Raw genomic sequence first — 57,127 nt, forward strand, 5'->3', positions numbered from 1 at the left:
GCGGTTTTTTATGATGAAATACAAGTTACATAGGTATCGACAAAATAGAGTAATCAAATTTGATATATAATGTATGAAACAAAAATGAAAATAAAAATAAATAAGCTAGGAGCAAACAAATGAAAAGAGGCATTTTTGTAGATATTCCAAATGAATATGATAATTTACTTTGGAAAGTATTAAAGTCAATTCAAATTTCTTCATTTGATTGGTGGGGAGTGAGGAGTCATACTTAGTAGCACGTGGTGGATTGGATGATGCGTTATTTCCAGAAGAACCAAGTGTAGTAGAAGGATTAGATTTGAAAAAGTTAGTTAAAGACAACATATATTATCTCATTTTTGTAGATTTAAAGGCATATCCAAAAGGAGAAGCAGCAGTAGATATTGAAACATATGAAGAGTTTAAGGAGAGTAAGTGTGAGGTAGTCGTATTAGTGGTGGATGCTCAATACATACAAATTTATGCGAAAGATCAAGAAGCGATTGAATTGATGTATGAAAATGCACTGAATCAAGGTTTTTACGTTGAATACGTTACAGATGAAAATGACGGTAGAACGCGTTTGTCAGTATGGTAGTAATATGAAAGGGGAACGCAATATGGAGAGAAATACAGTTAAAGAATATACAATTCGAATTGCTACAGAAGATGAAGGTGAAAGTATTATTATTCTATTAAAAGAAGTGGCACAGTGGATACAACATAAAGAAGTGAATCAATGGCAGTATCTTTTAGGAGGAGAAGCTACAGCTGAAATATTAGAAGGCATAAGCGAGAAATATACGTATGTTGTTACGAAGGAAGATGAAATTGTCGGTACGGTTACAGTATCTCCTAAACAAAATGAATGGGATGAACGTATTTTTGGTAAAGAGGAAGTTTCTGATTCTTTATATATTCATAGATTTGCGGTGAAGCGGGAGTATAAGGGGAATGGAATAGGAGAATGGATTTTACAATGGGTAGAAGAGAATGTACAAAGTGATAAAGAGTATTTGAAGTTAGACTGTGTTGGGCATAACCAACTGTTGAATGATTTTTATAAGCGATGCGGCTTTGAATATATCGGTAGTACAGATGGGCTTAGTAAATTTCAAAAGAGAAGGAGAAAGTGAATGGATCCAATTAACGTAAGTTTAGTTGAGAAGTTAATACAGGAACAGTTTCCTGAATGGGCACATTTAGAAGTGAAGCCTGTAAAGCTTAGCGGGCATGATAATAGAACGTTTCATTTAGGAGATCAGATGAGTATGAGATTACCAAGTGATGCAGCGTATGCACCGCAAGTAGAGAAAGAAAATATTTGGCTTCCTATATTAAGTAAGGGACTTTCTTTACAAATTTCTGCACCAATTGCGAAAGGGAATCCATCTGAAGAATATCCGTGGCCTTGGTCTATTAATAAGTGGATAGAAGGGGAGACCGTTACGAAAGAAAATGTTCGTGACTTAGATGAGTTTGCGGCGGACTTAGGTTCATTTCTAGTAGAATTGCAATCAATTGATACGAGTAACGGACCAATAGCTGGAGCGCATAATTTTTACCGGGGCGGGCTTATATCTGTATACGATAAAGAGGCAAGAGTAGCCATTGAAAATAATAAGGATGTTTTTGATGAGACATTATTAAAACATCTTTGGGATTTAGCACTTAGGTCAACATGGGATAGCAAACCAGTTTGGGTTCATGGAGATATAGCGCCGGGTAACTTACTTGTTAAAGATGGGAAGCTTAGTGCCGTAATCGATTTTGGTATTTTAGGAGTAGGAGATCCTGCCTGTGATGCAGCGATGGCATGGACGTTTTTTGATGAAAATAGTAGAAATGTATTTAAAGAAGTATTAAGTATGGATGAAGAAACGTGGAATAGAGCGAGAGGATGGGCGCTTTGGAAGGCGTTAATTACATACGATGCGAATAAAAATAGTAATAAAAAAGTGGCAGAAGAATCTTATCGTGTGATTCAAGTGATTGTGGATGATTATGAGAGGTAATAGAAAAAGGCTTATTTTGATTGTATATTTCAAAATAGGCTTTTTTACATGATTAAATATTCAAAATCAAAAGAAGGAATCTAACACTATTATACAGAATATTTAGATAATAAGGGGTGTCGAATTTTGAATGAAATTGAATTAAAAAGTAATGTAATTAAGACAGGGCGAGAGAAGGTGATTATTCTTCGGTTTATACTCGCTAGTCTAGTAGGTGTGTTTATGTTTTTCGTACCAGTTACGATAAACGGTGCTTCGTCAATTATGATTGATCATATCGTATCGTGGATCCGGACTTCAGTTCCTTCTGTAGTACCATATTACGCACTACTTGTAATGATAATTGGTGCGATTTATCCATTTTATACGAAGAAATGGAATGCATCTATTGTAGATATTTGTTTTTCTATTTTAAAAGTAATAGGTGTTGTTTTTGGTATATTATATTGTTTGAAAGTAGGACCAGCTTGGTTCTTTGCGCCAGATGTTGGCCCGTTTTTGTATGAGAAACTAGTAATATCAGTAAGTTTACTCGTTCCAATTGGTTCGGCATTTTTAGCGTTATTAGTCGGATATGGATTGCTTGAATTTATCGGTACGTTTTGTCGTCCGATTATGAGACCGTTATGGAATACGCCGGGACGATCAGCAATTGATGCGGTTGCTTCATTCGTTGGGAGTTATTCACTTGCACTTCTTATTACTAACCGGGTGTATAAAGAAGGAAAGTATACGACAAAAGAAGCAGCAATCATCGCTACAGGTTTCTCGACAGTATCCGCAACATTTATGATCATCATCGCAAAAACATTAGACATTATGCATTTATGGAATATGTACTTTTGGACTACGCTTGTTGTAACATTCATCGTGACTGCTATCACCGTAAGAATCCCACCACTTAGTAGAAAACCAGATACATATATTACGAAAGAAGGGTTCCCAGAGCCTGTCTATAAAGAGAAAATGCTAGAACGCGCTTGGGAAGATGCGCTAGAAGTATCAAAATCTGCGCCGAGTGTAATGAAAAATATTGCAGTGAATTTAAAAGACGGTTTTATTATGACGATGGGAATATTGCCATCGATTATGTCAGTAGGGTTAATTGGTATCGTCTTAGCAAAGTTCACGCCAATATTTGATTGGATCAGTTACATTTTCTATCCATTTACGTGGCTATTACGATTGCCAGAAGCAGACTTAGCTGCTAAAGCGGTATCAGTTGGTATTGCAGAGATGTTTTTACCATCGTTATTAGTTGTAAGTGCACCACTCGTGACAAAGTTTGTCATTGCAGTTGTTTCGGTATCATCTATTTTGTTTTTCTCCGCATCAATCCCTTGTATATTATCAACAGATATTCCGTTAAAAGTATCTGAACTTATTATTCTATATGTGCAAAGAACGATTTTAACGTTGCTTATTATTACGCCGATTGCTTATTTGTTGCTTTAAACGACTACATAAGTTCTGAATATACCGAGTTTCCTGACTTGTAGAAGGGAATATTTACTCAATAAAAGCGGAAGTCATTTTGATTCAAATGACTTCTTTTTATTTATCGTAAAATCGTAGTTAGTGCGAAATAATAATCAGTGGAGAGAAATAAAAAACATGAATTAAAATTTCACTTTATTTCAAAGTGAAAGTCACATTTAGTGTGAATTTAGTTTTTGAATATTCCTTGACAGGAATATTCCTGTTTGGATATAATCAATTCAACAAGAAGATAATATTAGTGATGATATTGATGTGTTATAACCGGAGACCATCACTTAACGAGGTGAGTGATATGTCGGAGGAAATTTCGGGCGTGAACGTGGCGACGCTGAATGCCTTATCTGAACCGAATCGTATGAATATCGTTGAACTGTTGCGGGACGGTCCTCTAACTGTTGGGGAAATTGCCGATCATCTGGGATTAAGGCAACCACAAACTTCGAAACACTTAAAAGTGTTAAGCGATACAGGGATTGTGGAAGTGCAGGCTGAAGCTAATCGCCGGATTTACAAGCTCCGACCTGAGCCTTTCCAAGCGCTTGATTGTTGGGTACAGTCATTTAAGCGTGTGATGGAAGAGAGATTCGATAATTTAGATGAGTATTTGAAGGAATTGCAAAACAAGGAAAAGTCATAAAATCAGTTCATATTTAAGGAGGAAATAACATGTCAAACAATACAATGGTATCGAGAGTAGAGAATGATCGAGTATTAGTACTGGAGCGCGTTTTTGATGCACCGCGTAATCTTGTATTCAGTATGTTTAAAGAAGCAGAGCATTTGAAACACTGGTGGGGACCAAGGGGCTGGGAAATTCCATCATGTACTGTCGATTTCCGTCCGGGAGGCGTTTGGCACTACTGTATGAAGTGTGTCGATCAGAACCTGGGGCAATTCTTTGGTATGGAATCATGGGGCAAAGGAGTCTATAAAGAGATTATTGAGCCAGAGAAAATCGTCTATACCGATTACTTTTCAGATGCTGAAGGTAATGTAAATGATTCTATGCCGTCAACCGAGATGACATTGGAATTCATCGATTTAGGTGGAAAGACAAAGCTAATAAACCGTGCTGAATATGTTAACAAAGAGGCCCTTAAGACCGTTATGGACATGGGCATGCTACAAGGTATCACCGAAACTTGGGATCGTTTGGACGAGCGATTGGAATCGCTGAAATAGATTTTTGTAACGTAACTTTATTTTCGGTGATAAGTAGGTTTAAGAGCATTGAGTTTAATAAAAAAAGTTTATAAGGGAGAGTTAAAATAAATGATTAATAATGTTGGTCAAATTATGTTGTATGTGAATAACCAAGATGAAGTGAAGAAATTTTGGACAGAAAAAGTAGGGTTTATTGTAATTTCAGAGGAAGATAACGGTCAAGGAATGCGATGGATTGAAATTGCTCCGACGAAAGAAGCTGAAACAAGTATTATTCTCCACAATAAAGAATTAATTGCTAAAATGCAGCCTGAGTTAAATCTTGGTACACCTTCTTTAATGTTCTTCTCAAAAGAATTCGATCGTTTATATAGTGATTTAGTAAACAAAAATGTTACAGTTGGAGAAATTGTAAATATGCCTACAGGTAGAATATTTAATTTTGCAGATAGCGAAAATAACTATTTTGCGGTAATGGAAAAGAAGTAAATTTTAATTCAAATTATGAGTGCGATGCCTGAATAAAGGCATCGCATTTTTTGCTTTCAGATATATTATATTTCTGTAATGGTGAATTTAATTTCTATATAATAATAAAGCAATATATAATAATATGATATAGTAACAACAAAAGAAGGGGGCTTACAAATGGAATTTATTCACGAAAGAGCAAAGTTACGGTTAATGGATAGCAATGATGTCGAAAAAATGTTTTCAATTGTGGAAGGAAATCGAGATATTTGGGCGTATTTAATCTCTAAAATGGATACTGTTCAAGATATGCAACAATATGTTCAAAAGGCGATAAAAGCTTATGGGGCAGGTAAGGATTTGCCATTTGTTGTTGTTGATGAAAAGACGAATGAAATAGTAGGAAGTACACGCTTATATAACATTTCAGTTGAAGATAAGACTGTTGAGTTAGGAAAAACGTGGTATGACCCGAGTGTACAACGTACGAGTATGAATACAGAATGTAAGTATATGTTATTACAATATGCTTTTGAAAAGTTGCATATGCGGAGAGTACAAATTAAGACGGATGCCCGAAATGAAAAAGCACAAAGAGCAATTGAAAGACTGGGCGCAGTAAAAGAGGGTGTACTTAGAAACGAAAGAAAATTGCCGAGTGGACATGTTAGAGATGCAGTTGTATACAGTGTTATTGCAAGTGAATGGCCAGCTATAAAAGAACGGTTATTAGAAAAATTAGAGTCGTATAAAGAAAAACGATAATTCATATTAAGAAAGGTGTATTGATCGTCAAGATGAAAAATATACCTTTTTTCTTACAAAACGGTTACTTCTTTTATTTACTTTTGTTTCATCATTCCATTATGATAAAAAATTCGTTACAATGTAGTTGTATGGTAATAAACTTATAAATTATAAAAAATGTAATGAAAACCGCAAACGAAAAATGAATTGATAATCCTCAATTTTAAATGAAAACCCTTTAATACATATATATGAGAAAAAAATTCCTTCTTTTAAACAAATTCAAACAAAATGATTTGATATATACGTTTTTATATAGAAGTATGGATGATGTACGGAGGCAGTTATAAATGAAAGAAAATAAGAAAAGTAAGAAAAGAAGAATCTTGCAAGTATTCTTGCTTATGATTTGTTCTATTATTTTATATGTAAGTTATGCAGCTTACGATATTTGGAGTTATCGCTTTAAAACAGATGATGATGTGAAGACAGATGCTGGTATCGTGCTGGGAGCAGCTTCATGGAACGGAAAACCATCTCCTGTATTTAAAGAAAGAATTAATCATGCAATTTCCTTATATAAGAACGGTAATATTAAAAAGATTATTTTCACAGGTGGTACAAAGTTTGAGGCAGAGCTTGAGGAAGCGCGTACTGCTAGAGTGTATGCACTGAAACATGGTGTAAAAGAAGAGGATATTCTAATTGAAACAAAATCTCTTTTCACAGAGGAGAATTTAAAGAATGCAAAACAAGTTGGAATAGAGAATGGAATACGCACATATACGATCGTGAGTGATCCACTTCATATGAAACGTGCGATGAAAATTGCAAAACATCTTAAAATTGAAGCGTATGCATCACCAACTCCAACGTCAGCGTATAAAACGTTAGATACAGAAATCCCTTTCTTTTTTAAAGAATTATGCTCGTATATTGGATATGTAACCTCTTTGCCATTAAAGGCATTGAAAGGGGATTAATATAAGAAAAGAACCTATCCTTTCATATAGGAACTTTTCTTATTGTTCAAAAGCATTGTATTTTTATCGGAATAGTGAAACAATAGAGAAGTAACTTCATATAATCATAATGACAAAATGAACGGTTTATGAATCGAACATAAAGGAGATTATGTATGGCACTCTCATTTGTTGAAACAGAAGAACAATCTTTAGTTATTGAGAAAATAAATAAATTGATTCCGAAGTTCATGGAAAGGGAGCATCAACTAAGTGAATTAGGATCATTTCCGTATGAAAATATTAATAATTTGAAAGATATCGGATATACGAAATTAACGTTGCCAAAAGAATGGGGAGGCAATGCGATTTCCTTATATGATTTTGTTTTATTTCAAGAGAAAATAGCAGAAGGCTGCGGTGCTACCGCATTATCAATTGGATGGCACCTTGGCATTGTAAAGGAATTAGCTGAAAACCGTTCTTGGGATGAGGAAATGTTCACTTGGTTTTGTGAAGAAGTGCGTAATGGCGCCCTCTTTAATCGAGCAGCGACAGAGCCGAATACAGGTAGTCCTACGCGCGGCGGGAAACCAGAGACGTTAGCTGTCAAAAAAGGTGAGAAGTGGATTATAAATGGAAGAAAAACGTTTACGACAATGGCGCCAGTACTTGATTATTTTATCATTTCAGCAAGTATTGAAGGCCAGGAAGAAATCGGAGAGTTTGTCATTCCAAAGAATACGATAGGCGTAACAATTGAAGAAACGTGGGATAGTATCGCAATGCGAGGAACTGCGAGCCATGATCTCGTTTTACAAAATGTAGAGATAGAGAACCGCTTTTTTACGGGTGTATTGGGCGGGAAAGTGAAACAAAAGGGTATTGGCTGGTTGCTACATATACCAGCATGTTATTTAGGAATTGCACAATCAGCAAGAAATTATGCAGTTCAGTTTGCGGGATCATACAAGCCAAATAGTTTAAATCATTCTATTAGTTTATTGCCGAATGTTAGAAGATTAGTTGGAGAATTAGAACTTGAGCTTATGCAAGCTCGTGTCTTTTTATATCAAATTGCGAAAAAATACGATGAGGCAGAAGATAAATTATCATTGCAAGCGGAACTAGCAGCAGTGAAATCCGCTGTAACGAATGCGGCAATATCTATTGTAGATAAAGCTATGCGCATCGTAGGAGCGAAAAGTTTATCAGAAAAAAATCCGCTTCATCGCTATTATTTAAACGTCAGAGCAGGACTGCACAATCCGCCGATGGATGATGCAACACTGTCTATGCTGGCGGATGCGGCGTTTCGGTCGTGATGAAGAACTATAAAGTCTGTTCCGTTCTGGAACAGACTTTTCGTTGTCGGTGAATCGTTGATATATTTAGAGTTGTGATAGATATATTTAAAAAATCGTTGATATAATTCCATGTATTATGTCATTGTTCAAGAAGAGGGAATTCTCGATTTATCAATTAAAAAATCTTTCTTTTTATTCTTCTTTTTGTAGTTTTATAGTGGAATGCTATGTTTCTTATTTCACCTACTGTATAATAAGAAAAAAGTACGAAAAGAGGGTATCTCATGCTAGAGGTTATTGCAACTTGTTTAGAAGATGTGAAGCGAATTGAAAAGGCTGGTGGAAATCGAATTGAACTCATTTCATCATATACAGAAGGTGGTTTAACACCGAGTTATGCTTTTATAAAAAAAGCAGTAGAAGCAGTACAAATACCAGTTCATGTTATGATTCGTCCGCATGCAAAGTCTTTTACATATACGGAAGAAGAAATTGAAATGATGAAAGAAGATATTGTAGTTGCTCAAAATCTTGGGGCTGCTGGTGTTGTATTAGGTGTATTAAATGAACAAAATGAAGTTGATGAAGAGGAATTAGCAGATTTATTATCTGTTGTAGATGGAATAAATGTCACGTATCACCGTGCGATAGATGATACAGAAAATCCAGTAGAAGCGATGAAAACTTTGAAAAAATTCAATAAAGTTACTCACGTGTTAACTTCAGGCGGACAAGGAAATGTAGTAGATAATATTCCGGCGCTTACAGAGATGCAAAAGGAAAGTGAAGGGAATATACAGCTTGTTGTCGGAAGCGGAGTAACGAAAGAGAATGTAAAACAATTGCTAGATGAAACTGGAATTACGCAGGCGCATGTAGGTACAGCGGTTAGAGAAGGTAAGTCATGTTTTTCTGAGATTGACCTAAAGTTAGTACAAGAATTAGTTGGAATAATAAAATAAACACTTAAGAAAGAGGAGAAACGATGAAGGAAAATACGAAGAAAGAATTATTCTCATGGGCTAAAACGATAGGATTTACCCTTGTATTAATCGCTATTATTCGCGGTGTTTTATTTACACCTTCATTAGTACAAGGTGAATCGATGATGCCCACTTTAGAAAATAACGAACGAGTTCTCGTGAATAAGATTGGTTATAGTATAAGTGGATTAGACCGTTTTGACGTTATTGTCTTCCACGGAAAAGAAGGGTACGATTTAGTAAAACGAGTAATTGGTTTACCAGGTGATACAGTTGAGTATAAAGATGATGTTTTATATGTAAACGGAAAAGCGATGGAAGAACCGTATTTAAAAGAATTTAAAGAAAAGGCGTCTGGTCGTGTATTAACTCCTGATTTTACGTTAGAACAAATCACAGGAAAAACGAAAGTACCAGAAGGCCAAGTGTTTGTTTTAGGAGATAATCGTGAAGTTTCTAAAGACGGTCGTATGTTTGGATTTATTTCAGAAGATGAAATTGTCGGAAAAGGACAAGCTGTTTTCTGGCCGTTGAAACAAGTGAGAGCGTTATAAAGCAAAAAGTATGGGAGAAATATTCTTCCATACTTTTTTTGTTTGTGAAAAATATATTGATAGAATTGAAAGAATATTTTATAATTTTAAATTATATGTTTGTTTCGAAAAACGGAATTGAAGTTCCGGAATTCGGAACAAAAAGGAGATAGGATGAGTATAAATAAAACGGCAGTTAAGACAATGGATATTTTAGAGTTGTTTTATGAGCATGAGGAGCTAAGTTTAACAGAGATGGTTCAGCTTACGAATATGCCGAAAACATCTGTTTATCGTTTAATTGGCTCTTTAGAAGAAATGGACTTTTTACAAAAAACAGAAAAGGGCAAGTATCGTCTCGGAGTCATTTTTTTACGATTTGGTCAACTTGTTTCACAAAGGTTATCCGTAAGAAATATTGCGATTCCTTATATGAAAGAGCTTAGAGATAGTTTAGGGCAAGCAGTAAATTTAATTATTCAAGATGGTAATGACGCAATTTATGTTGAGAAGATGGAAGGAATTCAGCCGGTACGTGTTTATACGGCGGTTGGAAGAAGAGCACCACTGTATGCGGGAGCATGTCCGAGAATTTTACTATCGTATTTTTCTGAGGAAGAGAAAAGAAAGTACGTAGAGGAAACAGATTTACAGCAGTTTGCGGATGGAACGATTGTGAATAAGGAGCATTTACTAGAAGTGTTACATATGGCAAAACAAGCTGGATATACAATTAGTTATTCTGAATTAGAAAATCATACAGCGGCTATAGCAGCGCCAATTTTTACAAATGATGGAACGGTTGTAGCTGGTATTAGTATTTCGGGGTTAGCAATTGAGTATAGCGAAAGTAACATTGCGTATTTTACTGCGAAAGTGAAAGAAACAGCGAACCGCATTTCGAAAGAACTCGGCTTTTTGGCATAGAAAGAGGGAGTGGGATGAAATTTTCTGCGTTAGGGGATCAAGCAATTATTGTTACATTTGGTGAAGAAATTGGGATGGATATATACGAAAAAGTACAACGATTATTTCAAGCGCTGAGGCGGCATCCGTTTGCAGGAATGGTTGAATGCGTTCCGGCGTTTACTTCATTAGCGGTTTACTACAATTTGTACGAAGTATGGAAGCGAAATGAGAGAAGTAAAAGACCATATGATTACGTTTGCCAGTATATAAGGGAGCTGTGTGATTCATATAAAGAAGAAGTGAACCGAGATGTGAAACATATTTCTATACCAGTGTGCTACGGGGGAGAATATGGACCTGATTTAGAAGAGGTTGCGCATTATCAAGGCTTACAAGTAGAGGATGTTATTCGAATACATAGTGAAACAACATATTTCGTGTATATGTTAGGTTTTACACCTGGATTCCCTTATTTAGGGGGATTACCGAAAGAACTAGAAACACCTAGAAAAGAAACACCAAGGCTACAAATTGCTCCTGGTTCAGTAGGTATTGGCGGAAATCAAACAGGTATTTATCCGCTCGAAACACCAGGAGGCTGGAATATTATCGGCCGAACACCTATTTCTCTATTTAATCCAAAAGAAGAAATACCAACATATATTCAAAGTGGTATGTATTTACGATTTATACCAATAACAAAGGAAGAGTACGTATCGCTTGAGGGGGCTAAAGAATGGATGTAGAGATTTTGCATGCAGGAATGTTTACAACAGTCCAAGATTTAGGAAGATTTCATTATCAACAATACGGTGTACCTGTTGGCGGGGCTATGGATAAAAATGCACTCAGGATGATTAATATGTTAGTAGGCAATGAGGAGAATGAGGCTGGACTCGAAATTACAATAATGGGACCTAAATTGTTAATAAAGAAAACGACATTGCTCGCGATTGGTGGAGCAGATATGGAACCGTTATTAAATGGAGAACGCATTCCATTATGGCGTCCCATATTAGCTGAAGAAGGAAGCATGCTTTGCCTCGGGAAAGCGAAAAGCGGTTGTAGGGCGTATGTGACTTTTACGGGTGGTATAAATATTGATCGTACGATGGGAAGTAAAAGTACTTACATACGTGCTGCTCTTGGCGGTATTGAAGGGAGAATGCTGAAAAAAGGAGATTATTTTCAAATTGGTACAGGGGCAGAAGTTGCGAGTCGCTTCATTCAAAACTTACAAGAAGAAGAGCGTATAAAAACGAAGTGGGCAATTTGTAACAATGCTTTACCAAAATATAAGAAGCAGCCTATTCTTCGCGTCATAACAGACTTTGAATATGATCAATTTACAGAAGAAAGTATAAAGTCGTTTTTTTCGAAAGAGTATAAAGTGTCCAATTATGCTGATCGCATGGGATATAGGCTTGACGGAGATGTTTTAAATAGAGCTGAAGAGATAGAAATTTTATCGAGCCCAGTTACATTCGGGACAATTCAAGTACCGAATGGTGGACAGCCTATTATATTAATGGCGGATAGACAAACGACAGGTGGTTATCCGAGAATTGGAAATATAATTTCAGTAGATTTACCTCTTCTAGCGCAGCTGAAACCAGGAGACTATGTAACTTTTGAAAAAATAACTATGGAAGAAGCTGCACAATTATATATAAAGCAGGAAACAAGTATGAGTCTATTAAAGAAATTCATCGCTTTACGAAGCTGAGATTAGGAGGAAAACATCGTGACTACAATCGATTTAAACTGTGATTTAGGAGAAAGTTTTGGAGCTTATAAAATGGGGAATGATGATGAAATTCTTCCGTTCGTTTCCTCTATAAACGTTGCTTGTGGTTTTCATGCGGGTGATCCGGCCGTTATGCGGCAAACGGTTGAAAAAGCTCTGCAGCATAACGTAGCAATAGGGGCACACCCTGGATTTCCTGATTTAATTGGATTTGGGAGAAGGAACATGCATGTTTCAGCAGATGAAGTGTACGATTATGTTTTATATCAAATTGGCGCATTAGAAGGATTTGTTAAAGCTGCCGGAGGGAAAATGCAACATGTAAAACCGCACGGTGCCTTATATAATATGGCGGCAACTGATTCGGAAATTGCGGATGCAATCGCAAAGGCAATTTATCATATTAACCCTGGATTATTACTTTACGGATTAGCGAATAGTGAGGCATTTATAAGGGGAACAGAAAAATATAATATAACTCTCGTACAAGAAGCTTTTGCTGATCGTACGTATAAGCAGGACGGAACTTTAACGAGCCGTACAGAAGAAAATGCTCTTATAAAAAATGAAGATGAAGCGATAAAACAGGTACTTCAAATGGTGAAGGAAGGGTATGTAGAAGCAGTTAATGGAGGGAAAGTAGCAGTTCAAGCGCAAACGATATGTTTACACGGGGATGGAGAGAAAGCAGTCCAATTTGCGGGAAAAATATACAGAACATTCGAACTTAATGGCATTTCTATATGCGCACCAAATAAAGTGAAACTTTAATTAGCGGGATTAAAAATGAGAGGAAGTGTTAAAATTGATTAAATTAATTGGGATACTACTTGTTGCAGTTGGGTTTTTATTTAGATTAAATACACTGTTAGTAGTAATGGTTGCGGGTATTGTTACTGGTATGGTTTCAGGCTTAAGCTTTTATGATGTGATCAGCATGTTCGGTAAATTTTTCATAGAAAATAGATACATGTCTATGCCTATTATACTAACTTTACCGGTAATCGGGATTTTAGAGCGTTACGGATTGAAAGAAAGAGCAGAAGCACTTATAACGAAATCAAAAGGAGCAACAACTGGAAGAGTATTAATGTCATATTTTACGATAAGAGAATCATCAGCAGCACTTGGACTAAATATTGGTGGGCATGCGCAAACGGTGAGACCGCTTGTTGCACCAATGGCAGAAGGGGCTGCGCAAGGCAAATATGGTAAACTCCCTGAAAAATTGAGAGAAAAGATTAAAGCAAATGCAGCAGCTGCGGAAAATACAGCTTGGTTTTTCGGAGAAGATATTTTCATCGCAACTGGTGCCATTCTATTAATGAAAGGGTTCTTCGATTCAGTAGGTATGCATGTCGGTGTATGGGATATGGCGCTTTGGGGTATTCCAACTGCGATATCTGCTCTTATTGTGAGCTGGATTAGGTTTAGAAGGTTTGATAAGTATATAGAAAAAACAATAAAGGCAGAAGAAAAACAAGAGAAGGAGGCTATATGATATGAACATAATCACAATGGATACAATCTATTATGTATTAGGAATAATCGTTGCATTTATCGCTGTTCGTATTGCATTTGATCGTGAACATCCAAACCGATTCGGTTCTAGTTTATTTTGGGCATTGTTTGCAGTTACATTTTTATTCGGAAATGTAATCCCTTCGTTTTATGTTGGCTGTATTGTGCTTGTTATGGTTGTTTTAGCTTCATTAAATAAAGTAACAAAATCTGAAGAGAAAGAAGTACCAGTGCAAGAACGTGTGAAACATGCTGAGAAATTAAAGAATAAAATTTTCATGCCTGCACTATTAATACCTATTTTTACAATTATCGGTACATTAACGTTAGGGAAAATCAAATGGGGAAATGTCGCACTTGTTGATCCTGATAAAGTGACATTAGTTGCATTAGCGTTAGGAGCATTACTCGCATTCGTTGCGGCGATGCGTATTACAAAATCAAAAATAACAACGCCTGTTCAAGAAGGAAGTAGGTTATTACAAGCAGTTGGTTGGGCTGTTATTTTACCACAAATGTTAGCGGCACTTGGCGGTATTTTCGCGAAGTCTGGCGTTGGCCAAGTTGTTTCTGATTTAGTCGGACAAGTGTTACCGACAGAGTATCCATTCGTTGCTGTTATGGCCTATTGTTTAGGAATGATGCTATTTACAGTCGTAATGGGAAATGCATTCGCAGCGTTTGCAGTAATTACTGGCGGAATCGGCCTACCTCTAATTGTACAAATGCACGGCGGGAATCCAGCTATTATGGCAGCACTCGGCATGTTTGCTGGATATTGCGGAACATTGCTTACTCCAATGGCAGCAAACTTTAATATTGTTCCTGCAATGCTCTTAGAATTGAAAGATAAGAATGCAGTCATTAAGGCGCAAGTACCAATTGCTCTTTCCATTTTCATTATAAATATGTTTATAATGTACGGCCTTGTATATCGTTTCTAATTAGGAGAGTGAAACTATGAAAACAGTATTATTAACAGGATTTGATCCATTCGGCGGAGAAAGTATCAACCCAGCTTGGGAAGTCGCAAAAAGTTTACATGAAAAAACAATCGGAGAGTACAAAATTATTAGTAAACAAGTTCCAACTGTCTTTCATAAATCAATAAGCGTATTAGAAGAGTATATAGAAGAACTGACGCCTGAAATTATTATATGTATTGGACAAGCTGGGGGCAGACCAGATATTACGATAGAGCGTGTAGCAATTAACGTTGACGACGCAAGAATTGCTGATAATGAAGGGAACAAGCCGGTGGATATGCCGGTTGTAGAAGAAGGACCGATTGCGTATTGGTCTACACTTCCGATGAAAGCAATCGTGAAAAAACTTCGCGAAGAAGGTATACCGTCATCTGTTTCACAAACCGCAGGTACATTCGTTTGTAATCATTTATTCTATGGTCTCATGCACGAACTAGAGAAACATGATAAGAAAATAAAAGGTGGATTTGTTCATATTCCGTTCTTACCAGAACAAGCTAGTAACTATCCAGGTCAACCGAGTATGTCACTTTCTACGATTAGTCAAGGGATTGAATTGGCAATCGAGGTAACGACGGAAGTAGAAGTAGATATTGTAGAGTGTGGTGGCGCGACGCATTAAGTAAAATGAATTGTACAACACCTATTGTAAACAACTGGTATAATAAGTATAGGAATATACATAGAGGTGATTTTTGTGCAATTTGAAGAAGTACGTTTGATATTAGAAAAAGCGAAGAAAATTACAGTGTTAACAGGTGCTGGTGCAAGTACGGAAAGTGGTATCCCAGATTTTCGTTCAGCAAATGGATTATATGCTGATGCGAATGTAGAGATGTATTTGTCGAGAGGCTATTATAATAGAAATCCGAAAGAGTTTTGGAAGCATTATAAAGAAATCTTTCAAATTAATACGTTTCATCAATATAAACCAAATCGTGGGCATCGCTTTTTAGCGGAGCTAGAAGAACAAGGGAAAGACATAACGATTTTAACGCAAAATATTGATGGTTTGCATCAAGTAGGTGGTAGTAAACATGTCATTGATTTACATGGAACACTTCAAACAGCGCATTGTCCGAAGTGTAAAGCGGGATATGATTTACAATATATGATTGATCATGAAGTGCCGCGTTGCGGGAAGTGTAATTTCATTTTAAATCCAGATGTTGTTTTATACGGAGATATGTTACCTCAATATCAAAATGCGATCAAGCGTTTATATGAAACAGATGTACTTCTCGTAATGGGAACGTCACTTAAGGTACAGCCTGTCGCTTCATTCCCAGAAATCGCAAAAAGGGAAGTAGGCGCAACAACAATTTTAGTAAATGAAGAGTTAACAGGACAAGAATACAATTTTGATTTTGTTTTTCAAAATAAGATTGGTGAATTTGTCGAAGGATTATCTTCGATTAAATAAGTTTTTGTTTTCGTAAAGAAACTGAGGTGAATGATGTCACCTCAGTTTTTTGTATGAATTATATTCATGTTATTGCTTATCAAGGGGAATGGTAATAAATAGGGTGTAAAATCCGAAAACTGAAAATTAAATCTTTTATTTCTTTTGTAATTAATATAAAATTCTATATATAGCATATAAATAAATTTAATACATAATGGTTCATGCGTAGAAATGTTAATAGAATGAAGCGAGGGAGCAAAATGAGACAGAAAAAGGAGAAGCAAAAACAGTCGAAAAAGAAAAAGACTCATATTCCGTTTCGGTTAAATGTACTATTTTTTATCGTTTTTCTTTTATTTTCAGCTATTATCATTCAATTAGGTAAAGTACAAATCATTGACGGAGAAACGTATCGAAATGAAGTGAATAAAAAGGAAGATGTAACGGTGAGTACTCCAGTCCCGAGAGGGAAGATGTTTGACCGGGAAGGGAAAGTTATTGTAAATAATAAACCGTTACGAACTGTTACATATACGAAGATGAAGGGAGTGGACTCAAAAGAGGTTTTAATAGTGGCAAGAAATTTAGCAAAGCTAATTGAAATGCCACAAGAAGATATGGACAAGTTAACAGAGACAGATAAAAAAGATTTTTGGATGCAGTTAAATGAAAAGCGTGCAGCAACAAAAGTAACGAAAGAGGATGAAGGTAAATTTAGGAAGCAGGAAATAGAAGGGAAAGACTTAGATAAGAAAGTAGAAGAGTTGAGACGAGAAAGAATTACACAAGAAGAATTAAACGAGCTTTCGAAAGAGGATATAGAAGTACTAGCAATTAAAAGCAAAATGAATGCGGGATATAAAATGACGCCACAAATTGTCAAAAAAGATGTAAGTCAAAATGAATATGCAGTAGTGAGTGAAAGATTATCGATCTTGCCAGGCGTAGATACGACTGTGGATTGGGAGCGAGAATATCCAAATGATAAAATACTACGTTCTGTACTTGGTAGTGTTTCTACTGAGAATGAGGGATTACCAAGGGAGCAATTAGATTATTATTTAGTACGAGATTATAACAGAAATGATCGTATTGGTAAGAGTTACATCGAAAAACAATACGAAGATATGTTACATGGAACGAAAGAACAGTCTAAAAATATTACTGATAAAGCTGGAAATATTATTCGAACTGAAAAAGTGACAAAAGGAAAAAGTGGAAATAATTTAATGTTAACAGTTGATATGGATTTACAGAAGAAAGTGGAGGAAAGTCTTGAAAGGAATTTAAGGGCATTTCATTCTTCTGAACCGATGATGGATCGTGCATTCGTCGTTATGATGAATCCGAAAAATGGTCAAATTCTATCATTAGCAGGAAAGAAAATTGTAAATAAAGACGGCGGGATGCAAATAGAAGACTACGCTTTAGGAACGATGATAAGTTCTTACGAGTTAGGCTCAACGGTGAAAGGAGCTACGGTATTAGCGGGATATCAAACAGAAGCGATTAAGCCATATACGCATTTTTTCGATGCACCAATGTTTTTTAAAGGAAGTTCGAAGCCGAAGAAATCGTGGAAAGACTTTGGAGATATTGATGATTTAAGAGCATTGCAAGTTTCATCCAATGTCTACATGTTTAATACGGCGTTAAAGATTGCGGGGATTGATTATGTACCAAATAATCCGCTAGATATTAAACAAGAAGCGTTTAATAAAATGCGCTATTACTTTAGACAATTTGGTCTAGGAGTGCCAACTGGTATTGACCTTCCAAATGAATCGATTGGTCAAATGGGTAGAACCGATAATATACCTGGTTTTTTACTTGATTATGCGATTGGACAATATGATACATATACGCCGCTGCAACTTGCGCAATATATGTCAACGATTGCAAATGGTGGTTACCGAATGAAACCACAAATTGTACAAGAAATTAGAGAGCAACCAAATAGACCAGAGGAAGTCGGAAAAGTCATTCACTCGATGGAACCAATCGTGTTAAATCGAGTGGATATGGATCTTTCATATATAAATCATGTGAAAGAAGGATTTAGAAGAGTTTTCCAAGAGGTTGATGGGACAGGTAGTGGAACTTTTAAAGGATTACCGTATAAACCGGCTGGGAAAACAGGAACAGCAGAAACAGTGTACGGTGGAGAAAGTGATATTGGCAGAGATGAAAACAACTATCGAAAAAAATGTTATAATTTAACTCTCGCCGGGTATGCGCCATATGATGCTGATCCGGAAGTTGCTTTTTCTATTGTTGTGCCATGGGTAAATAATGATAAATCAGGTATTAATTCTGCAATTGGTAAAGAAATTTTGGATGCATATTTTGATTTGAAAACGCAGAGATCGGGTGTAAGTCCAGTCCCAGTAACACAATAGCCGAATAAGGCACAGTAAAAAAATTCAAATTGTAGTATATCACTGCGCAAATGAAAACATATTGTGCAGTGATATATTTTTGAGTTAAAAAGTGTTTTGATAAGGTGGGAATGGATATGAAAGAGGAGATTAAGAGAGGTTGGGGAAAGTACATACTATTTATATTTGTCCTAGTAGTAACGTACCAGTCTTTCACTTTATGTAAAGTGGAAGGAAAATCAATGCAACCAACTTTACATGAAGAAGACTACGTATTTGTAAATAAAGCCGCTGTACATTTTTCTAGCTTACAGCACGGAGAAATCGTCATTATTAAGGAAGAGGATGGATCGAAATATTATGTGAAGCGTGTGATAGGACTTCCCGGTGACGTAATTAACATAACGAATGGAACTGTATACGTAAATGACAAAAAGCAAGATGAACCTTATATAAATAAAGATTTATATAATAATACACAAGTGTTTTACAATTTTAAAAAGACAAAGATTCCGCCAAATAAGTTATTTGTAATGGGAGACAATCGTGAACACAGTAAGGATAGTCGAAATGGTTTAGGTTATATTGAAGAAGATAACGTTATTGGCAAGGTGGAATTTATATATTATCCTTTTTCGAAAATGAAAATACTAGACTAGTTTAGTATTTTTATTTTTCTCAAAAAACAATCAATGAATTAGATGGACCTTTTAATCCGCAGGTGCTTCTATAAAGAGGATAATAAGTAACGCTTTTATAGTAAGTTAACGGGTTAGGAAATAGAAAGGATATGATGATATGTATAAGTACACAATATGCTTCATTAGAAAAGGGGATAAGATACTCCTTTTAAATAGAAACAAAAAGCCAACAATGGGAATGTGGAATGGCGTTGATGCTACTCCATACCCATCAACTTGAAAATATTAACTATCCCAAGAGTAAAAAACGCTATTCTTTATATTCATACTAAAAGAATAGCGGTTTTTCATTATTTAAATATGATTTCATCTGAATTTAATGGAGATTTCTCCTACAAAGGTAGTAGAATTTTTATTTGAATTTGCTACCTCAGTTAGATTTATCATATTTCAATTTCGATATAATAATAGTAACTACTCAACCCGTAGTTACCAATAAAGAAAGGAATAAGCAGAATGATACGGAACATATACGAAACTCATTTACATGTAAGAGATTTAGAAAAGGCTATAGATTTCTATCAAAATAAGTTGGGGTTAGCATTAGCAAGAAAACTTTCCAAAAGAAAAGTGGCTTTCTTTTGGGTAGGGGAAAGTAAAAAGCAAATGCTTGGACTATGGGAAGTACAAAATATTGAAGATTTTGAGATGAAACACTTTGCTTTTGGTGTAGATTTAGAATTTCTAAAGACTTCTAAATTGTGGTTAGAGAATCGTGGAATAGAAGTGGTAGGAAGCCAGGGAAAAGGAAATCAAGAGCCAATTGTCCAAAGATGGATGCCAGCTGCAAGTGTATACTTTCTGGATTGTGATGGAAATAAATTAGAGTTTATTTCTATGTTACATGATAATCCAGATGAATTAGAATATGCATCCTATTTAAGTGAATGGGATGCGGAACACCAAGAAAAATAAATGAGATTGTATCCCGGAATATTGTTGATTACACAACGTCTATTCTGACAGAAGATGATACGGAAAAACGATATGAAAACCATCTCGTTTCACAATAGGGAAGGACGCGTTAAAATACTAAGAAAAAGCCAAATTCCAATAAAGAATTTGGCTTTTTTGCAAGGAAGGCTAATTCAAGTTTTACTCTACATAATTCGCTTTTATAATAAAACGATGTTGCTTCACATCAAAATACCCTTTTTGCAAGATGATTTCATGTATGCGATATAATTCCTCATTATAGCTATCTACTGTAAAATCAGGAATTTGCCACGGAATTGCTTTTAAGTAATAGACAACAGCACCGACATCATAAAAACGTTGAAGAGGGAACTCTTCCTTCGCTTTTAAAATTGTAAATCCACTTTGCTTTAATTCACTACATGCTGTTTCCAGTGACCAATTTGCAAATTCTGAATTAAGCGGTGCACCAAACAGCTCATTAAGATCAGCGCAATCAAGACCACCGACTTGTTGTGTAAGAAATGTTCCATTGGTGGAAAGAATTCTTTGCACTTCAGAAGCAGCATAGAATTCATGTTGATTCACAATTAAATCAAACTGACCATTTTGAAATGGTAAAGCAGTATCATCAGTCACTTCTACGATTGTAACCCCTAAAGGTTCTAATTTCTTCCGTGCAATTGGTACATTCGGAGCGTAGCCCTCAGTCGCATAAATAGTTGGTGGGAATGATTGTAACATAGATAAAAACTCTCCGCCGCCAGTTCCCATATCTAGCATTGATTTTGCACGTTGCATAAGCTGGAAAGCAGTACTACCATATGACCATGATAAAGGCTCGCTCTTCAATCGGCCAGTTTCTGAAATGAAAGAAAAATCTCAGCCGCTAAAGTTTGTCTTTGCACTTTCTAATAAAGTTAAAAATAATGGATCACGTTTCATAATTGTATCCTCCTATTTCGTTAATGAATGATATAGTAAGAAAAGAGAAAGGGAGGACCTCTTATTAAAATGAAGCGGTTTTACGTTTCGTGTTCAAATAGATTCATACAAATTCGCTCCTTGCGAGAATGATTATTTATATATTCGGGATAATCGAGTGGAAATCCTTCGAAATGATAAGGAAAGGCAGTTGTTTAATGAAAAATTGGATGGAGTTTACAGACAAAGAGTACGACCAAATTTGGGACAGGATATATAGTGAGCTTAAGTTTTCGCCAAGTGATTCTGTATTTCCATCTTTTAAGGTGCCAAGTCCTTTTGTTACATATGATATATCTCATTACTTCGGAGAATCGGTAGATTTAAATGCATATGACGATCTGGAAGATAAAGCGGTACAAGTTTTTAAAGAAAATACAGCATTGAATGAATATATAATGGTACTTGATTGGCAACATGAATGTTATTGGGTGAATCCACACTTAGAGTTTGAAAGAAATGAATTTGATGAGTGGACTATCCCGATTTTTCCAAATGGAGATTATTATTTCTTTATTCAGAAGGATTTTAAGTGGGGCTATTTAGGTCATCCTTGGGAAAAGAGTATAACGATATTTGGAAAAGAACTAATAGAGAGCTTTGAACAAAGTAAGCCAGAAATGTTTCAAAATATATTAAGGCAGGGATAATGTTTTAAAGAGAAAAACGCTTATACTTCATTTTTGAAGCATAAGCGTTTTTGTTTAAAATACTTAAAAACAAAAATCTTTTGGTAAAGTGCCATTTTTTATCATCGTTCTTAATCCATGTTTCATAATCCAAGGGTTAACAGGATGGTTTTTATCGAGTAATTGTTGCAACCATTGAAAAACGAGTTCGTTATCTTCTTTCGTAATATCATTAATGTGATTGGCTACAGATTTTTGAACATACTTAGAAGGATCATTCATTAATGGCTCAAGAAGCTTTAAATTATTTCTGTAGTCACCTTTCAAAGCTCCTATTTTTTTTGCCCAAGGAAGTCTTGGTCTAGTACCTTCTGAAGCTAATCGCCTAATGTGGCTGTTTTCGTCACGTAACCACTGTTGCAATATGTCCAAGGTTTCTTCATGATATTTTTCAAGATAAGGACGAATGGCATATTCAGCAGTATTTCTTTTTGTTATTTCATACATTGCGTTGAATGAGGAGTCAAAATCGTTAAGTCCATATTTTTCAACGTATTTTGCGATAGGCATGTACATGTATCCGTTTGTAAATGTGCCTACTTCTGTTGTGTTTTCTGGTCCCAATGTTTTCAGTAATATATGTATTGCTTCACTAAAATCTTTTTGTAATTCATTGTGTAATTCATCTGCTATTACTTCGACACGTTGCTTTAACTCTAAATTTTCAACTTTACATGTTACGGAATCTACAAAATTTTTTTTAGAGAAATTAGAATCATGTTGAGAAATAGAATCAGCCATTTTTTCTGCTAATTCTTCGTTGAATAAAAATTTTAACGGAACATATTTCCCCATTTTTTCACCTCAGTGGTCAGTTAAAAACAATTGTTATTTTTTAATCGACAACCCATACACCAACGTCTCACTTGGAGTCGTAATACTAAAACCAGTCGTTTTATAATCAAGTTTTAACGTACCACCAGTGTAGTCTTTCGTGAATGAGTCCATTTGTACAATAAGCTGTTCATCTTCATATACAACATCATCCGCATTATATGTATCCAAAATTAAATCAACATCAACAAAAATGCTGCAAGAGTTTGTCATTGTACCTCTAATACGAATGATCTTTTTGTCTTCACGTTCTAGTCTATGTATAGCTGCTTTTGCTTCATCAGTAATACGAATGTTCATGTAATCCCAACCTTTATTTATATTTCCTCTATTATTGCAAAAACAGGAGAAATAGGGAAGGGAGAAGCATTGCATTAAAAAAACGAGCAAACAATTTGCAGTGACCCCTGTCAAGTAGACAGTATTTAAAAAGCGCAACTAAGCAACCTGAGTTCTATATTTATATGGACTCAGGTTATTTAATTTCTTTTGAAATCTTTGATGATTATAAAAGTGCATATATTTACGCACGGCAAGTTTGACCTCATTCGCTTTATGGAAGGAGTGTAAATGAAAACACTCTGCCTTAAAGTGACTGAAGAAGTTTTCCATACAAGCATTATCCCAACAGTTGCCTCTTCGAGACATACTTGCCTTCATCTGATATTTTTTAAGTAATTGATTATATTGACGAGATGTATACTGGGACCCTTGATCACTATGTAAGAGGATTCCCTTCACATTTCGTTTTTTCTTTGCCTTTTTCAGTGTATCTAACACAAGTTTCAAGTCGTTTCTACGACTGGTTTCATAGGCAACAATTTCATTATTGTATAAATCCTTAATAGCGGATAAGTACAAGCGCTGTCCATTGAAAATCAAATAGGTAATATCGGTTACCCATTTCTCATTCGGTTTTGAAGCTTGAAACTCCCTATTTAGATGGTTCTCTGAAATCACATAAGCTTCTTTTTTTCCGTAATAAGGTCGTTTTTTCCTAATTACGGCTTTGATACCTAGTTCACTCATCAATCTTTGGATGCGCTTATGATTCAAATAAAGGTTATATGTGGCTTTCAGCCACACTTGTATTCTTCTATATCCATAAATTCCTCTTAATTTTTTATGACACGCCAATATCTTTTTCTTAATTTCGATATCCTCTGATTGTTTTTTTGAAGGCGTCGTATGCCGTTTTATCCATTTGTAGTACCCACTTCTGGTTACACCAGCAATATCGCATAGAATGGTCACTGTATAACCTGTTTTTGTCATTTCATGGATGACTTCGAATTTTTTCGTTTTGGATACGACTTTCATTCCTCCTTTTACATCCCTAAGAGCTTTTTTAACATTTCATTTTCCGCTTCTAATCGTCTGATCTTAGCTTCTGGATCTTCGGGTCTAACCCTTGGTCTACCTAACCCTGGTCCTTTCGCTTTACCGCGTTTTTCTTCTAGTCCTTTGATTCCTTCAGCTTCAAAGTGTTTCACCCAACGACTTACAACCGAGTGATGAATACCTAATTCTTTCGCAATGTTTTTATAACTCATGCCTTCTTTTAAGTATAAATCTATAGCTTGTTTCTTAAATTCTACATCGTAAGTGACTCTAATTTTTCCCATAAAAAAATCCCCTCCATAGTAAACAGGTTAATGTGCTTTCTTTTTCCTGTCTACTATAAGGGGATCATATCAATTTTGTTTGCTCGTTTTACTTTATTTCAGTTCACATTTATCAAGTGGAATGACTTTCGTTTTCTTAGTAAATTTATAGCCTAACCATAGTACTAAGAAGAGTGGTAAACCGATGTAAGAAACGAGTACACCGTTCCAGTCGATAGATGCTCCTGTAAATGCTCCGTAGTTTTGGCCTAAAATAACGATAACACAAAGTGCAAATGCAAAGATTGGACCGAACGGGAACCATTTCGCTTGATATGGTAAATCTTTCAAATCTTTCCCTTGTGCAATATAGGCTTTTCGGAAACGGTAATGACTAATAGCAATCCCTACCCAAGCAATAAATCCTGACATCCCAGAAGCATTTAATAACCAAATGTATACAACACCGTCACCGAATAAAGAAGCGATGAAAGCGACGCTACCAACTACTGATGTTGCGATTAATGCGTTAACAGGTACACCGCGGCTATCTAATTTTCCTAAGAACTTTGGTGCTTTTCCTTGGCGAGCTAAATCCCAAAGCATACGAGTTGATGCGTACATTCCAGAGTTACCAGCAGATAAAACTGCCGTTAAAATAACAGCGTTCATAACAGAAGCAGCGAAGGCAACGCCCGCTTTTTCAAATACTAGTGTAAATGGACTTACTGTAACATCACTTGCTGCAAGGCTATCAGTCGTATAAGGAATTAATAAACCGATAACGAGAATTGCTAAAATATAGAATAATATAATGCGCCAAAAGATAGAACGAATTGCTTTTGGAATATTGCGTTCTGGATCAGCAGTTTCACCAGCAGCTACTCCTAATAATTCAGTTCCTTGGAATGAGAAACCAGCAGCCATAAATACACCGATAATTGCCATGATGCCGCCATTAAATGGTGCATCTGCAACAGTGAAGTTTTTAAAGCCGACAGCTTCGCCGCCCATAATTCCAAAAATCATCATAAAACCGACAATTAAAAAGATAATAATAGTAACTACTTTAATAAGTGCGAACCAATATTCAGATTCACCAAAACCTTTAACAGATAAATAGTTTAAGAGAAAAATAATAGCTAAACAAAGTCCACTCCAAATAAGAGAAGGGGTATCTGGGAACCAAAATTTCATAATTAATGTTACGGCCGCTAGTTCAGCTGCAATCGTAATCGCCCAGTTATACCAATAGTTCCATCCAAGTGCAAAGCCAAGTGATGGATCAACAAATTTTGTTGCATAAGTGCTAAAAGATCCAGTAACAGGCATGTAAGCTGCGAGTTCTGCTAAGCTTGTCATTAAAAAATAAACCATAATTCCGATTGCAGCGTATGCGATTAGTGCACCGCCAGGACCAGCTGAATGGATTACACCACCGCTGGCAAGAAATAGTCCGGTACCGATTGTACCACCGAGAGAAATCATCGTAAGGTGACGAGATTTTAATCCGCGTTTTAATTCACCTTGTCCTTGTGTAGTTTGCGTTTTAGAGGTAGATTGATTTGTTGCGCTATTCATGTTCAACACTCCTTTTCTTGTAGGTTAGGAAGGAGCGGGGGAGAAAAATACAAAAAACCGCCAAAAGAATTAGGCGGAACGTTTCACAAATAACCACCCCATCATACCCTTCCGTTAAGATAGCACACCACGTTTACACGGTAATTTTGTAAACGTGACAGTTCTGTTCCTTTCGGAGACAGCCCCAGCTCATATTTCCAGAGATGAAATATAAACTTCGGCAACTTTTCCTTTCAAACGGAGTCGGTGACATTCTCTGTGTCTCGGCCGTTCTACTCTTAAAAGTTGCAACCTCTACCTCATCGGATTGATGAGGATTTATATATTGCTAAGATTTTTAATATATGGCAATTGTAATGACTTTCTGAATATATTGCAAGGAATTTTGTTAGGAAAAGTCAAAAAATATCGGTTATTGTATAGGAAACGCTTGCAAAACTCCACCCGAACCTACTGTTATGTAACAATAAATAAAGAAAAAACTGTTATACAAAAGTTTCGCAAAAAATAATGAAAAACCCTTTAAAATTAAAAGAAAATTCAGATTATATAATTCGACATAAATATCAAAAGGGATTAGTTTTTTATTTTGTTTCAAAGAATAAACATATGCGCACGCGAAAAAAGAATGAATATTCTATATATTTATAGTAGAATTGTAGTATTGTTTAATTGAAAAGGGGACATCGTTATGAAATTAGAAACTGAAAGATTACATATTATCCCATGTGCGGAAGAATGGGTTCAAATTGCGAATAATCAAGGATACAATAGTGGCCCGCATATTTTAGGGCATATAGAAAATGTGAAACGAGATGCGGCTTTATTACCGTGGGGCGCGTGGTATGTTATTCGGAAAGAGGATGATGTTGTTCTAGGTGATATAGGATTTAAAGGGAAACCGAACGAGCACCATACAGTAGAAATTGGTTACGGATTTATTGAGAAATATTGGAATAAAGGGTATGCAACAGAAGCAGTTAGTGAATTAATGAAATGGGCTTTTCAAACAGGAGAAGTGGAAACGATTATAGCGGAGACACTCCTTGATAACTATAGCTCTATTCGTGTATTAGAGAAATTACATATGAAAAGAGTAAATAGTACTGAAGCAATGATAAATTGGAAGATTGAAAAATAAAGAATACCGCTCGAAGTAAATCGGGCGGTATTTTACTTAATTATGGTAGCATTTGTTTGTGATCAGTCGGATAGCTATTCGCCTCTTGTTTCGAATACGTTGAATGGTTACGGACAGAAATGAAAATAGAAATAATAACGATAAGACCAACAGCAACATAAGAAAGTGTAATAATAGTTGGATCAACTTTAAATGATGTAAGTAATGTACGTATATTCGTAAAGATAATAAGTCCGCCAACGAGTACGCCAAGTAAATGCGAAGGAACGATGCGTACTAACCACGCGGCGATTGGTGCGGCAACAATACCACCGAGCATTAGGGCAAATACCCAAACCCAGCTTATTTGTTCCCAACCAAGTGAGATGAAAAAGCCAATTGTTGCAGCGAGTGAAACAGGAAATTCGCTCGTATCTACAGATCCAATAACCTTTCTAGCATCATTTCCTTTTGCAAGAAGAACAGGTGTCGTAATAGGTCCCCAGCCACCACCGCCAGTTGAATCAACGAATCCTGCGAACAGACCGAGCGGTACAAGTTGTTTAGCAGACATACGCTTATTTGAAGAAACAATTTGTTTTTGAATGATGAATCGTAATAAAATATAAACTCCTAAAGTAAATAAAAATAAGGAAATGTACGGTTTAATTACATCGCCAGGTAAATTACTTAAAAAACATGCTCCAACAAATGCACCAATTGCTCCAGGCAATGTAAGCCTGGAAACTGTATATTTATCAACGTTTCCAAATCGTATATGAGATGCACCAGAAGCCGCAGTTGTAACGACTTCAGCTAAATGAACCGATGCAGATGCAACAGCCGGTGCGATACCAAACATTAATAATAAAGAGGAAGACGTTCCCCCGTACGCCATACCAAGTGCGCCATCAATCAATTGAGCGAAAAATCCAATAATAGCAAAGACAATTAATTTTTGCATAAATAATCCCCCTGTAATAATAAAGTGAAACTTTAATCAGTGGGGGTTTTCTTCATCCCCCACTGATTATTAGTTGAACCAATCGGGCATTTACGGGCAGTTGATCCCCACCTAACTTCTTTGCTTTCGCTGAATTTTTAGGTGGGGGTCTTACTGCCTGTTAATGCGGGATAAATAAAAAGGCACTTTTCCCGTATGAGAAAAGTGCCTTTGGTTTTTCCAATCAGCAATATTTAAATTTGTTTTATTATAATACATATTAATCGTATAAATCAACTAGGTTTTATTTTTTTTGAATTGAATGAAATAAAAAGAAAATATACAATAAAAGGATGGAGAGAAAGGGGAGAAAGAAAATGTTAACATTTGATCATCTCGTTCACGCAGTTCATTGTACGCCTGAGGAGGCGACAAAACAAATGCAGGCACTAGGTTTTCATACTGCATTAGGCGGTGAGCATACAAACTGGGGTACTTGGAATAGTTTATGTTATTTTGATTTATCATATATAGAATTTTTAGCAGTTCAGCATGAAGAAAAAGCGAAGGAAGCAGAAAATCCATTAGTACAAGAAACAGTGGTGAAATTACAAAATGGAGAAGGAATGCTACAAATCGCAATTCGAACAAATGAAATTGAAGAACTAGCAGATAAATTAAGCAAACATGACTTACAAACGATAGGGCCATTTGAAGGGAAACGTATGAGAAAAGATGGTCGCCTTTTAGAATGGAAAATGTTATTTGTAAAGCAGGAAGAGGACGGACCGAAATTACCTTTCTTTATACAGTGGAATGAAACGGACGAAGAAAGAAGAAACGATTTACGTAAAACAGGAACAACTACGGAGCATAAAAACAAAGTACAACAAATTGAAACGATTCATTATGCGGTGAAAAATGTTCGGGAAACAGTTCGGAAATGGAAAGAAGTAATGGGGCTAACTGCAAGCTCAGTCGTAAAAAATGAGAAATGGAATGCTGAGTGTCAAAGTGTATCATTTGGCGACATTCATGTGCAGTTTTGTGAACCACTTGGAGAAGGGCTAGTGCAAGAACGCCTAAAGAACCAGGGTGAATATCCTTTTGCAGTGGAGTTTAAAGGGGACAATAAACGAGAGCATGAAGTGTTAGGTAGTTTGTACGTATATTGATAGAGGTGAGTTTTATGGAAGAAATGTTAAGAGAGATAGAAAGAAAACTAGAGTGGTCACGTATTGTAAAATGTACAGCTATTACAAAAGGTTTTTCACATGAAGAGAAGTATAAAATTGACCTAGAGAATCGAGAAACTTATTTTGTAAAAGTGTGTGATTCTTCTAATTATGAACGAAAACAAGAAGAATATATGTATATGAAACAATTGGAGTTATTACATATTCCAACGCCGAAGTTAATTCATTTCATAAAACTTGAGGAATTAAATAAATGTGTTCAAGTATTTGAATGGATTGAAGGGATAAATGGTGAAGAGAGCCTAAGTAAGCTATCGGTGGAAGAACAGTATAATGCAGGAAGAAAAGCAGGAGAAATATTAAAGAAGATTCACTCGATAGAAAGAGAAAGTGCGAGCGATAAATGGGAAACATTACGATGGAATAAATACGAAAGATACATAGATGCATTAGCAGACTTTGAGGTAGACTTTCTTGATATGAAGCCAGTATCAACCTTTGTAGAGGATCATAAAGACTTATTGAAAAATCGTCCTATCACATTTTTACACGATGATTACCACCCAGCAAATAGTATGATTCACAATAAGGAGTTTATTGTTATCGATTTTGGTGGATATGATTTTGGCGATCCAATACATGATTTTTATAATGTAGCGATTTTTACTACAAGAATAAGCAAACCATTTGCGGTTGGTCAAGTTCACGGTTATTGCGGAGGTGAACCGTCACTCCATTTTTGGAAACTGTATTCATTATATGCAGCGATGACATTCCCAGCGGATATCGTATGGACAAACCGAAGCACGCCACACTTAGTAGAGGATATGAAAGAAAGATTGAACCGAATTATAGAAGATCATAATCATTTTTCATCTTATATTCCAAAATGGTATCAATCACAACATGTGGATATAATAAACAATAAATAATGGAGGGATTCATTTGGATAAAATTGCGGTAATTTCAGATATACATGGTAATATTCCAGCATTAGAATCTGCGCTGGAAGATATTAAATTAAGAGGAATCGATCGCATTATTTGTCTTGGAGATTTAGTAGGAAAAGGCCCTCATTCTAGCGAAGTAATTGAAATTGTTCGTAAAGAATGTGAAGAAGTCGTAATGGGAAACTGGGATGATTTCATTACAAAACCGACTGAATTTGAAGCGTTAAAATGGCATCAAAAACAACTGTCAGAAGAACAAAATGAATATTTAAGAAGTTTGCCATTTTCAATCGAATTTTTTATGAGCGGAAAACTCATTCGTATGTTCCACGCTTCACCGAGAAGTTTATATGAAAGAGTTCAACCACACGCTTCAAGAGAAGAGCGTGTTAGTATGTTCGAAAATAGTGATTTGACAGAGAATATAGAAGGAGAAAGAAAACCAGATATCGTTTGCTACGGTGACGTTCATCAAGCATACATTCAAAATTTTAGGGGGAAAACGTTATGTAATGCTGGTAGCGTAGGAAATCCACTTGAAATTACACAAGCTTCCTATTTAATTTTTGAAGGAACATACAATGAAAAAGAAGCAGCGAGCTTTTCCATTCAACTCGTACGAGTACCATATGATATTGAATTAGCCATCCGATTAGCAGAAGAGCTCGATATGCCAGAAATTGAGGAATACAAGCAGGAGTTACGAACTGCTTTGTATAGAGGGTTTAAAGGGAAGTAAGGAAAATATAAAACAAAAAAATATATCAACGATTTTTCAAATACATCGACTTACTGACAAACAGCGACGAAGTTTATTCAATATAATTATATTATGTAAACAGAGTTGTGGGAGGGAATGTCATGCGCCGAAAACAACGCATTAAAAAAATTGCAGATCATATTTTAACTTTAAATTTAGCACATCCAATAAGAGTTGGAGTAAGCGGTATTACGGCATCAGGAAAGACAACATTTGCTAACGAACTAGCAGAAGAACTTAAAAATCGTGGAGAGCAAGTAACACGCGCTAGTATTGACGATTTTCATAATCCGAGAGCAATTCGATACGCGCAAGGAAAAGAATCCGCAAGAGGGTATTATGAAGATGCACATGATTATACAGCTTTCAAAGAAAGGTTATTAAAGCCTTTAGGGTCTAACGGAAATTTACAATATGAAACGATTTCTCATAATTTAAAAATGGACATCCCTGTACAAAATGTGCCGCTAGTGGCCTTGCAAAATATGGTGTTAATAGTAGATGGAACATTTCTATTGAAAAAAGACGTTGAGCATTTATTTGATTATAAAATTTTTGTAGATACAGATTTCGAGATTGCGAGAAATCGTGGTGCAAAGCGAGAGACAGAAGCTTTTGGGAGTTATGAAGAAGCAGAGAAGATGTTTTTGAACAGGTATCATGCGGCTTCTAAGATGTATATAGACGAGCATAATCCGAAAGATTGTGCGGACGTTGTATTTCAGAATAGTAAACTTGATGATCCGGAAGTTGTATTTAAAGAAATATAAAATCTTTTATATAGCAGAATAAAAAGGGTTTAGCAATCTATGCTTCAAACTCTACCAAATATAGATGTAATAAAAATTATTGCAATTTTGAATGAGTTAAAATAATGAACTGAAATACTTTATCTCTATAAACATGAAACATGAAATTTAAAAATGAAAAATAGTGTTATAATTTGTGAAAGGAGATGTTTTGGATGGATAAAAAAGATAATCCAAACGATTGGCCTTTATGGGCGAATGAGTCAGTAGAGATAGTTCATGCAAATCCTGATTGGCAAGATAAAGGGAGATGTGAAGAACAGCAACTTTATGAACTGCTTGCTCCTATCGGTATAAGCAAGGTAATACATATAGGAAGTACATCCATACCTGGTTTACCTGCAAAACCTATAATTGATCTAATGGCTGAAACAGACTCATTTGATAGAGTGCTAGATATTTCAACTAAATTGGCTATATATGATTGGCATTATGTAAGCCCAGAATTAGATGAAAGACCTTGGAGAAGGTTCTTTGTGAAAGTTAAGAATAATAGGCGTGTAGCTCATCTGCATTTGATGGTTAAAGGAACTGAGCGATGGGAGCAACAACTTTTATTTCGTAACCGTTTACAAGAAAATCCGCAATTAGTTTATGATTATTCAAATCTTAAGCAAGAGTTAGCTAAAAGATTTAACCAAGATAGAGAAGCATATACAAAAGCTAAAACAGAATTTATTAAACAGGTTCTAAAATGATTACAATTTTGATTGTAACTGCGTTTGAATACAAATGAAAAAACTATACTTTATTTTATAACCTAAAATTATATAAAATGCATGTAAACAAAGTGAGAGACTTCGGTGTTCCAATGTATTTGTACTATGCCAATACTTATATTATATGTATTTCCTTTTATTTCTTGGGAGAAATTTTATATAATTGAATCAATTTCATAGAAGGATAGGTACTAAAACTATATTAAAAATCGGCTTGATTTTATGAAAATAATTACAGGGGATAAGGCAAAAATAGGTTAAAAAACGTAAAAAGGGGACAAGAAATATAATGAATGAAGTACTAGAATTAAAAGAAGAGCTACAACAAATTAAAAATAATAATTATGCTGTACCAGAGGATGTAGACGCATATCCATATGCGCAGTGGATGCTAGATTATATCGGATCACCAGATGCTGAATTACGTGATGAACTAATTTATAGTACGCTTCACACATGGATTACAAATGATGTATTTAGACAAAAAGAATTACGAGGATTAATGTTACAAGCGATTAGTCCTGATTATTTATTTTATAAAATTGGTGAAAAGGGAACAGACTCTGTTTTTAAACGTGCGTTTTCCGTATTAATTCCGCCACTTATTTTATCTGTTCATGAAAGAGAACCGCTGTTATCTGAAGAACAACTGTACAGTGTAGCAGAACAAGTTCTGGAATATGTCTATTTAGAAGAAGATATAAGGGGTTACGTAGAAGGAAAAGGTTGGGCACATTCTACTGCACATGCGGCAGATGCACTAGATGCTTTAGCACGTACAATACAAAATCGTGAGTTTTCATATGCAATACTAGCTGCTGTTCGTCAAAAAGTTCGTATGAATGACTACGTATACATACATTTTGAGGATGAGAGATTAGTAACACCAATTATGTCGTTACGTAATCAAAACCTTTTAACAGAAGAAGAGTGGAGCAACTGGCTACATAGTATAGCAATTGTTGAAGACATCCGTCATCCTCAGCATGCTGTTTTAGTACAAAATATTAGATCTTTCCTAAGAAGTTTATATTTCATAGCTCTAGAGAAAGAGGGAAACACTGCCTTTACAGACGATATATTAGAGACTTTGAAGGAATCGCGTAGGTATTAAAAATATATCCAAATTAAGAGTAAAATACATAAAACCAATCCCTTCCAAACATACTAATAAAATGTTTTGGAGGTGAGTTTTATGGATAAAAAAGACTTTGAAAAAGTTTATAATGATTATTTACATCAAGGAGAAGAGCAAGCTCAATTTGAAGTAGACCATGAAGTCAATTCAGGAGCAGAACAAATTGTTGCCGTTCGTAAAAATGATGATGGCGATTTGATTGCTTTTAAAACAAGCGGCGGAAGAGAATTAGATTATATTACTGCTCTTGATGAAGCGAAATCAGGGAAGTTAGCTCATGTAGACGTATTTCATAAGTATGATAGGGATATTATACGTAGTGAACCGGATGGTATAAAGGAAAATAACTTAGATAATTTACCGTCTTTTTAAACGGATAAACCTCAAGAAGAGAATGTTCATTTGGATATTCTCTTCTTTTCTTTGCAAAGCTTTCCCTGCAAATAGAAGGTTCATTTCTAAAGAGAAATTACACTTTTAAAGAGCTCTCTAAATTTCTCTTTGTCTTCTGCTGTAAATGGTTTTGGTCCCTTTGTACGCTTGCCACTTTTTCGAATCATTGCACTTAAATAACGTGTTTGTAATAGTTGTTCAATGTTTTCATTCGTATACTTATAGCCTTTATGGTGTAGAACGATACAGCCTTTTGCTAAAGCGAGCGAAGCAAGACCGTAATCTTGCGTTACGATTAAATCTTCTTTTTTTGCTAACTGCATAATCCGGTAATCCGCAGCATCTGCTCCGGAATCAACATAAATTGTTTCCACCCCTGCTGGCTGCTTAGCATTAGAATAATGAGAAAAGCTAGTAACGAGCGTAACAGGGATTTCGGCATTCGTAGCTTCAAAAATAATCACATCTTTTACAGGACAAGCATCTGCATCAACGTAAATTTTCATTGTAATCACTCCTATAAATAGGTTCGTGTTGATAATAATGGTAGATTTAGGTTTTGTCAAATGAGAAAGCTCTATCCCGCATTAATGGGCAGTAAGAATCCCGCCTCAAAAATAAGTGATTACGAGGAAGTTAGGTGGGGGATCAACTCTCCATAAAAGTCCGATTGGTGAAGGCTAATAATCAGTGGGGATGGACAGAACCCCCGCTGATTAAAGTTATTTTTCACAAATCAAAATAGCCTCACGCAAACGAGCAATCCCTTCCTCAATTTGATCTATATTTACCTTCCCATAAGACAAACGTATATAACCATCTTTCGCACCGAAAATACTGCCTGGCATAAAGGCGATTTCTTGTTTTAAGCTTTGCATAATAAGTTGTTTTTCGTTTATTGGTTCTTTTAATTTCCCCCATATGTAAATACCACCAGTAGGGTTTGAAAAAGAGATTTTATCGTGAAGTTGCTCGTTTAGGGCGCGCACGATAATGTCTCTTTTTTCTGCTAGCCGCTGTCGCAATGGTACGATATGAGACTGAAATGGTACAGTTTCGAAAAATTGTTGCATAAGCCACTGGGGAAAAATACTCATTCCTAATTCCATTTGGTGCCGTGCGTCAGATAATCGCTCTACTACGGACTGCGGAGCGACAAGCCATCCGACTCGTAAACCTGGTGCAATCATTTTTGATAAGGAATGTACATAAATGACAGTTCCATTTTCATCAATCGATTTCAAAGTAGGGCAAGGTTGTTTATTTTCTAACGTAAGTAAACTAGATGGATCATCTTCAACAATCGCAATTCGTAAGTCTGCGCAAAGTGATAAAAGTTTTTTTCTTCGATTTGGATGAAGCATTGTTCCAGTTGGGTTTTGGAAATTTGGATTTAAAAAGATCATTTTAATACGATGCTTTCTATACAACTCTTGCACATCGTCTGGATTAATACCGTGTTCATCGACAGGTAATGGGAAAATACGAATACCTGCTGATTGGAATAGCGGTAAGGAATAGCAGTGCGATGGACTTTCGAAAGCGACTGCATCACCTGGATTTAATAAACATTGTACAATAAGGTGAAGTGCTTGCTGAGCGCCAGATGTAATCATAATCGACTGTTCGGTCGCTTCAATTTTTAAATAATCCTTCATATATTTTACTACCGCTTGTCTTAGTGGGAGATAGCCCTGCGGATGATCGTAACTTAAGGACTGTGTTAACGGTTGTTCTCGTAAAATCGTTTGTAGTTGATCGTGAGGATAGAGGTTACAACCGAGCTCTCCATTTGCGAAGTCAATCATGTTTTCATTTTGCTGTACTTGCGCTCGAATATGGCGAAGTAACGGTAAGTTTGGTAAAAAAGTACCGCCTTCTACGAAACCTCTCCAGTTCGGCGTTAATGTTGGAGAAACGCCCCACATATGTGTACTCACACGTGTACCTTTACCAGTCGTACTTTCTACAATCCCCATAGCACGTAGCTCATTATAAGCAGTCGTTACCGTACTACGGTTTACATTTAACTGCGTAGCTAATTTCCGTTCTGAAGGGAGGAAGCTACCTGGAGGCAGTTCTCCGTATGTAATACGTTTTTCAATAAAGTCAACAACTTGCTGATAAATTGGGATTTTACTGTCGTTATCTAGCTTCCATTCCATACAAACGCCTCCGCAAATTTTATATACATCAAGTATAACAAATTGGCTGGGTAAAAAAACAGCCAATTGGACGGTGTTATATCCAGCCAATTTTACTATGCTAAATAGGGAAGGGGAGATTCGGATGAAACGATGGCAAATGGAATGGCTCCTAGTATCAGTAGCTTTAGTATGGGGAGCAAATTATACAATTGGAAAGTATGGCGTGGCATTTATGTCATCCATTCAATTTAATAGTTTACGATTTTTAGTAGCATCACCGGTACTATTACTTATTACATTTTTAATGGAACGCTCACTTCGTATTGAAAGAAAAGATTGGTTACGATTATTAGCAGTCGGTATCGTTGGAACGACAATGTACCAAACGATGTTTATGCTATCTGTGAAATATACTTCAGCAACGAACGCTTCATTATTAATTGCGATGTCACCTATATTTACAGGGATATTAGCAGTATTACACAAACAAGAACGTTTTTCGATGAAAGTACAAATTGGTTCAATAGTAGCGTTTATTGGTGCAGCATTCGTTTTATTAACAGGGCATACAGGAGGAGCTACTTACGAGTATGCGTGGCTTGGAAATATAATTGGATTAGTCGCAGCAATTGCGTGGGGATGGTATCCAATTTTAGCGCAACCTCTCATTACAAAATACTCCGCAATGAGAGTTACATCATGGTCTACTTTAATTGGAATTGTACCTCTCGTTATATATTGTTTATTCAACGTAAATACATTAACGTGGCCAGTAGATATGCCGAGCTGGGGCTCACTAGCATATTCAATCGTCTTTGCGACAATCTTTGGACTTGCAATGTGGTATGTCGGTATTAGTAAAATAGGTTCAACGAAAGTAATGGTATATATGTATCTCGTACCACTGTTCGCAGTTATCTTTGCAGCGGTAACAATAGGAGAGCAAGTCAATATGATGCAACTGGTTGGCGGACTTATAATCTTTGTGGGTTTATATGTTGTAAAAAAAGGCGGAATCAAAAAGCCCGCTCTCAATTTGAAAAAAGTAAGCTAATCTTTAAAATGATCTCTTTCACATAGAAGGAGATCATTTTTGTTTTTGCAATAAAAGAGCTTGTTCAACAGCCCATTTTTGATGATCGTGAAGTAAATGTTCTATAGTAAGTAATGGAGACATCCACTTTAGAATATGATCTTCTTCAGAGGTTTCAGTTTGTTTATGTACCATGTTCGCAATGTAAAAGAACCCATCGTTTAAATAATATGTATCTTCCTTTTCCGCATAAAAATAGCGCGCTGCATTACCGATATACTGTTCGATTTCAATTGTCCATCCTAATTCCTCGAGTAATTCACGATGCAAACATTCTTCTTTTGTTTCATTACCTTCCATACCGCCACCTGGTAAAAAGTAACGTTCTCCATTTTGAATGATAGCTATGTTTGAAGTAGTTGGATCAAAAATAACCGCATAACAGCTCGGCCGTAATACATACTGAACAGTAGGTATTTTAGAACCAAATGTGAGTTTTGAAATCATAAAACACAACCTTTCTCTATAAAATACATAAAAGGAATATTAAGGTAAATGTAGAATTATATAAGTATAATCTTAATAGATTGGAGTGGTAACAACATGATAAATCGAAAATGTTCAAGGTGTAAAGAAATAACAGGTACGTTGCATGGTGGTAAAAAAATAAGTGAAGAATTTTTATGTGAGGATTGTTTGCAAAAAGGAATTGCGAGTGGGGAAATCGAATTATCACAAGTGGAAGAAAAACAAATTTCATATCTTTCTATAAAAATATTAAAAATAATGAGTGTTATTTATCTAGTAGTATCTATTATAACCACTTTTTCTGCTGGAGCACTTATACAGGATCCAGGGCTTGGTGGGATATCATTTTCAATAACAGGTGCAGTTGGTGTTATGATAATTGGATCGATATTCCAATCTGTTCTTGTATTTTGCGGAATATGGGTATTCATTCTTTTAGTAGAAACGGTCATTAAAATTTATGAAAAAATGAAGTGAGTGAGAGGGAGAATACATGCGAGTAAGAAACATTCAAGGGGAAGATTATGTAAAGATTCATTCTGTTTTAAATGATTGGTGGGGCGGAAGAGACATGGCTAGTATGTTGCCAAAATTGTTTTTCGTTCACTTTCAAGAAACGAGTTTTATGATTGAAGAAGAGGGAGAAATGTTAGGTTTCTTATGTGGATTTTTTTCACAAACGCATAAAGATAAAGCATACGTTCACTTTATTGGTGTAAATCCGAAGTTTAGAAGAAAAGGAATTGCATCAACGTTATATTCTTATTTCTTCGATGTCGCTCGTGCAAATAACCGTAAAGTTGTAAAAGCAATCACGTCACCAGTTAATAAAAAATCGATACAATTTCATCAAGAAATTGGCTTTGAAATTGAAGCTGGGGATGATGAAATAGAAGGTGTATCCGTACATACAAATTATGATGGGAACGGCGGGAGTAGAGTTTTATTTTTAAAACATGTGTAAAGTAGGCTAACGTGAAGTTAGCCTTTTTGTTGTGAGGAGGTATGAATATGGAGAGTTCTCAAAGTAGGAATGAGTATTTACGGCGTATTTATAAAGTGCAAGATTATATAGAATCAAATATAAATGATTCGCTTTCAATTGAAGAATTAGCTAATGTGGCAGGCTTTTCAAAGTTTCATTTTCATAGGATTTTTAAAGGGATGATGGATGAGCGGTTATCTCGGTATGTGAATCGTTTGAAATTAGAGAGGGCAACACATCTACTTACTTATCGCCTGGATATGACAATTACAGACATCGCTTACCATTATGGTTTCACAGATTCAGCAGTTTTCTCTCGGACATTTAAAAGTCATTACGGTGTAAGTCCGTCTCACTATAGAAATCACAATAGCAAGAATTGCAAAGACGTTAGCGAAGATTCTCAATACAATAAGTGTAAGAAGGTTCGAGGAGAGGTCGAAATTGTAACAGCGGACAAAGTAAACGTCGCATACATAAGACATGTAGGTACATATAAAGATTTAGCTATAGATTTTCCAAAAATGATAGGAAAGCTATTTCATTACGCAGCGGAGCAAAACTATCATGTATTTGAGGATACGAAGATATTAACAATTTATCATGATCATCATGAGTTTACTGAGGACTATCATTTAAGAACAAGTTTATGCATAACAATTCCAGATGGAGTAGAAGAAGGAAATAGCGTAATTGGACTAATGACAATACCATCAGGGAAATATGCAGTAGGGCACTTTGAAATATTCCAAGATGAATACAAAGGGGCATGGAACTTTTTATACGGTGAATGGCTCCCGAAGAGCGGATATAAACCGAGAGATTCATATCCTTTTGAAGTGTATAAAAATGACCCAAGGCAGCACCCGGAACATAAACATATAGTCGATATCTATGTACCTATCGAACCTTTTTAATCATATATTAAGGGGGAAGAACGATGAAAACGGCTGAACAGTTAGATTGTATGATAAAAGAAGAATACAAAAATATTAATGGTATGTTAGTAATGCAGAAAGATAGTGTTATTTTTGAAAAATATTATAATGGTTACGGTTCAGATGATGCATTTCATATAGCGTCTGTCACAAAAACGATAACCTCTGCGCTAATTGGGATATGCATAGATAAAGGGTATATAAAAAGCATTGATCAAAAAGTAATAGAATTTTTTCCAGAATATAATGTTAAGCCATCTGAAGTAACAGTACGACACCTTCTAACGATGACAGCTCCATATCCTTATGCAGATTGGCAGGAACCGTTAGAAGAACTATGTACACAACAGGACTGGGTGCAGTATACACTTAATAGAATTGGGAACGGCGGACAAATTGGAGCTTTTAAATATTCATCTGCAGGAGCACATTTACTATCAGCAATTATTACGAGTGTAACAGGGAAAAGTGCGCGTGAATTTGCGAATGAACAGCTATTTCAGCCACTCGGTATGAGAGAAATTCCAAACTACAATATGAAAGCATTTGGATTCGATGACTTATTCGGAAAAGATGTGAAGGGATGGGTTCATGATCCAAATGGTATTTCGACAGGCGGATGGGGACTTACGTTAACAGCTAGAGATATGGCTAAGTTTGGACAATTGTATTTGAATGAAGGTACGTATGATGGAAAACAAATTCTTTCAAAATCGTGGGTACAAGAATCAACAGCGATGAATTCAAATCAATATGGTTACTTATGGTGGTTACGAGAAGAAGATGGTGTCTATTCATACTGTGCAATGGGCGATGGTGGAAATGTGATTTGTTGTGTACCGGAGAAGGAACTGGTGGTGGCGATTGCATCTGAAATTGTACCGGAAGCGGGGGATAGATGGGAATTAATTAAGCGATGCCTATAGTTAACTTTAAAAATCCTCCTACACTGCAGGAGGATTTTTTCTTTTACTAAAGTTTATTTGAAAATTGAAATTTAAAAAATCCTTTTTTGTTTATTTTGTATATTTACTACTAATTATAGCCTGTTAGTTTAGTTGTTTATACAAATATAATTATATTTGTATAATAAAAACATTTCATGTATAAGTATAATGTGTTAATATCATAGCTGGAATGGAGAAAGCCATGTGCATTTTCCGCATGAATAAATAGGGTGTTTTGTTGTAAGAAGGGAAAAGGAAGGTATTTAGGTATGTATGGTGTTTTTATGTTTTTATTAGTGTTAGGAATGATAATCAGTGGGTTATTCATTGTTAGATTTCATAAGAGAATGGACTGGCAAAAAAGAATGAAAGCAATTGTAGCATGTCTCGGATGTTTTTCAGTTGCATTCATTTGCATTGTATTTGCTCCGAAAAAGGACACTTTTACGGTAAATGAATCGAAGGTAAGTGAGGAAACGACAAGTGAAGAGGATTCAAAAAAAGAAGAAGTAACTTCGTCGGATGAAGTAAAGGAAGATAAAGAGCCTATATATAAAGAGTATAGTACAGAAGAAATAAAATCTTTGTTTATTACTGGTATGAGTACTAAGGAATTTGATGATAAAAAAGAAGAGAGTAAAATAAAAGTACGAAATTATAATAACTATAATCCAGCTGGATTATACACATTTGATACTAAAGAGGGACAAATTGTAGCAGTAGTATTAAATGCAAAGGAAGTAATTAAAGTTGAAACATTAAATAATCAAGAATTATTAGGGAATTTCATTAAAGATGAAGAAAATAGGATGAACGAAGAAAAAAGAATTGCAAATGAAGAAGCGAATAAGCAATTAAAGGAATTATATGAAAGTAAAAAGAATAAAATGGAAGGTTCTGGAGACTCAGTCACAAATAAAATGCAACTAAATTCAGGATTAGTATTCTTTGATTTTAATAATACGGGTTCAAGAAACTTTATTGTACATCTAAAAGATAGTAGTGGTAATACGATAGAATTGCTAGTAAACACTATCGGAAATTATTCAGGAAAAGTATCTACTGCTATTCCGGTAAGTGGAGAATATTATTTAGAAGTAAAATCAAGTAGCAACTGGAATGCTACTGTAACACAAGAAACACCACCTGTATCTGAAAAGGTTCCAGGTACGATTAATGGTCATGGTGATGACGTAGTTTTCATCGATGTTCCAAGTGGAAACCACATTGTTAAATTAAAACATACAGGTTCAAGGAATTTTATTATTAAAGTGAACGATCAGAATTTGTTAGTAAATAAAATTGGTACGTATGAAGGGTCATCTTCTCAAGTTTTCAAGAATTCAGGGATGTATAGCTTTGCGGTAAAAGCAGATGGTGATTGGAGCATTACAATAGAGTAGTATAATTTATTTATATCTCTTTTAATAAAATGAAAAGTTAATATAAAAAGAAACCCTTTTGATTAATTTTTCAAAAGGGTTTCTTTTTTAGCTCTCGCTACATTAGGAATTAAAAATGAAAAATTAAAAGATGCGAAAGAGGGAACTTAGAAATTGTAGTGAAAAATAAAACATCCCCGTGATACCTTTTTTCTGTAATTGTTAACTATTCTTTAACTTTTCGAGGTATAAGGTACATCATGCCGAGCACAATTGCTAGCAAGATAAATTTAATAAATTCTATTAGGCTGGCATCCCACTTGTTTTGCAATCCATCTGTTAAATAAAATACATTAAACATACCATGTAAAATTGCGGGTGGTACTACAGAATGACCATACTCTCTCGTGTACGTCAAAATTATAGATAACATGAATAATAACGAGAAATAACTTAATATTCCTACAAACCAAAACTCATAATTTTTATAAAAGATTGCTACTGGTATATGCCATAAAGACCAGAGAAAAGCTGTAATAATAGCTGTGTGTATGAATGAATATTTTTTTCGTAAATAGTAATGAAAATTTCCGCGCCATATAATCTCTTCTAATAATGCAGATAAAGATCCGACTGTAAGACCAACGAGTAAGAGAAATCCTAATTCATTCCAATGATTATATAAGAACTTAATATCATAAATATAAAAATAAAAATGGAGACATAGTCCTAGAAGTAGTGGAAATAAAATGGAGAAGATTAGTGTTTTTATTTTTGGACGTGAAATTCCCAATGTATGAACTATTTTTTGTTTCTTATATAATTTTTGATACAAAATAACTGCTAAAAGCGGAACAACCATCGTAAATCCCAAATAATTACGACCATTTTCTATGTTCAGCAAGATGATATATACAATCGATGTGAGAAAATAAATACATAATGTTGAATGATAAACTATGTTTCTATTAATATTTTTCACCTACCTAAGTATATATAAGTTGTTAATCGAATATCCGATATTTTAATTATATATGAAATGAAAATAGACGGAATGAAAAATTTCATAAAACAATTTTGTTTTAAATTAACCGTCTACTCCCATATTTAAAAATTGAACAAGTTGATCATTTAAATAACTTGTATTATAAGAAAAATCATTTTGATACCACTCAATAATGATGCCAATAATCGCATTTGCTTGGTAGGAACAATAAAGTGAATGGTTCACTCCTTCTTTAAGCAAAGCCACATTATCTTGAAGTAACAAATGCTTTATTTCCTCAAAAAATAAATAATAGTACATTAAAGGAACCTTTTTGGAAAAAACAATTCTATAGAATGATTTATATTTTTCGATATGATGAAAAATTCGAATTGTAGAAGGATCTAATTTACTAGTTTTCAATACTGATACGTAGCGATAAGGTTCTTGATAAGAACGTGTCAAATCTGCTGTAATTTCTTTAAAATACTCCTCAAATAAATCTTCTACTTGTTTATAATGCAAGTAAAATGTACCACGATTTATTTTTGCCTTTCTGCAAATTTCCGAGATGGAGATGACTTCTAAAGTTTTTTCATTTAATAATTCTAACAATGCGTTATGTAACGCCTCTTTTGTTTTCACAATACGCATATCTGTACGCATTATTTTTTTCACCTCTTATTGAACACATTTCTTACGATGTGTTAATTATTGAACATTTATCGTTTTTTTGCTCATTGTAAGCGTTCTTTTATATTATTATAATTTTTATTGAACAACTGTGCAATAAAAGACAAAGGGGGCCGTTTCAGATGAGATTAAAAGGTAAAGTAGCAATTGTCACTGGTGCTGCGTCAGGCATGGGGAAAGCAATTGCAGAAGGTTATGCAAAAGAAGGAGCAAAAGTCGTTGTATCAGACTTAAACTTAGAAGGGGCTCAACATGTAGTACGAGGAATTAAAGCTACAGGTGCAGAGGCCATAGCTGTTCAAACAAACGTTACCTCCGATGAAGATGTCCAACGTCTTTTCGATGAAACAAAACAAGCTTATGGGAAATTAGATATTCTTGTTAATAATGCAGGTATCATGGATGGAATGGAGCCTGTTGGTGAAGTTTCAGACGAACGCTGGGAGAAGGTTTTCTCTGTGAATACAGTATCTGTAATGAAAACAATGCGTATTGCAGTGAATCTATTCTTGGAACAAGGACACGGTACGATCGTCAATAATATTTCTGCAGGTGGATTATATGGTGCACGTGCTGGTGCCGCTTACACAGCATCTAAACATGCGGTCGTTGGCCTAACAAAAAACACTGCCTTTATGTATGCGAACAACAACATCCGTTGTAACGGTATCGCTCCTGGAGCAGTCATAACAAACATTGCTTCTACAATGACAAATGTGAGCGAATTTGGTGCGAGCCGCCAAGCATTAGGTATGGCAATTAATCCACGTGCTGGACAACCAGAAGAAGTTGCACAACTGGCTATCTTCTTAGGTTCAGACGAAGCTAGTTTCGTAAACGGACAAGTGATTTCTGTAGACGGCGGCTGGACTTCATATTAATTTTAATTCAAGTATATAAAAGTAAATAAATTTTGAAAAAGCAATGCTCCTGTCAACTTGGCAGGAGCATTTTCCGTATAAATAAGCATTTTCATAGATTGGATGACTTTACGCTATAGAGTAATGAATAGACATAAGGAATAGAGGTTTGTTATTAATTGAATGTAAATTATGTTTTGGGAATGTAAAATTTTCCATACCTAATTTTATGGCGTGTTTTTCTAAGTATAATGAAAATACTAAATGTTTCCGTACATATGTAAACTCTAATTCAAACATCATTAGTTAATTTCCTTAATGTATCTCGATGAATTAGGTTCACTCAGTAATTGCATAGTAAAAAGAAAAGTCCATTCATGTCTAATAAAAACCATTAAAACGGTGGCAAATGGAGAAATATCTAATTCACTATTTTTTAAATGCGGAGGGAATATGAAGCTACTTTTAAAAGAAATAGCAGTGAACAGAAAAATATTCATTATGTTATTTATTGGATTTGTTTTAACAATTCTGCCCATGCTTATAGCGATGTCGATCCGAGATTATTACGATGAAAAATTTTATGAGTACAAAAATGGTTACTTTCATTATTACTATTCCATTCAGCTTACTAGTTTTGGGGAATTGGATTTCAAAGAAATTCAGGAGTTAACAGAAACTAGTTTTAAGAACGCAAGTGTTATTACAAATAATATGAATATCAGACTCCCAGACATAGGTCAAGTAACGGTGATTGGTCTTATAAATAAGAATTGGTCTCCTCCTTTAATAAAAGGTTCTCGTATGAAAGAGGGGGAAGAAAATAGTGTAATTGTGGGAAAGAGCATTTATAAAGAATCTGAAACAATAAAACTGTTTAGTAGAGAATATAGAGTTAAAGGCGTGAGCGGAGCGAATACTGGATATGCATATAATTACAATGTTTACGTCGGCTTAAATGACATGCCCGATGAGGTTAAACGGCGTATACAAAACGAAAACATATTTCAAATGATAGTCAGGTCTAACGAAGACCCTGAAAAAGAGATAGGTACATTCATTCAGTATGTTAAGCAAAATAACAAAAATTTAAATATTAAAGTTGTAAATGAAAAAAAGAATTATGAGAAAGAAAAAAACTCGAGTCAAGCCCTGACAGAGCAACTTGCTCTTCCGTATAGACTAATTTTTATAGCTTTAATTAACTGCATAATTGTGAGTTATTTTTGGATTTATACGAAGAAAAAGAGTATCTCTTTAAGGAAAGCTTTGGGAGCAAGCAATTTGAATCTTTTTGTATTGATATTTAGCCAATTATTCATATGTGCAATCTCTGCAGCGATCTGCGCGATATGTATTCAATGGATGTTAAGTACGCTGAGTAAAAGTATTATACATTCTATAGGTTTTCACATTAGTATAGACTTCTTTCATGTTGTGATGAGTGTATGTATTTCTCTTCTTATTTCTTTCATCACCTCGGTCATACCATTCATTCAAATTATTAACATTGAACCTGCTAAAGCCTTAAAGGAGTGAATCGTATGATGAGAATAAAAAGTACTCTTATGGCCCTAAAGAATAGGTTACTTATTTCTATACTTCTCTTAATACAATTTACGTTTGGATTAACAACAATAACTCTTTCTGTTAATTCTTTTTATAATTTTTATTATCTTGGAAGCAGTTACAATTCGATGCTAGATTTAGAGAGTACATACTTAATTACTTTTCATATGACTACTGATAGGTTGAAAGAAGATCGATTTAATAAACAACAAATTGAAGAGGTATATGATAAGATTCAACAAAATAAAGATGTAATTTCGTATGGTACATATGAGGAGAGGGTAATTGAATTAACTTCAAGCAATAAAGAACTCCAAAATAATATGGTTGATGATTTGACAAATAAAACATTTCACGATCAAAGCCCCACTATTCATTCAATCACAGTAGATGAGAATTACTATAAATTATTGAATTTACCTGTAAAGACTGGACAGGGGTTCTCTCATCCAGATTTTCAACAAAAAAGTGAAGGGAAGACTAACGTTCTGGTTGGTTCTTACTTTAAGAAATATTTTCAAATAGGGGATACAATCAATGATCAATATACGATTATAGGTTTTTTGCCAGAAAATAAATTCATTGTAAATAATAACGGGTCGAATGTTTACCGGAAGTTAGAAAAAGCGATGTTACTACCCATGCCGATTGATAGATATGAAAATTATGAATCAATGTTTTTAAGATTACATCAAAGTACGATTCTAACTTTACGAAAAGATGCAGATATAAAAAAACTACAAGAAACGATTCAACTTAAAGGAAACGACGTTACGTTATACGTAAAAAATTTAGGTGAAGAAATAAATGAAGATGTTACTAGTAGTAGACATTCTAAAATTATTGGATTTATAGTAGGAAGTCTAATTATTTTATTTATAATAGCGGGAATTGTGGTAACAACAATCGTGTCCATAATCATGAGGAAGCGGGAATTTGGTATTAAGATGGTCCTTGGAGAGAGTAAGTATGGGATGTTATTTCAAATTGTTTTAGAAAACATATGTATTGCGATAGCTGGCATGGTTATGTCCATAGTGTATTTTCTCTGGAGATATGAGGCTCATCTACAATTTTCAAAGGACTTAAATGCGGCATCTGTACTAGACTTAAATTTAAACCTACCTATATTATTTTTAGTATTCCTATTCTTACTTCTTATCATCATTGTTTCAAATTTCATTGTCTTCTTGTTTATTAGGAAGCTTGAACCTAAAACATTAATAGGAGGGATGGAATAATGAGTTTAATTGAGCTAAAAGATATTAAAAAGGTGTATAGCAACAAGAATCACAAAACGTTCGCGTTAAACGGTATAAACTTAACGATAAACAAGGGCGAAATTATAGCGGTTATGGGTCGATCCGGTTCAGGAAAAAGTACACTATTAAATGTTATAGGGTTAATTGATATGCCAAATGAGGGGGAATACTCCTTAAATGGTAAAACATTAAGTGAAATAAGAATGAATAAAGTTCATAAAACAAGAAATGAAATAATTGGGTTTATTTTTCAATACTTTGCGTTGTTAAAAGAACATACTGTACTTGATAATGTAGCACTACCGCTAACATATAGAAAGTTAAAGCAACGTGAAAGAGAAAATAAGGCGAAGTTCTATTTGGAAAAAGTAGGTTTAAAAGAACAAATGCATAAAACACCCGATGAACTATCAGGTGGTCAGCAACAGCGGGTAGCTATCGCAAGAGCGTTAGTAGGCGAACCAGAATTAATTTTGGCTGATGAACCGACTGGAAATTTAGATAGGAAAACGGGAGAAGAAATTATGAATCTTCTATTACAACTGAATGAAGAAGGTAGAACGATCATCATTGTAACGCATGATATTGAAGTAGCGAATAAGTGTAATAGAATTATTGAGTTAGTTGATGGACAGATTGTGCGGAGTTAAAAAATTAATGCAAAGTATGAGAGTTAACAATTCAGCTAAGATTCATATAAAAAACAATTACTTTTTATTTAAGAAACCATGACGATTAACTTTTTAAAATGGTTTCTTTTTAGTATATGGATTTGAAAGTGTAGTGGGAAAATAAATCATTCACCCGTAACTTTTCACAATAAAAAATCGTTAAACTAAAGAAAAGATTTTTAATGATGAATGGAGGAAAAACATGAAGATTCTAATACTAGGTGGTACACGATTTTTAGGAAGAGCTTTCGTAGAAGAGGCTTTAAAGAGAGGACATGAAGTTACATTATTCAATCGCGGAACTAATAAAGAAATTTTTCCTGAAGTAGAGCAGTTAGTTGGAGATAGAAATGGCGATGTATCAAGTTTAGAAAATCGAAAATGGGATGTTGTAGTGGATACGTGTGGATTTTCTCCGCATCACATTAAGAAAATAGGGGAAGCGATAAAAGATAATATTGAACACTATACATTTATCTCAAGCATTTCCGTATATAAAGATTGGATTCCGCATCACATAAAAGAAGACTATATATTACAACCCGAACCGACGAGTGATCAGATAGAGGCTGTAGAGAATGGTGAAATATCTCCTTATGAGCATTATGGTGCGCTTAAAGTGCTATGTGAAAAAGAAGCAGAGAAGTATTGGCCAGGGCGTGTTTTACATGTAAGAGCAGGGCTTCTTTCGGGAGTGTTTGATTATACAGATCGGCTTCCATACTGGATTCAGCGCGTAGCAAAGGGCGGAAAAGTGTTAGTGCCAGGAAGGAAAGACCGCCCAGTACAGTTCGTTGATATAATAGATGTGGCAAGCTTTGGACTAAAAATGGCAGAAAATAATAAAGTAGGTACATTTAATGTAACGGGTCCGAAAGATGAATTGACGATGGAAGAGTTATTAAATACGTGTAAAGAAGTTACGAATAGCGATGCTGAATTCATTTGGGTAGATGAATCATTTATGAAGGAACATAAAGTGCAGCCTTGGACAGAGATGCCTTTATGGCTTCCCGAAACTTTTGCATTAGAAGGTGAAACAGATCCGTGGAAAGGTGGATTCTCTATTAATATAGAGAGCGCAGTTAAAGAGGGTCTTATTTTTAGAAGATTAGAAGATACTGTTACAGACGTGCATGACTGGATGAAGAGTATGGACGAATGGGAATTAAAAGCAGGTATTTCAGTTGAAAGGGAGAAAGAATTGTTAGAAAAGTGGAATGGATAGTTTTTATAGATAATAGGGATGGAGAGAAATATGATAGATCAATTAAAAAAGGTTAGAAAAAGGACGATAATTTTAACGGTTATAATCCTCTTGCTAACAGTCATTCTCGTAAGAAATAGTACGTGGTATATCTCTCGTTCCTTTTCTTCTGAATTTTTCCGATTGCCGATGCCTTTGGATAGTAAGGCAATTAAAGATTATGAAGGGGATGAGAAAAATTGGATTGAAATAGGGAATGGTGGATATTGGGAAGTGGTAGCGAATCGAATTATAGAAACGAAGCAATCGAAGGCAGAAGTAATCTCATTTTATCAAAAAATAGGGAAGTTTAAGTATCCCAATTCTAACGTGACCGGTGTAGAAATTCAGCTCTATTTTAAAGATGATAGTAAGGTAGTAGAAAACGAAAAGGGGAATTATTGCCTAGATAAGATGGGAGATATTCGTTATGTAAGTGAATATGCTATTGAAGATATAAAGAAAGAAAAACAACCAAATGATCCAGAGATGATAACATATGTGATACAAGTACATACCCAATTTGATTATTGGTATAAACTTGATTGAACATGAAGAACTATAGGAAGGATAAAAAGTTATGTGGAAAAACACTATTCACAGTATCTCATCAAACTTAAGCTTAAAAAATCCGGCTACGAAGGATGAGCTTACTGATATACAAAAATGTTTACATGTGGAATTACCAAATGATTTATATCAATTATTACAAGAAACAAACGGTATAGCAGGGGAATACGGAGATTTTATTTGGGATGCTTCAAAAATTAAAACTGAAAATATGAATATGAGAAATATAGTTGGTTTTAAGGATTTATATATGCCTTTTGACTGTTTATTATTCTTTGCTGATGGTGGAAATGGTGATTTGTTTGGCTATTCCATTTTGAATGGGATGGTACAAAGAGATGATATATACGTATGGAACCATGAAAATGATAGTAGAACGTGGATTGCTCCTTCGTTAGAAACTTTTATGGAGTGGTGGGAGAGTGGGAAGATAACAATTTAACCATAGTATCAATAAAAAACGCCTTGTTACTAAAGAAACAAGGCGTTTTTCGTATGTAAATCTACGACTCAATCGGATCTCCTCCATACAGTTCCCACAGCTTAGGAAACATCTTTTTCAAACCTTCTTCGTTATCTTGGTCCCAGTCGAATTCAATGTCGTCATTATGAGTCCTTTCATCAGTTAGTACATGGTAAAGCGTAAAGTAAGTATCATCTTCATCTCCTGTTTTTTCTGCATATACAGTGAAACCGAAATATAAAGAAAGTTCTTCAATGTTCGGAACGTCATACTCGCTCAGATTTTCTAACGCAGGAATTAACCGTTCTGGATCTTCAATACACGCTTCGTATGTTTCTTTTCCTTGATATAATAACCACCCGCGGAAGTAATCAAAACTATCATCCGAACAACCGCCCATAATAATATAAGCTGCTGCCCATAAGTGAGATGTATAGGAATCTTTCAAAATACGATGCATATGCGTATCAAAAGCTACAATTTCATGTACTGTACGTTTAGCGAGGTGAGAAGTGAGCCATTCTATTTGTTCTTCTTGGTCTTCGCCTTTCGTTTTTGCACGATTAAGTAGTTCCCAAAATTCTTCTTCTGTTATCGTTTTTTCTTTTATGTAATCTTCCCCAGGGCACGGGTCTGTATATCCTTTTTTATGTTTGGAAGCAACTAGTTTGTTAGCTTCTTTTATACATTCTTCTTCTGTTTCAAACTCTTTCGCTTTTACACTACCAGCTGTGCCGATTTTTCCATAAAACACAACATAATCTTTATCTTTCACAACGATTTTCCAAAACTTATTTGATTTTTCGTTTTGCTGGATTAATAACGTTTCCATTCGTACCCCCATAGTGTTTTTCTAGTGTGTATTGTGATTGTAACATATGTATATATACTTATAATGACAGAAATTTGCGTGTGTTTTTTTGAAAGTTCAAAAAACATTGAATGGAATAGAAATATTTAGTAATCTTATTTGTACAGGATATACATAATCGTTTTGTAATAATTCGGTATTTAAATAACATATAGGGGGATTAAGTATGGATCTAACGTTTAAAGTTGGGGAAACATGTTTTAATTACCGCGTCGGAGCAATTTGTAAACACGATAATAAAATACTCACTCTTCAAAATGAAGGCGAAGATTATTGGTACGTACCAGGCGGGCGCGTGAAAATGCTAGAAAATAGTGAAGATGCGTTAAGACGGGAGCTTGCAGAAGAACTAGGCGTTCCTATTGAAGTGAAAAGATTAATATGGTCAGTAGAAAGCTTCTTTACACTTTCTGAGCGAAAGTTTCATGAAATCAGTTTTTATTATGAAGTAGAGCTGCATGAATTACCTGCAAATGGGGTGGATCAATACATTCTTGAAGAAGAAGGAAGAACGTATGTATTTAAGTGGGTACCGGTGGAAGCGTTAGATGCATATAACTTACAGCCGGCATTTATAAAAGATAAAGTAAAGGACATGGCTATTCACGTAGAGCATATTCTTTTACAAAATTAAAGGCATTCGGAGGGGAAAACGGTGAAAGGGACTAAAAAAGAGATTCATATAGATGACAAAGTAATTCGTTACACACATATAGAAAAGGGCTCTAAAACGATTTGCTTTATGTTTTCAGGTTCCGGTTACAATTATGATAAGCCGTTATTTTATTATGCAACGATGTTAATGCTTGAAAATAAAATAGATGTAGTACATATTCATTATTCTTACGACGAACATGTATTGAATAAACCAATGGAAGAAATAACGAAAATAATGATGGATGATATTAATCCTATAATGAATGAAGTATTAAAAAGTAGGCAATATAGCAATTCGATATTTTTAGGGAAATCACTTGGAACAATCCCGATTGCCAATGGTGTAATGAAGAGAGAAGAATACTTACAGTCAAAAATGATATTACTTACACCTTTACTGACGTTTGATTCGATTTTTGATTCCATCTTACATAGTCATCACGATGGGCTTTTAGTAATTGGAGACAAAGATCATCAATACAATGCAAATCAAATGGATCAATTAGAACAATCTAATTTAAAGATTGAAATTGTCAAAAATGCAAATCATTCTTTAAATGTTGGGGAATTTGAAACGGAGAATTCAATTGTAGCTATAGCAAAAGTAATAGAACAACTTAAAGAAGTTGTAAGGACAAACTAATTTAAGTTTCAATACAGGCAAAAAGAGGTGCAATTTGCACCTCTTTTTTATTTAATAAGCCTTCAACACATGAAGCAAATAATCCTTCCGATTCAACGGATTAAAGTCAACGCGTTTTCGAGTAGGGAAGGGAGCCTTCAGCTTTGTGAAACCAGTTGGCTTTGCTGTAAAGATACCTTCTCCTTCTGTAAATGAATGTAGCATTCGTTTAAAAATCTCTGTTTTCGCAACAGGTAATGATCCTGTTAAATGATAAGAGTCATTATGCAGCATAGGTTCTGCGAATGCTGCTGGAAGGGCAGATAGTTTATACATTGCGGTACTAATTGCGTGCTCTGGTACAGTTAATTCAAATTCGTTTAATGGCTCAAATACACATGTTTCAGCTTGCTTTAAAGCGTCCATTAATACGAGCGGTGTTAAATTTCTAAAGTCACTCGCAGTTGTAACAGGGCTGGCATAGCCGGTATGTGTTAGCGTGACGATAATATCTGTAACTTCCCAACCGTATAAACCTTGTTTTAACGTTTGAAATACAGTATCTTCAATCGCTTTATGAAATGCTAAAGGCAGTGAGCCAAGCTCAACACCTAAGTTATACGTTATGCCAGAGTTAAGTTCACCACGTTCAACTTTGAAACCAATTGTTGCGTAAAAAGGATTCTCTTTTTCACCCATTACTTCAACGCTATCTCCTATACCAACTGGCTTTTCAACACATACAACTCGTGTATTTGAAAAAGTAACCTGTAAATTATATTTCTCATGAAGTGTCGTTTCAATCACTTCTTTTTGCACTTCACCGAAAAGGCGAATATATAGTTCATTATGCACATCGTCTTTCCACACTTTAATGAGAGGATCTTCTTCACATAGTTCCATAAGAGCAGCGTATAAATCATGAATTCGCTCTTTAGGTACGGCATCAATTGCAGCCTCCATTTGCGGTTCGGCAAAGTGAATATCCTTTATATAATCTGTCCGTTCACCGATAATATCACCAATTTTAACATTCGTAAGTCCCCACACTTTGCAAAACTCTCCACTTTGAACAGTAGAAGCTTGAATTGCATTTCCATTATGAAATATGCACATTTTTTTAATCTTTTCTTTATGTGACAGAGACTCACTGCGCTGAATATCAACATATTTTCTAACGTGTAAACAACCAGAAAAAACTCTTACATAAGCAATCTTTTCCCCAGAAGATTCGCGTTCAATTTTAAAAACAACACCGGATAATGTTTCATCTTGTGCCGATTTAGTAGTTGGAATTAAGGCTGAAATGTTTTCAAGTAGTTCAGTTACACCTATACCTGTCATTGCTGAACCAAAAAAGATAGGGAACACATTTGCTTGCTGTATTTGTTTTTCTAGTTCTTTTCTTAATAGCTCATCTGAAATTATTTTGTTATTTACATATGATGCAAGCAAGGACTCGTTATATGGTGCTACTCGTTCCATACAATCGTCATATGATTTATATTCAATAATCCGTGCTTCTTTTGTTCCTTCGTTTTTTACAGAGTAGAAGGGGAATACTTCATTTGAAAGAATCTCTTTTATTTGTTTCACAACTTTTTCAGTATTTGCGCCACTGCGGTCTATTTTATTTACAAATAAAACAGTCGGTATGTGTAGTTTCTGTAATGTCCGCATTAAAATCTTTGTCTGTGCCTGCACGCCTTCAACGGCAGAAATAACTAAAATTGCACCGTCTAGTACGCGAAATGATCGTTCCACTTCAGCGATAAAATCAGCATGTCCAGGTGTATCAATAACATTTACTTTTAAATCATCAATAAAGAAAGAAACGACAGATGCTTTAATCGTAATTCCGCGTTGTCTTTCTAATTCCATTGAGTCAGTTTGCGTATTGCCACTATCTACTCGGCCAACTTCTTTAATCACATTCGTTTCATAAAGAATACGCTCAGTCAAACTCGTCTTGCCAGCGTCTACGTGCGCGACAATCCCTATATTTATTGTTGTCATATATGAATATCCTCATTTCATTTTCCATTTTTAATTCCTCATTTCTATTTGTGTATTGCCGCATTACAATCACTCTCCAGTCATTTAAATTATTACTATTATAATGTGATTTACATTTTTTGTAACGCTACAAAGCGCCTTAATTTGGAAAAATAAAAAGAAAACAAAATGCTTGCATTATAAATCGATATAGATTATATTAATTGACATATCAACTATTGATGCATCAAACGTTTTTGGTTTGGATGTAAAGGAGGGTTAATTTGACAAGTTCATGCTCAAAAGAAGCAATAATTTTATATAAATTACACTTCCTCAATAAAGAAGTAAGTTCGAAGTTTGAAGGTTGTACGGGTATGAGTCAATCTAGACTAGAGCTTATACTTCAGTTATATGAAGTAGATGAAATTAGTCAAAAAGCACTTCAGCAAGAAGTGAATATTGATAATGCCGCGATTACGAGGCATTTAAAACAGCTGGAAGCAAACGGAATGATTACAAGACGTAAAAATCCAGATGATAACAGAATTACGTTAGTTTCTCTTACAGAAGAGGGGCGAAATAAAATTCAAGTGTATCAAGAGGAAAAAGAGCGTTTCGCTACTTCAGCATTTAAAGGATTAAGTGAAGAAGAGCGCGACAATCTTTTAACGATGTTAGACCGCATTCAAGAAAATATAAAAGAACTTTAAAAAAGGGAGAATACAACTATGACTAACTCAGTAAAAACAAATGATTTTAACGAAATTTTAACAGGACGTCGTTCAATTCGTAAGTACGATCCTTCAGTGAAAATTAGTAAAGAAGAGATGACTGAAATTCTTACAGAAGCAACACTTGCACCATCTTCTGTAAACATGCAACCATGGAGATTCTTAGTTATTGAAAGTGACGAAGCAAAAGCAACACTTGCGCCACTTGCGAAATTCAATCAATCTCAAGTAGAAACATCTTCAGCAATGATCGCTGTATTTGGTGACTTAAACAACTTTGATAACGCAGAAGAAATTTACGGTACAGCAGTAGAGCGTGGTTTAATGCCAGCTGAAGTAAAAGAAGATCAAATGCAAAAACTTTCAGGTTACTTCTCAATGGTTACGCCAGAAGTAATGAAAGATACAGTTTTAATTGATGGTGGTCTTGTAGCAATGCAATTTATGCTAGCAGCTCGTGCTCACGGCTATGACACTTGTCCAATCGGTGGATTTGAAAAAGACCAAATCGCAGAAGCGTTCGGATTAGATAAAGAGCGTCACGTACCAGTAATGTTAATTTCAATCGGAAAAGCTGCTGACGGTGGTTATCCATCAGTACGTCTTCCAATTGAAAAAGTTGCTGAGTGGAAGTAATTTTATACAAATAGAAATAAGTGAGATATGAGAGGGGAAACACCATGATTATTATTCACGCAATATTTCAAGTGAATCCAGCAAAACAACAATCATTTTTAGAAGAAATTCAGCCACTACTTCATGGGTCAAGAGAAGAAAGTGGAAATGTATCTTACGATTTATATAAAGATACTGAAAAAGAAAGTGTTTATACGATGGTAGAAGTATGGAAAGATAAAGAAGCAGTTGCGAGTCATAATACGAGTGAACACTATACTTCTTTCGTTAGCAAAGCACCACAATTTTTAACTGCTCCGCTTAATATAAAAGTGTTTAATGGAGAGTTAGTAAAATAATAAGGTAGAAAAAGATGACTTTAGCTTATGGCTTAGGTCATTTTTTTTATTTCAATCTGCCATAACATTGAAGGGCTTATATGAGCTAATTCAGCTAAACTTTTACTAGTTAATTCTGCACTTTTTTTAAACGACACGATTTTTTGATCAACATTCTTCTTAATGTATATAAGGCCTTCAAATAAGTAAAGAAACTAATTATAAATTAACTGTATTTACTTATACTTAATGGCGTGTTAATGTATACTTAATTTTAATAAATTATAAATTATTTTTAAGTATCTCTGCCAATGTGAAAACATCCACAAACTGTATGCAACTTCTTGTAGAGCATTGTTTCTTAAATTTTTCATGTAATTATCTTTATTTTATTAATATAGAATGAAAAAGAGATGTAATAGAGCTAAAGGGTTAACTGGTGGCGTGTAAATAAAAAGTTATAATTTATTTTTAAACTTTTTAAGGGTGTGAAAATATAATGAAACCGGTATTGAAAAGCATACTTATTTCCTTTGCTTTTTCTGCAGTAGGGATGTGTTGGCTGCTGTTCATGTTATTTAGAGGGGGCGGAGACTGGCTATTGTCTTGGATAGGTGTATTAATGGCATATTTATCTTTATACACTTTAATAGATTTATATTGTAAAAATACATACGAAAAAATATTAAATAAATTGCTTATAAAATCAACAGTTACTACCTTTAGTTTTGGAGTATTAGGAATCACATTTGGTATAATACACGAGCTATTAACACCATGGAGTCTCAGTTTAATGGTATGGTATTGGTTGCTAATTCTACTTTTATTTTTAACGACCATAATATTATTAGTTATTTTAGTATTGGTAAATCGTAAGAATCATAATTTTACCGTGGGATATAGTATACTTATACTTCTAAATATATTTCTTACGTTAGGACCAGTATTGTGGCCACTATTTCTTACTATTCTTGGAAATGGTATGAATGCTAGTGCAGGATGGTAAAAGTGAATAAAGATTAGTAGTTTAAAAAAGTGAATGAAATAAAAAGTTGATATAGGGTTTTAAG

Annotated in this window: 63 protein-coding genes, 4 pseudogenes and 1 riboswitch; of the genes and pseudogenes, 52 read left to right on the forward strand and 15 right to left on the reverse strand. The window is 34.9% G+C overall.

Features of this window, described 5'->3' with window-relative positions; genetic code table 11:
• The first annotated feature begins 119 nt into the window (after positions 1-119).
• The 24 genes and pseudogenes from ACFVQC_RS18710 to ACFVQC_RS18825 all read left to right on the forward strand — a co-directional run bounded on the left by ACFVQC_RS18710 (position 120) and on the right by ACFVQC_RS18825 (position 20,226).
• Positions 120-580: pseudogene (locus tag ACFVQC_RS18710) on the forward strand (DUF2691 family protein).
• Positions 581-602: 22 nt separating this feature from the next.
• Positions 603-1,118, forward strand: coding sequence for a GNAT family N-acetyltransferase (locus tag ACFVQC_RS18715; RefSeq protein ID WP_377895952.1), 516 nt, complete (start codon positions 603-605; stop codon positions 1,116-1,118).
• Positions 1,119-1,997, forward strand: coding sequence for an aminoglycoside phosphotransferase family protein (locus ACFVQC_RS18720; RefSeq protein ID WP_377898892.1), 879 nt, complete (start codon positions 1,119-1,121; stop codon positions 1,995-1,997).
• Between the two features lie 126 nt (positions 1,998-2,123).
• Positions 2,124-3,452, forward strand: a complete 1,329-nt coding sequence (locus tag ACFVQC_RS18725) for a YjiH family protein (protein ID WP_377895951.1) — start codon at positions 2,124-2,126, stop codon at positions 3,450-3,452.
• 337 nt (positions 3,453-3,789) lie between these two features.
• Positions 3,790-4,134, forward strand: coding sequence for an ArsR/SmtB family transcription factor (locus ACFVQC_RS18730; RefSeq protein ID WP_377895950.1), 345 nt, complete (start codon positions 3,790-3,792; stop codon positions 4,132-4,134).
• A gap of 29 nt (positions 4,135-4,163) precedes the next feature.
• Positions 4,164-4,679 carry an SRPBCC domain-containing protein gene (locus tag ACFVQC_RS18735; RefSeq protein WP_377895949.1) on the forward strand — a complete coding sequence of 172 codons (516 nt, stop codon included), beginning with the start codon at positions 4,164-4,166 and terminating at the stop codon, positions 4,677-4,679.
• Between the two features lie 90 nt (positions 4,680-4,769).
• Positions 4,770-5,150, forward strand: a complete 381-nt coding sequence (locus ACFVQC_RS18740; RefSeq protein ID WP_105587238.1) for a VOC family protein — start codon at positions 4,770-4,772, stop codon at positions 5,148-5,150.
• 159 nt (positions 5,151-5,309) lie between these two features.
• Entirely contained in the window at positions 5,310-5,897 is a 588-nt protein-coding gene (locus ACFVQC_RS18745; protein ID WP_033706994.1) for a GNAT family N-acetyltransferase, read from the forward strand.
• Positions 5,898-6,229: 332 nt separating this feature from the next.
• Positions 6,230-6,862: a YdcF family protein gene (locus ACFVQC_RS18750; RefSeq protein WP_377896100.1), complete on the forward strand. Its 633-nt coding sequence runs from the start codon at positions 6,230-6,232 to the stop codon at positions 6,860-6,862.
• Positions 6,863-7,017: 155 nt separating this feature from the next.
• Positions 7,018-8,166: an acyl-CoA dehydrogenase family protein gene (locus ACFVQC_RS18755; RefSeq protein WP_377898893.1), complete on the forward strand. Its 1,149-nt coding sequence runs from the start codon at positions 7,018-7,020 to the stop codon at positions 8,164-8,166.
• Positions 8,167-8,432: 266 nt separating this feature from the next.
• The gene (locus ACFVQC_RS18760) at positions 8,433-9,110 is read left to right on the forward strand and encodes a copper homeostasis protein CutC (protein WP_377898894.1); all 678 of its coding nucleotides are present in this window, start codon (positions 8,433-8,435) and stop codon (positions 9,108-9,110) included.
• A 23-nt stretch (positions 9,111-9,133) separates the two neighbouring features.
• Positions 9,134-9,685 carry a signal peptidase I gene (gene lepB, locus ACFVQC_RS18765; protein ID WP_002013664.1) on the forward strand — a complete coding sequence of 184 codons (552 nt, stop codon included), beginning with the start codon at positions 9,134-9,136 and terminating at the stop codon, positions 9,683-9,685.
• A gap of 153 nt (positions 9,686-9,838) precedes the next feature.
• Entirely contained in the window at positions 9,839-10,591 is a 753-nt protein-coding gene (locus ACFVQC_RS18770; protein ID WP_377896097.1) for an IclR family transcriptional regulator, read from the forward strand.
• Between the two features lie 14 nt (positions 10,592-10,605).
• A complete protein-coding gene (pxpB, locus tag ACFVQC_RS18775; protein ID WP_377896096.1) occupies positions 10,606-11,319 on the forward strand; it encodes a 5-oxoprolinase subunit PxpB in 714 nt (237 codons plus the stop codon).
• On the forward strand, positions 11,310-12,299 hold the full coding sequence (locus tag ACFVQC_RS18780; protein ID WP_377896095.1) for a 5-oxoprolinase subunit C family protein: 990 nt from the start codon (positions 11,310-11,312) through the stop codon (positions 12,297-12,299). Before pxpB ends, ACFVQC_RS18780 begins: the two co-directional genes overlap by 10 nt.
• An 18-nt stretch (positions 12,300-12,317) precedes the next feature.
• Complete coding sequence (gene pxpA / locus ACFVQC_RS18785; RefSeq protein ID WP_377896094.1) at positions 12,318-13,091, forward strand: 5-oxoprolinase subunit PxpA; 774 nt, start codon at positions 12,318-12,320, stop codon at positions 13,089-13,091.
• Between the two features lie 34 nt (positions 13,092-13,125).
• Positions 13,126-13,821, forward strand: coding sequence for a DUF969 domain-containing protein (locus ACFVQC_RS18790; protein WP_377896093.1), 696 nt, complete (start codon positions 13,126-13,128; stop codon positions 13,819-13,821).
• 1 nt (position 13,822) lies between these two features.
• Entirely contained in the window at positions 13,823-14,785 is a 963-nt protein-coding gene (locus ACFVQC_RS18795; protein WP_002146876.1) for a DUF979 domain-containing protein, read from the forward strand.
• 16 nt (positions 14,786-14,801) lie between these two features.
• Complete coding sequence (gene pcp, locus ACFVQC_RS18800) at positions 14,802-15,449, forward strand: pyroglutamyl-peptidase I (RefSeq protein WP_377898895.1); 648 nt, start codon at positions 14,802-14,804, stop codon at positions 15,447-15,449.
• 75 nt (positions 15,450-15,524) lie between these two features.
• The gene (locus tag ACFVQC_RS18805; protein ID WP_377898896.1) at positions 15,525-16,250 is read left to right on the forward strand and encodes an NAD-dependent protein deacylase; all 726 of its coding nucleotides are present in this window, start codon (positions 15,525-15,527) and stop codon (positions 16,248-16,250) included.
• 224 nt (positions 16,251-16,474) lie between these two features.
• Positions 16,475-18,631 (forward strand): peptidoglycan D,D-transpeptidase FtsI family protein, encoded by a 2,157-nt coding sequence (locus ACFVQC_RS18810; protein WP_377898897.1) that lies wholly within the window; start codon positions 16,475-16,477, stop codon positions 18,629-18,631.
• A gap of 116 nt (positions 18,632-18,747) precedes the next feature.
• On the forward strand, positions 18,748-19,269 hold the full coding sequence (lepB, locus tag ACFVQC_RS18815; protein ID WP_377898898.1) for a signal peptidase I: 522 nt from the start codon (positions 18,748-18,750) through the stop codon (positions 19,267-19,269).
• Between the two features lie 139 nt (positions 19,270-19,408).
• Positions 19,409-19,519: pseudogene (locus ACFVQC_RS18820) on the forward strand (NUDIX hydrolase); the annotation flags it as partial.
• A 248-nt stretch (positions 19,520-19,767) separates the two neighbouring features.
• Positions 19,768-20,226: a VOC family protein gene (locus ACFVQC_RS18825; protein WP_002146884.1), complete on the forward strand. Its 459-nt coding sequence runs from the start codon at positions 19,768-19,770 to the stop codon at positions 20,224-20,226.
• Between the two features lie 180 nt (positions 20,227-20,406).
• Here ACFVQC_RS18825 and ACFVQC_RS18830 read toward each other — a convergent pair.
• Positions 20,407-21,171 (reverse strand): annotated as a pseudogene (locus ACFVQC_RS18830) (class I SAM-dependent methyltransferase).
• A 197-nt stretch (positions 21,172-21,368) separates the two neighbouring features.
• On the opposite strand from ACFVQC_RS18830, the gene ACFVQC_RS18835 reads away from it, so the two are divergent.
• Positions 21,369-21,860, forward strand: a complete 492-nt coding sequence (locus tag ACFVQC_RS18835) for a DUF2716 domain-containing protein (protein ID WP_377898899.1) — start codon at positions 21,369-21,371, stop codon at positions 21,858-21,860.
• A gap of 63 nt (positions 21,861-21,923) precedes the next feature.
• Here ACFVQC_RS18835 and ACFVQC_RS18840 read toward each other — a convergent pair whose 3' ends face one another.
• The 5 genes from ACFVQC_RS18840 to ACFVQC_RS18860 all read right to left on the reverse strand — a co-directional run bounded on the left by ACFVQC_RS18840 (position 21,924) and on the right by ACFVQC_RS18860 (position 25,918).
• On the reverse strand, positions 21,924-22,694 hold the full coding sequence (locus ACFVQC_RS18840; protein ID WP_377898900.1) for a DNA alkylation repair protein: 771 nt from the start codon (positions 22,692-22,694) through the stop codon (positions 21,924-21,926).
• A 33-nt stretch (positions 22,695-22,727) separates the two neighbouring features.
• Positions 22,728-23,033, reverse strand: a complete 306-nt coding sequence (locus ACFVQC_RS18845; protein ID WP_377898901.1) for an iron-sulfur cluster biosynthesis family protein — start codon at positions 23,031-23,033, stop codon at positions 22,728-22,730.
• Positions 23,034-23,171: 138 nt separating this feature from the next.
• The gene (locus ACFVQC_RS18850; protein ID WP_341111275.1) at positions 23,172-24,053 is read right to left on the reverse strand and encodes an IS3 family transposase; all 882 of its coding nucleotides are present in this window, start codon (positions 24,051-24,053) and stop codon (positions 23,172-23,174) included.
• Positions 24,054-24,061: 8 nt separating this feature from the next.
• Positions 24,062-24,358 carry a transposase gene (locus tag ACFVQC_RS18855; protein ID WP_215575441.1) on the reverse strand — a complete coding sequence of 99 codons (297 nt, stop codon included), beginning with the start codon at positions 24,356-24,358 and terminating at the stop codon, positions 24,062-24,064.
• A gap of 93 nt (positions 24,359-24,451) precedes the next feature.
• Entirely contained in the window at positions 24,452-25,918 is a 1,467-nt protein-coding gene (locus ACFVQC_RS18860; RefSeq protein ID WP_377895855.1) for an amino acid permease, read from the reverse strand.
• A gap of 112 nt (positions 25,919-26,030) precedes the next feature.
• A riboswitch (Lysine riboswitch) is annotated at positions 26,031-26,223 on the reverse strand.
• A gap of 386 nt (positions 26,224-26,609) precedes the next feature.
• Between ACFVQC_RS18860 and ACFVQC_RS18865 the strand changes: the two genes are divergently transcribed.
• Positions 26,610-27,059: a GNAT family N-acetyltransferase gene (locus ACFVQC_RS18865; RefSeq protein WP_377898902.1), complete on the forward strand. Its 450-nt coding sequence runs from the start codon at positions 26,610-26,612 to the stop codon at positions 27,057-27,059.
• A gap of 40 nt (positions 27,060-27,099) precedes the next feature.
• Here ACFVQC_RS18865 and ACFVQC_RS18870 read toward each other — a convergent pair whose 3' ends face one another.
• Complete coding sequence (locus ACFVQC_RS18870; RefSeq protein ID WP_377898903.1) at positions 27,100-28,002, reverse strand: sulfite exporter TauE/SafE family protein; 903 nt, start codon at positions 28,000-28,002, stop codon at positions 27,100-27,102.
• Between the two features lie 356 nt (positions 28,003-28,358).
• Here ACFVQC_RS18870 and ACFVQC_RS18875 point away from each other — a divergent pair, with 356 nt between their 5' ends.
• From ACFVQC_RS18875 to ACFVQC_RS18905, 7 genes are all read left to right on the forward strand, one after another.
• Complete coding sequence (locus ACFVQC_RS18875) at positions 28,359-29,156, forward strand: VOC family protein (protein ID WP_377898904.1); 798 nt, start codon at positions 28,359-28,361, stop codon at positions 29,154-29,156.
• A 14-nt stretch (positions 29,157-29,170) separates the two neighbouring features.
• On the forward strand, positions 29,171-30,109 hold the full coding sequence (locus tag ACFVQC_RS18880; RefSeq protein WP_377898905.1) for an aminoglycoside phosphotransferase family protein: 939 nt from the start codon (positions 29,171-29,173) through the stop codon (positions 30,107-30,109).
• A 13-nt stretch (positions 30,110-30,122) separates the two neighbouring features.
• Complete coding sequence (locus ACFVQC_RS18885) at positions 30,123-30,866, forward strand: metallophosphoesterase family protein (protein ID WP_377898906.1); 744 nt, start codon at positions 30,123-30,125, stop codon at positions 30,864-30,866.
• A gap of 122 nt (positions 30,867-30,988) precedes the next feature.
• Positions 30,989-31,657 (forward strand): nucleoside/nucleotide kinase family protein, encoded by a 669-nt coding sequence (locus tag ACFVQC_RS18890; protein ID WP_377898907.1) that lies wholly within the window; start codon positions 30,989-30,991, stop codon positions 31,655-31,657.
• Positions 31,658-31,851: 194 nt separating this feature from the next.
• Positions 31,852-32,394, forward strand: a complete 543-nt coding sequence (locus ACFVQC_RS18895) for a GrpB family protein (protein ID WP_377898908.1) — start codon at positions 31,852-31,854, stop codon at positions 32,392-32,394.
• 310 nt (positions 32,395-32,704) lie between these two features.
• Positions 32,705-33,529: a DUF2785 domain-containing protein gene (locus ACFVQC_RS18900; RefSeq protein WP_377898909.1), complete on the forward strand. Its 825-nt coding sequence runs from the start codon at positions 32,705-32,707 to the stop codon at positions 33,527-33,529.
• 81 nt (positions 33,530-33,610) lie between these two features.
• Positions 33,611-33,925, forward strand: coding sequence for a DUF3892 domain-containing protein (locus ACFVQC_RS18905; protein WP_377898910.1), 315 nt, complete (start codon positions 33,611-33,613; stop codon positions 33,923-33,925).
• 86 nt (positions 33,926-34,011) lie between these two features.
• Here the strand turns inward: ACFVQC_RS18905 and ACFVQC_RS18910 are convergent, their stop codons facing one another.
• Complete coding sequence (locus ACFVQC_RS18910; RefSeq protein WP_377898911.1) at positions 34,012-34,452, reverse strand: YaiI/YqxD family protein; 441 nt, start codon at positions 34,450-34,452, stop codon at positions 34,012-34,014.
• Positions 34,453-34,668: 216 nt separating this feature from the next.
• On the reverse strand, positions 34,669-36,111 hold the full coding sequence (gene pdxR, locus ACFVQC_RS18915; RefSeq protein WP_377898912.1) for a MocR-like pyridoxine biosynthesis transcription factor PdxR: 1,443 nt from the start codon (positions 36,109-36,111) through the stop codon (positions 34,669-34,671).
• A gap of 124 nt (positions 36,112-36,235) precedes the next feature.
• Here pdxR and ACFVQC_RS18920 point away from each other — a divergent pair, with 124 nt between their 5' ends.
• Entirely contained in the window at positions 36,236-37,147 is a 912-nt protein-coding gene (locus ACFVQC_RS18920; RefSeq protein WP_377898913.1) for a DMT family transporter, read from the forward strand.
• A 33-nt stretch (positions 37,148-37,180) separates the two neighbouring features.
• Here the strand turns inward: ACFVQC_RS18920 and ACFVQC_RS18925 are convergent, their stop codons facing one another.
• Positions 37,181-37,633 (reverse strand): NUDIX hydrolase, encoded by a 453-nt coding sequence (locus tag ACFVQC_RS18925; RefSeq protein ID WP_377896132.1) that lies wholly within the window; start codon positions 37,631-37,633, stop codon positions 37,181-37,183.
• A gap of 96 nt (positions 37,634-37,729) precedes the next feature.
• Here ACFVQC_RS18925 and ACFVQC_RS18930 point away from each other — a divergent pair, with 96 nt between their 5' ends.
• From ACFVQC_RS18930 to ACFVQC_RS18950, 5 genes are all read left to right on the forward strand, one after another.
• On the forward strand, positions 37,730-38,131 hold the full coding sequence (locus ACFVQC_RS18930; RefSeq protein WP_377896133.1) for a DUF3980 domain-containing protein: 402 nt from the start codon (positions 37,730-37,732) through the stop codon (positions 38,129-38,131).
• 16 nt (positions 38,132-38,147) lie between these two features.
• Entirely contained in the window at positions 38,148-38,618 is a 471-nt protein-coding gene (locus tag ACFVQC_RS18935) for a GNAT family N-acetyltransferase (protein ID WP_377898914.1), read from the forward strand.
• A 47-nt stretch (positions 38,619-38,665) separates the two neighbouring features.
• Entirely contained in the window at positions 38,666-39,556 is an 891-nt protein-coding gene (locus ACFVQC_RS18940) for an AraC family transcriptional regulator (RefSeq protein WP_377898915.1), read from the forward strand.
• 23 nt (positions 39,557-39,579) lie between these two features.
• Complete coding sequence (locus ACFVQC_RS18945) at positions 39,580-40,503, forward strand: serine hydrolase domain-containing protein (RefSeq protein ID WP_377896136.1); 924 nt, start codon at positions 39,580-39,582, stop codon at positions 40,501-40,503.
• Positions 40,504-40,793: 290 nt separating this feature from the next.
• On the forward strand, positions 40,794-41,927 hold the full coding sequence (locus ACFVQC_RS18950; RefSeq protein WP_377896137.1) for a tripartite tricarboxylate transporter TctB family protein: 1,134 nt from the start codon (positions 40,794-40,796) through the stop codon (positions 41,925-41,927).
• A 205-nt stretch (positions 41,928-42,132) separates the two neighbouring features.
• Here the strand turns inward: ACFVQC_RS18950 and ACFVQC_RS18955 are convergent, their stop codons facing one another.
• Both ACFVQC_RS18955 and ACFVQC_RS18960 read right to left on the reverse strand, forming a co-directional pair.
• Positions 42,133-42,888, reverse strand: coding sequence for a CPBP family intramembrane glutamic endopeptidase (locus ACFVQC_RS18955; protein ID WP_340824525.1), 756 nt, complete (start codon positions 42,886-42,888; stop codon positions 42,133-42,135).
• 105 nt (positions 42,889-42,993) lie between these two features.
• A complete protein-coding gene (locus ACFVQC_RS18960; protein ID WP_377898916.1) occupies positions 42,994-43,557 on the reverse strand; it encodes a TetR/AcrR family transcriptional regulator in 564 nt (187 codons plus the stop codon).
• A gap of 149 nt (positions 43,558-43,706) precedes the next feature.
• Here ACFVQC_RS18960 and ACFVQC_RS18965 point away from each other — a divergent pair, with 149 nt between their 5' ends.
• From ACFVQC_RS18965 to ACFVQC_RS18995, 7 genes are all read left to right on the forward strand, one after another.
• Complete coding sequence (locus ACFVQC_RS18965) at positions 43,707-44,465, forward strand: SDR family oxidoreductase (protein ID WP_377898917.1); 759 nt, start codon at positions 43,707-43,709, stop codon at positions 44,463-44,465.
• 432 nt (positions 44,466-44,897) lie between these two features.
• Positions 44,898-45,983, forward strand: coding sequence for an ABC transporter permease (locus tag ACFVQC_RS18970; protein WP_377893409.1), 1,086 nt, complete (start codon positions 44,898-44,900; stop codon positions 45,981-45,983).
• Positions 45,984-45,991: 8 nt separating this feature from the next.
• Complete coding sequence (locus tag ACFVQC_RS18975) at positions 45,992-47,254, forward strand: ABC transporter permease (RefSeq protein ID WP_377893479.1); 1,263 nt, start codon at positions 45,992-45,994, stop codon at positions 47,252-47,254.
• Positions 47,254-47,925 (forward strand): ABC transporter ATP-binding protein, encoded by a 672-nt coding sequence (locus ACFVQC_RS18980; RefSeq protein WP_377893411.1) that lies wholly within the window; start codon positions 47,254-47,256, stop codon positions 47,923-47,925. The genes ACFVQC_RS18975 and ACFVQC_RS18980 overlap by 1 nt, the downstream gene beginning before the upstream one ends.
• 223 nt (positions 47,926-48,148) lie before the next feature.
• Positions 48,149-49,174, forward strand: a complete 1,026-nt coding sequence (locus ACFVQC_RS18985) for an SDR family oxidoreductase (protein ID WP_377893412.1) — start codon at positions 48,149-48,151, stop codon at positions 49,172-49,174.
• Between the two features lie 30 nt (positions 49,175-49,204).
• A complete protein-coding gene (locus ACFVQC_RS18990; RefSeq protein ID WP_377893413.1) occupies positions 49,205-49,741 on the forward strand; it encodes a hypothetical protein in 537 nt (178 codons plus the stop codon).
• Positions 49,742-49,772: 31 nt separating this feature from the next.
• A complete protein-coding gene (locus tag ACFVQC_RS18995; protein WP_377893415.1) occupies positions 49,773-50,204 on the forward strand; it encodes an SMI1/KNR4 family protein in 432 nt (143 codons plus the stop codon).
• A gap of 61 nt (positions 50,205-50,265) precedes the next feature.
• Here ACFVQC_RS18995 and ACFVQC_RS19000 read toward each other — a convergent pair whose 3' ends face one another.
• Positions 50,266-51,057: a DUF4240 domain-containing protein gene (locus ACFVQC_RS19000; RefSeq protein ID WP_377893416.1), complete on the reverse strand. Its 792-nt coding sequence runs from the start codon at positions 51,055-51,057 to the stop codon at positions 50,266-50,268.
• A 205-nt stretch (positions 51,058-51,262) separates the two neighbouring features.
• On the opposite strand from ACFVQC_RS19000, the gene ACFVQC_RS19005 reads away from it, so the two are divergent.
• The gene (locus ACFVQC_RS19005) at positions 51,263-51,730 is read left to right on the forward strand and encodes an NUDIX hydrolase (RefSeq protein ID WP_377898918.1); all 468 of its coding nucleotides are present in this window, start codon (positions 51,263-51,265) and stop codon (positions 51,728-51,730) included.
• Positions 51,731-51,751: 21 nt separating this feature from the next.
• Positions 51,752-52,396 (forward strand): alpha/beta hydrolase, encoded by a 645-nt coding sequence (locus tag ACFVQC_RS19010; RefSeq protein ID WP_377893419.1) that lies wholly within the window; start codon positions 51,752-51,754, stop codon positions 52,394-52,396.
• Between the two features lie 51 nt (positions 52,397-52,447).
• Here ACFVQC_RS19010 and ACFVQC_RS19015 read toward each other — a convergent pair whose 3' ends face one another.
• On the reverse strand, positions 52,448-54,391 hold the full coding sequence (locus tag ACFVQC_RS19015; RefSeq protein ID WP_377898919.1) for a GTP-binding protein: 1,944 nt from the start codon (positions 54,389-54,391) through the stop codon (positions 52,448-52,450).
• Between the two features lie 263 nt (positions 54,392-54,654).
• Here ACFVQC_RS19015 and ACFVQC_RS19020 point away from each other — a divergent pair, with 263 nt between their 5' ends.
• Genes ACFVQC_RS19020 through ACFVQC_RS19030 form a run of 3 tightly spaced genes read left to right on the forward strand, consistent with a single transcriptional unit; the run spans position 54,655 to position 56,078 of the window.
• Entirely contained in the window at positions 54,655-55,083 is a 429-nt protein-coding gene (locus ACFVQC_RS19020; RefSeq protein WP_000204168.1) for a MarR family winged helix-turn-helix transcriptional regulator, read from the forward strand.
• 18 nt (positions 55,084-55,101) lie between these two features.
• Positions 55,102-55,740, forward strand: coding sequence for a nitroreductase family protein (locus ACFVQC_RS19025; protein WP_377898920.1), 639 nt, complete (start codon positions 55,102-55,104; stop codon positions 55,738-55,740).
• 44 nt (positions 55,741-55,784) lie between these two features.
• Positions 55,785-56,078 (forward strand): putative quinol monooxygenase, encoded by a 294-nt coding sequence (locus ACFVQC_RS19030; protein WP_264538615.1) that lies wholly within the window; start codon positions 55,785-55,787, stop codon positions 56,076-56,078.
• Positions 56,079-56,128: 50 nt separating this feature from the next.
• On the opposite strand, the pseudogene ACFVQC_RS19035 reads toward ACFVQC_RS19030, so the two are convergent.
• Positions 56,129-56,242 (reverse strand): annotated as a pseudogene (locus ACFVQC_RS19035) (MerR family transcriptional regulator); the annotation flags it as partial.
• Positions 56,243-56,556: 314 nt separating this feature from the next.
• On the opposite strand from ACFVQC_RS19035, the gene ACFVQC_RS19040 reads away from it, so the two are divergent.
• Entirely contained in the window at positions 56,557-57,063 is a 507-nt protein-coding gene (locus tag ACFVQC_RS19040; RefSeq protein WP_377898921.1) for a DUF3902 family protein, read from the forward strand.
• Positions 57,064-57,127: the final 64 nt, after the last annotated feature.

It is taken from the genome of Bacillus sp. NPDC057893, from assembly GCF_042796455.1.
GTDB lineage: Bacteria > Bacillota > Bacilli > Bacillales > Bacillaceae_G > Bacillus_A.

Coding starts and splice junctions, on each gene's coding strand:
- ACFVQC_RS18715 (WP_377895952.1), top strand. CDS start 603: ATGGAGAGAAATACAGTTAAAGAATATACAATTCGAATTGCTACAGAA.
- ACFVQC_RS18720 (WP_377898892.1), top strand. CDS start 1,119: ATGGATCCAATTAACGTAAGTTTAGTTGAGAAGTTAATACAGGAACAG.
- ACFVQC_RS18730 (WP_377895950.1), top strand. CDS start 3,790: ATGTCGGAGGAAATTTCGGGCGTGAACGTGGCGACGCTGAATGCCTTA.
- ACFVQC_RS18735 (WP_377895949.1), top strand. CDS start 4,164: ATGTCAAACAATACAATGGTATCGAGAGTAGAGAATGATCGAGTATTA.
- ACFVQC_RS18740 (WP_105587238.1), top strand. CDS start 4,770: ATGATTAATAATGTTGGTCAAATTATGTTGTATGTGAATAACCAAGAT.
- ACFVQC_RS18745 (WP_033706994.1), top strand. CDS start 5,310: ATGGAATTTATTCACGAAAGAGCAAAGTTACGGTTAATGGATAGCAAT.
- ACFVQC_RS18750 (WP_377896100.1), top strand. CDS start 6,230: ATGAAAGAAAATAAGAAAAGTAAGAAAAGAAGAATCTTGCAAGTATTC.
- ACFVQC_RS18755 (WP_377898893.1), top strand. CDS start 7,018: ATGGCACTCTCATTTGTTGAAACAGAAGAACAATCTTTAGTTATTGAG.
- ACFVQC_RS18760 (WP_377898894.1), top strand. CDS start 8,433: ATGCTAGAGGTTATTGCAACTTGTTTAGAAGATGTGAAGCGAATTGAA.
- lepB (WP_002013664.1), top strand. CDS start 9,134: ATGAAGGAAAATACGAAGAAAGAATTATTCTCATGGGCTAAAACGATA.
- ACFVQC_RS18770 (WP_377896097.1), top strand. CDS start 9,839: ATGAGTATAAATAAAACGGCAGTTAAGACAATGGATATTTTAGAGTTG.
- pxpB (WP_377896096.1), top strand. CDS start 10,606: ATGAAATTTTCTGCGTTAGGGGATCAAGCAATTATTGTTACATTTGGT.
- ACFVQC_RS18780 (WP_377896095.1), top strand. CDS start 11,310: ATGGATGTAGAGATTTTGCATGCAGGAATGTTTACAACAGTCCAAGAT.
- ACFVQC_RS18795 (WP_002146876.1), top strand. CDS start 13,823: ATGAACATAATCACAATGGATACAATCTATTATGTATTAGGAATAATC.
- pcp (WP_377898895.1), top strand. CDS start 14,802: ATGAAAACAGTATTATTAACAGGATTTGATCCATTCGGCGGAGAAAGT.
- ACFVQC_RS18810 (WP_377898897.1), top strand. CDS start 16,475: ATGAAGCGAGGGAGCAAAATGAGACAGAAAAAGGAGAAGCAAAAACAG.
- lepB (WP_377898898.1), top strand. CDS start 18,748: ATGAAAGAGGAGATTAAGAGAGGTTGGGGAAAGTACATACTATTTATA.
- ACFVQC_RS18825 (WP_002146884.1), top strand. CDS start 19,768: ATGATACGGAACATATACGAAACTCATTTACATGTAAGAGATTTAGAA.
- ACFVQC_RS18835 (WP_377898899.1), top strand. CDS start 21,369: ATGAAAAATTGGATGGAGTTTACAGACAAAGAGTACGACCAAATTTGG.
- ACFVQC_RS18840 (WP_377898900.1), bottom strand. CDS start 22,694: ATGGGGAAATATGTTCCGTTAAAATTTTTATTCAACGAAGAATTAGCA.
- ACFVQC_RS18845 (WP_377898901.1), bottom strand. CDS start 23,033: ATGAACATTCGTATTACTGATGAAGCAAAAGCAGCTATACATAGACTA.
- ACFVQC_RS18850 (WP_341111275.1), bottom strand. CDS start 24,053: ATGAAAGTCGTATCCAAAACGAAAAAATTCGAAGTCATCCATGAAATG.
- ACFVQC_RS18855 (WP_215575441.1), bottom strand. CDS start 24,358: ATGGGAAAAATTAGAGTCACTTACGATGTAGAATTTAAGAAACAAGCT.
- ACFVQC_RS18860 (WP_377895855.1), bottom strand. CDS start 25,918: ATGAATAGCGCAACAAATCAATCTACCTCTAAAACGCAAACTACACAA.
- ACFVQC_RS18865 (WP_377898902.1), top strand. CDS start 26,610: ATGAAATTAGAAACTGAAAGATTACATATTATCCCATGTGCGGAAGAA.
- ACFVQC_RS18870 (WP_377898903.1), bottom strand. CDS start 28,002: ATGCAAAAATTAATTGTCTTTGCTATTATTGGATTTTTCGCTCAATTG.
- ACFVQC_RS18875 (WP_377898904.1), top strand. CDS start 28,359: ATGTTAACATTTGATCATCTCGTTCACGCAGTTCATTGTACGCCTGAG.
- ACFVQC_RS18880 (WP_377898905.1), top strand. CDS start 29,171: ATGGAAGAAATGTTAAGAGAGATAGAAAGAAAACTAGAGTGGTCACGT.
- ACFVQC_RS18890 (WP_377898907.1), top strand. CDS start 30,989: ATGCGCCGAAAACAACGCATTAAAAAAATTGCAGATCATATTTTAACT.
- ACFVQC_RS18895 (WP_377898908.1), top strand. CDS start 31,852: ATGGATAAAAAAGATAATCCAAACGATTGGCCTTTATGGGCGAATGAG.
- ACFVQC_RS18900 (WP_377898909.1), top strand. CDS start 32,705: ATGAATGAAGTACTAGAATTAAAAGAAGAGCTACAACAAATTAAAAAT.
- ACFVQC_RS18905 (WP_377898910.1), top strand. CDS start 33,611: ATGGATAAAAAAGACTTTGAAAAAGTTTATAATGATTATTTACATCAA.
- ACFVQC_RS18910 (WP_377898911.1), bottom strand. CDS start 34,452: ATGAAAATTTACGTTGATGCAGATGCTTGTCCTGTAAAAGATGTGATT.
- pdxR (WP_377898912.1), bottom strand. CDS start 36,111: ATGGAATGGAAGCTAGATAACGACAGTAAAATCCCAATTTATCAGCAA.
- ACFVQC_RS18920 (WP_377898913.1), top strand. CDS start 36,236: ATGAAACGATGGCAAATGGAATGGCTCCTAGTATCAGTAGCTTTAGTA.
- ACFVQC_RS18925 (WP_377896132.1), bottom strand. CDS start 37,633: ATGATTTCAAAACTCACATTTGGTTCTAAAATACCTACTGTTCAGTAT.
- ACFVQC_RS18930 (WP_377896133.1), top strand. CDS start 37,730: ATGATAAATCGAAAATGTTCAAGGTGTAAAGAAATAACAGGTACGTTG.
- ACFVQC_RS18935 (WP_377898914.1), top strand. CDS start 38,148: ATGCGAGTAAGAAACATTCAAGGGGAAGATTATGTAAAGATTCATTCT.
- ACFVQC_RS18940 (WP_377898915.1), top strand. CDS start 38,666: ATGGAGAGTTCTCAAAGTAGGAATGAGTATTTACGGCGTATTTATAAA.
- ACFVQC_RS18945 (WP_377896136.1), top strand. CDS start 39,580: ATGAAAACGGCTGAACAGTTAGATTGTATGATAAAAGAAGAATACAAA.
- ACFVQC_RS18950 (WP_377896137.1), top strand. CDS start 40,794: ATGTATGGTGTTTTTATGTTTTTATTAGTGTTAGGAATGATAATCAGT.
- ACFVQC_RS18960 (WP_377898916.1), bottom strand. CDS start 43,557: ATGCGTACAGATATGCGTATTGTGAAAACAAAAGAGGCGTTACATAAC.
- ACFVQC_RS18965 (WP_377898917.1), top strand. CDS start 43,707: ATGAGATTAAAAGGTAAAGTAGCAATTGTCACTGGTGCTGCGTCAGGC.
- ACFVQC_RS18970 (WP_377893409.1), top strand. CDS start 44,898: ATGAAGCTACTTTTAAAAGAAATAGCAGTGAACAGAAAAATATTCATT.
- ACFVQC_RS18975 (WP_377893479.1), top strand. CDS start 45,992: ATGAGAATAAAAAGTACTCTTATGGCCCTAAAGAATAGGTTACTTATT.
- ACFVQC_RS18980 (WP_377893411.1), top strand. CDS start 47,254: ATGAGTTTAATTGAGCTAAAAGATATTAAAAAGGTGTATAGCAACAAG.
- ACFVQC_RS18985 (WP_377893412.1), top strand. CDS start 48,149: ATGAAGATTCTAATACTAGGTGGTACACGATTTTTAGGAAGAGCTTTC.
- ACFVQC_RS18990 (WP_377893413.1), top strand. CDS start 49,205: ATGATAGATCAATTAAAAAAGGTTAGAAAAAGGACGATAATTTTAACG.
- ACFVQC_RS18995 (WP_377893415.1), top strand. CDS start 49,773: ATGTGGAAAAACACTATTCACAGTATCTCATCAAACTTAAGCTTAAAA.
- ACFVQC_RS19000 (WP_377893416.1), bottom strand. CDS start 51,057: ATGGAAACGTTATTAATCCAGCAAAACGAAAAATCAAATAAGTTTTGG.
- ACFVQC_RS19005 (WP_377898918.1), top strand. CDS start 51,263: ATGGATCTAACGTTTAAAGTTGGGGAAACATGTTTTAATTACCGCGTC.
- ACFVQC_RS19015 (WP_377898919.1), bottom strand. CDS start 54,391: ATGACAACAATAAATATAGGGATTGTCGCGCACGTAGACGCTGGCAAG.
- ACFVQC_RS19025 (WP_377898920.1), top strand. CDS start 55,102: ATGACTAACTCAGTAAAAACAAATGATTTTAACGAAATTTTAACAGGA.
- ACFVQC_RS19030 (WP_264538615.1), top strand. CDS start 55,785: ATGATTATTATTCACGCAATATTTCAAGTGAATCCAGCAAAACAACAA.
- ACFVQC_RS19040 (WP_377898921.1), top strand. CDS start 56,557: ATGAAACCGGTATTGAAAAGCATACTTATTTCCTTTGCTTTTTCTGCA.